Annotated in this window: 51 protein-coding genes (1 of these 51 running past the window's edge); 22 read left to right on the top strand and 29 right to left on the bottom strand. The window is 68.3% G+C overall.

The genetic code is table 11. From position 1 onward, the window contains the following. A protein-coding gene (locus tag AB4880_RS00350; RefSeq protein WP_367917202.1) for a DUF6326 family protein crosses the window boundary here: on the bottom strand, positions 1–418 show its 5' portion. Its footprint begins 53 nt before the window's first position; 418 of the gene's 471 nt are visible here — the first part of the coding sequence; the start codon lies at positions 416–418; its stop codon lies beyond the left edge, outside the window. A gap of 163 nt (positions 419–581) precedes the next feature. Between AB4880_RS00350 and AB4880_RS00345 the strand changes: the two genes are divergently transcribed. Both AB4880_RS00345 and AB4880_RS00340 read left to right on the top strand, forming a co-directional pair. Continuing rightward, positions 582–1,721: a sensor histidine kinase gene (locus AB4880_RS00345; protein ID WP_367917201.1), complete on the top strand. Its 1,140-nt coding sequence runs from the start codon at positions 582–584 to the stop codon at positions 1,719–1,721. Next, positions 1,718–2,374 (top strand): response regulator, encoded by a 657-nt coding sequence (locus AB4880_RS00340; protein ID WP_367917200.1) that lies wholly within the window; start codon positions 1,718–1,720, stop codon positions 2,372–2,374. The genes AB4880_RS00345 and AB4880_RS00340 overlap by 4 nt, the downstream gene beginning before the upstream one ends. Positions 2,375–3,329: 955 nt before the next feature. Here AB4880_RS00340 and AB4880_RS00335 read toward each other — a convergent pair. From AB4880_RS00335 to AB4880_RS00320, 4 genes are all read right to left on the bottom strand, one after another. After that, on the bottom strand, positions 3,330–4,190 hold the full coding sequence (locus AB4880_RS00335; protein ID WP_367917199.1) for an alpha/beta fold hydrolase: 861 nt from the start codon (positions 4,188–4,190) through the stop codon (positions 3,330–3,332). Between the two features lie 95 nt (positions 4,191–4,285). Then, positions 4,286–5,146 (bottom strand): alpha/beta fold hydrolase, encoded by an 861-nt coding sequence (locus AB4880_RS00330; protein WP_367917198.1) that lies wholly within the window; start codon positions 5,144–5,146, stop codon positions 4,286–4,288. Beyond that, a complete protein-coding gene (locus AB4880_RS00325; RefSeq protein WP_367917197.1) occupies positions 5,143–6,135 on the bottom strand; it encodes an NADP-dependent oxidoreductase in 993 nt (330 codons plus the stop codon). Before AB4880_RS00325 ends, AB4880_RS00330 begins: the two co-directional genes overlap by 4 nt. After that, a complete protein-coding gene (locus tag AB4880_RS00320; protein WP_367917196.1) occupies positions 6,132–6,746 on the bottom strand; it encodes a TetR/AcrR family transcriptional regulator in 615 nt (204 codons plus the stop codon). The genes AB4880_RS00325 and AB4880_RS00320 overlap by 4 nt, the downstream gene beginning before the upstream one ends. A gap of 91 nt (positions 6,747–6,837) precedes the next feature. Between AB4880_RS00320 and AB4880_RS00315 the strand changes: the two genes are divergently transcribed. From AB4880_RS00315 to AB4880_RS00295, 5 genes are read left to right on the top strand one after another with little or no spacing between them, the layout of a single operon-like run. Continuing rightward, entirely contained in the window at positions 6,838–8,085 is a 1,248-nt protein-coding gene (locus AB4880_RS00315) for an NADH:flavin oxidoreductase/NADH oxidase family protein (protein ID WP_367917195.1), read from the top strand. Next, the gene (locus tag AB4880_RS00310; protein ID WP_367917194.1) at positions 8,082–8,984 is read left to right on the top strand and encodes an SDR family NAD(P)-dependent oxidoreductase; all 903 of its coding nucleotides are present in this window, start codon (positions 8,082–8,084) and stop codon (positions 8,982–8,984) included. The genes AB4880_RS00315 and AB4880_RS00310 overlap by 4 nt, the downstream gene beginning before the upstream one ends. Further along, entirely contained in the window at positions 8,981–9,820 is an 840-nt protein-coding gene (locus AB4880_RS00305; protein WP_367917193.1) for an alpha/beta fold hydrolase, read from the top strand. The genes AB4880_RS00310 and AB4880_RS00305 overlap by 4 nt, the downstream gene beginning before the upstream one ends. Next, positions 9,820–10,254: a hypothetical protein gene (locus AB4880_RS00300; RefSeq protein WP_367917192.1), complete on the top strand. Its 435-nt coding sequence runs from the start codon at positions 9,820–9,822 to the stop codon at positions 10,252–10,254. Before AB4880_RS00305 ends, AB4880_RS00300 begins: the two co-directional genes overlap by 1 nt. A 3-nt stretch (positions 10,255–10,257) precedes the next feature. After that, complete coding sequence (locus AB4880_RS00295) at positions 10,258–10,563, top strand: hypothetical protein (protein ID WP_367917191.1); 306 nt, start codon at positions 10,258–10,260, stop codon at positions 10,561–10,563. On the opposite strand, the gene AB4880_RS00290 is transcribed toward AB4880_RS00295, so the two are convergent. Together AB4880_RS00290 and AB4880_RS00285 are read right to left on the bottom strand one after the other, a co-directional pair. Beyond that, positions 10,560–11,252 (bottom strand): TetR/AcrR family transcriptional regulator, encoded by a 693-nt coding sequence (locus tag AB4880_RS00290; RefSeq protein ID WP_367917190.1) that lies wholly within the window; start codon positions 11,250–11,252, stop codon positions 10,560–10,562. The two genes, AB4880_RS00295 and AB4880_RS00290, sit on opposite strands and share 4 nt — an antisense overlap. Continuing rightward, positions 11,249–12,862 carry a GMC oxidoreductase gene (locus AB4880_RS00285; RefSeq protein WP_367917189.1) on the bottom strand — a complete coding sequence of 538 codons (1,614 nt, stop codon included), beginning with the start codon at positions 12,860–12,862 and terminating at the stop codon, positions 11,249–11,251. Before AB4880_RS00285 ends, AB4880_RS00290 begins: the two co-directional genes overlap by 4 nt. A gap of 99 nt (positions 12,863–12,961) precedes the next feature. Between AB4880_RS00285 and AB4880_RS00280 the strand changes: the two genes are divergently transcribed. From AB4880_RS00280 to AB4880_RS00265, 4 genes are all read left to right on the top strand, one after another. Further along, positions 12,962–13,933, top strand: coding sequence for an enoyl-CoA hydratase/isomerase family protein (locus AB4880_RS00280; protein WP_367917188.1), 972 nt, complete (start codon positions 12,962–12,964; stop codon positions 13,931–13,933). Then, a complete protein-coding gene (locus tag AB4880_RS00275) occupies positions 13,930–14,847 on the top strand; it encodes an alpha/beta hydrolase (protein ID WP_367917187.1) in 918 nt (305 codons plus the stop codon). The genes AB4880_RS00280 and AB4880_RS00275 overlap by 4 nt, the downstream gene beginning before the upstream one ends. Next, positions 14,744–16,303: a class I adenylate-forming enzyme family protein gene (locus AB4880_RS00270; protein WP_367917186.1), complete on the top strand. Its 1,560-nt coding sequence runs from the start codon at positions 14,744–14,746 to the stop codon at positions 16,301–16,303. Before AB4880_RS00275 ends, AB4880_RS00270 begins: the two co-directional genes overlap by 104 nt. A gap of 1,084 nt (positions 16,304–17,387) precedes the next feature. Then, entirely contained in the window at positions 17,388–17,921 is a 534-nt protein-coding gene (locus AB4880_RS00265) for a DUF5994 family protein (RefSeq protein WP_367917185.1), read from the top strand. A gap of 65 nt (positions 17,922–17,986) precedes the next feature. Here AB4880_RS00265 and AB4880_RS00260 read toward each other — a convergent pair whose 3' ends face one another. Then, positions 17,987–18,349, bottom strand: a complete 363-nt coding sequence (locus tag AB4880_RS00260) for a lipopolysaccharide assembly protein LapA domain-containing protein (RefSeq protein ID WP_367917184.1) — start codon at positions 18,347–18,349, stop codon at positions 17,987–17,989. A 148-nt stretch (positions 18,350–18,497) separates the two neighbouring features. Further along, positions 18,498–19,364, bottom strand: a complete 867-nt coding sequence (locus tag AB4880_RS00255) for a LuxR C-terminal-related transcriptional regulator (protein WP_367917183.1) — start codon at positions 19,362–19,364, stop codon at positions 18,498–18,500. A gap of 336 nt (positions 19,365–19,700) precedes the next feature. On the opposite strand from AB4880_RS00255, the gene AB4880_RS00250 reads away from it, so the two are divergent. Further along, positions 19,701–20,234, top strand: coding sequence for a DUF5994 family protein (locus AB4880_RS00250; protein WP_367917182.1), 534 nt, complete (start codon positions 19,701–19,703; stop codon positions 20,232–20,234). 3 nt (positions 20,235–20,237) lie between these two features. Beyond that, entirely contained in the window at positions 20,238–20,483 is a 246-nt protein-coding gene (locus AB4880_RS00245; protein WP_367917181.1) for a hypothetical protein, read from the top strand. Positions 20,484–20,637: 154 nt separating this feature from the next. On the opposite strand, the gene AB4880_RS00240 is transcribed toward AB4880_RS00245, so the two are convergent. Continuing rightward, on the bottom strand, positions 20,638–21,375 hold the full coding sequence (locus AB4880_RS00240) for a GAF and ANTAR domain-containing protein (protein ID WP_367917180.1): 738 nt from the start codon (positions 21,373–21,375) through the stop codon (positions 20,638–20,640). Between the two features lie 35 nt (positions 21,376–21,410). Beyond that, a complete protein-coding gene (locus AB4880_RS00235) occupies positions 21,411–22,139 on the bottom strand; it encodes an ANTAR domain-containing protein (RefSeq protein ID WP_367917179.1) in 729 nt (242 codons plus the stop codon). 127 nt (positions 22,140–22,266) lie between these two features. Here AB4880_RS00235 and AB4880_RS00230 point away from each other — a divergent pair, with 127 nt between their 5' ends. Both AB4880_RS00230 and AB4880_RS00225 read left to right on the top strand, forming a co-directional pair. Then, on the top strand, positions 22,267–23,289 hold the full coding sequence (locus AB4880_RS00230; RefSeq protein ID WP_343052560.1) for a fatty acid desaturase family protein: 1,023 nt from the start codon (positions 22,267–22,269) through the stop codon (positions 23,287–23,289). Next, positions 23,286–23,789 carry a DUF5994 family protein gene (locus AB4880_RS00225; protein WP_367917178.1) on the top strand — a complete coding sequence of 168 codons (504 nt, stop codon included), beginning with the start codon at positions 23,286–23,288 and terminating at the stop codon, positions 23,787–23,789. Before AB4880_RS00230 ends, AB4880_RS00225 begins: the two co-directional genes overlap by 4 nt. Positions 23,790–24,579: 790 nt before the next feature. On the opposite strand, the gene AB4880_RS00220 is transcribed toward AB4880_RS00225, so the two are convergent. The 3 genes from AB4880_RS00220 to AB4880_RS00210 form a co-directional block, all read right to left on the bottom strand. After that, the gene (locus tag AB4880_RS00220; RefSeq protein WP_367917177.1) at positions 24,580–26,241 is read right to left on the bottom strand and encodes an AAA family ATPase; all 1,662 of its coding nucleotides are present in this window, start codon (positions 26,239–26,241) and stop codon (positions 24,580–24,582) included. A gap of 138 nt (positions 26,242–26,379) precedes the next feature. Then, positions 26,380–28,170, bottom strand: a complete 1,791-nt coding sequence (locus AB4880_RS00215) for a GmrSD restriction endonuclease domain-containing protein (protein WP_367917176.1) — start codon at positions 28,168–28,170, stop codon at positions 26,380–26,382. A gap of 83 nt (positions 28,171–28,253) precedes the next feature. After that, complete coding sequence (locus tag AB4880_RS00210) at positions 28,254–28,871, bottom strand: helix-turn-helix domain-containing protein (RefSeq protein ID WP_367917175.1); 618 nt, start codon at positions 28,869–28,871, stop codon at positions 28,254–28,256. Between the two features lie 102 nt (positions 28,872–28,973). Here AB4880_RS00210 and AB4880_RS00205 point away from each other — a divergent pair, with 102 nt between their 5' ends. Then, a complete protein-coding gene (locus AB4880_RS00205; RefSeq protein WP_367917174.1) occupies positions 28,974–29,840 on the top strand; it encodes a hypothetical protein in 867 nt (288 codons plus the stop codon). On the opposite strand, the gene AB4880_RS00200 is transcribed toward AB4880_RS00205, so the two are convergent. From AB4880_RS00200 to AB4880_RS00165, 8 genes are all read right to left on the bottom strand, one after another. After that, positions 29,749–30,681: a nucleotidyl transferase AbiEii/AbiGii toxin family protein gene (locus tag AB4880_RS00200; RefSeq protein WP_367917173.1), complete on the bottom strand. Its 933-nt coding sequence runs from the start codon at positions 30,679–30,681 to the stop codon at positions 29,749–29,751. The genes AB4880_RS00205 and AB4880_RS00200 overlap by 92 nt on opposite strands. Continuing rightward, positions 30,674–31,729 carry a type IV toxin-antitoxin system AbiEi family antitoxin domain-containing protein gene (locus AB4880_RS00195; RefSeq protein WP_367917172.1) on the bottom strand — a complete coding sequence of 352 codons (1,056 nt, stop codon included), beginning with the start codon at positions 31,727–31,729 and terminating at the stop codon, positions 30,674–30,676. Before AB4880_RS00195 ends, AB4880_RS00200 begins: the two co-directional genes overlap by 8 nt. A 50-nt stretch (positions 31,730–31,779) precedes the next feature. After that, entirely contained in the window at positions 31,780–35,349 is a 3,570-nt protein-coding gene (mobF, locus tag AB4880_RS00190; RefSeq protein ID WP_367917171.1) for a MobF family relaxase, read from the bottom strand. 89 nt (positions 35,350–35,438) lie between these two features. Further along, a complete protein-coding gene (locus AB4880_RS00185) occupies positions 35,439–36,443 on the bottom strand; it encodes an abortive infection family protein (protein ID WP_367917170.1) in 1,005 nt (334 codons plus the stop codon). Then, the gene (locus AB4880_RS00180; RefSeq protein WP_367917169.1) at positions 36,440–39,790 is read right to left on the bottom strand and encodes a DEAD/DEAH box helicase family protein; all 3,351 of its coding nucleotides are present in this window, start codon (positions 39,788–39,790) and stop codon (positions 36,440–36,442) included. Before AB4880_RS00180 ends, AB4880_RS00185 begins: the two co-directional genes overlap by 4 nt. Beyond that, positions 39,787–40,911 carry a hypothetical protein gene (locus tag AB4880_RS00175; RefSeq protein WP_367917168.1) on the bottom strand — a complete coding sequence of 375 codons (1,125 nt, stop codon included), beginning with the start codon at positions 40,909–40,911 and terminating at the stop codon, positions 39,787–39,789. The genes AB4880_RS00180 and AB4880_RS00175 overlap by 4 nt, the downstream gene beginning before the upstream one ends. Then, positions 40,908–42,074 carry a restriction endonuclease subunit S domain-containing protein gene (locus AB4880_RS00170; protein WP_367917167.1) on the bottom strand — a complete coding sequence of 389 codons (1,167 nt, stop codon included), beginning with the start codon at positions 42,072–42,074 and terminating at the stop codon, positions 40,908–40,910. The genes AB4880_RS00175 and AB4880_RS00170 overlap by 4 nt, the downstream gene beginning before the upstream one ends. Continuing rightward, the gene (locus tag AB4880_RS00165) at positions 42,071–43,540 is read right to left on the bottom strand and encodes a class I SAM-dependent DNA methyltransferase (protein WP_367917166.1); all 1,470 of its coding nucleotides are present in this window, start codon (positions 43,538–43,540) and stop codon (positions 42,071–42,073) included. The genes AB4880_RS00170 and AB4880_RS00165 overlap by 4 nt, the downstream gene beginning before the upstream one ends. Before the next feature lie 182 nt (positions 43,541–43,722). Here AB4880_RS00165 and AB4880_RS00160 point away from each other — a divergent pair, with 182 nt between their 5' ends. From AB4880_RS00160 to AB4880_RS00145, 4 genes are all read left to right on the top strand, one after another. Next, positions 43,723–43,947: a helix-turn-helix transcriptional regulator gene (locus AB4880_RS00160; protein ID WP_367917165.1), complete on the top strand. Its 225-nt coding sequence runs from the start codon at positions 43,723–43,725 to the stop codon at positions 43,945–43,947. Continuing rightward, positions 43,944–45,248, top strand: coding sequence for a tyrosine-type recombinase/integrase (locus tag AB4880_RS00155; RefSeq protein WP_367917164.1), 1,305 nt, complete (start codon positions 43,944–43,946; stop codon positions 45,246–45,248). Before AB4880_RS00160 ends, AB4880_RS00155 begins: the two co-directional genes overlap by 4 nt. Beyond that, positions 45,245–45,373, top strand: coding sequence for a hypothetical protein (locus tag AB4880_RS00150; protein ID WP_367917163.1), 129 nt, complete (start codon positions 45,245–45,247; stop codon positions 45,371–45,373). The genes AB4880_RS00155 and AB4880_RS00150 overlap by 4 nt, the downstream gene beginning before the upstream one ends. Before the next feature lie 391 nt (positions 45,374–45,764). Next, positions 45,765–47,486: a hypothetical protein gene (locus AB4880_RS00145; RefSeq protein WP_367917162.1), complete on the top strand. Its 1,722-nt coding sequence runs from the start codon at positions 45,765–45,767 to the stop codon at positions 47,484–47,486. A gap of 129 nt (positions 47,487–47,615) precedes the next feature. On the opposite strand, the gene glnA is transcribed toward AB4880_RS00145, so the two are convergent. Together glnA and AB4880_RS00135 are read right to left on the bottom strand one after the other, a co-directional pair. Next, complete coding sequence (glnA, locus tag AB4880_RS00140) at positions 47,616–49,037, bottom strand: type I glutamate--ammonia ligase (protein WP_367917161.1); 1,422 nt, start codon at positions 49,035–49,037, stop codon at positions 47,616–47,618. A gap of 155 nt (positions 49,038–49,192) precedes the next feature. After that, the gene (locus tag AB4880_RS00135) at positions 49,193–51,373 is read right to left on the bottom strand and encodes a glutamine synthetase III family protein (RefSeq protein WP_367917160.1); all 2,181 of its coding nucleotides are present in this window, start codon (positions 51,371–51,373) and stop codon (positions 49,193–49,195) included. A 170-nt stretch (positions 51,374–51,543) separates the two neighbouring features. Between AB4880_RS00135 and AB4880_RS00130 the strand changes: the two genes are divergently transcribed. Then, positions 51,544–51,969, top strand: a complete 426-nt coding sequence (locus tag AB4880_RS00130; protein ID WP_367917159.1) for an RDD family protein — start codon at positions 51,544–51,546, stop codon at positions 51,967–51,969. Between the two features lies 1 nt (position 51,970). On the opposite strand, the gene AB4880_RS00125 is transcribed toward AB4880_RS00130, so the two are convergent. The 3 genes from AB4880_RS00125 to lipB form a co-directional block, all read right to left on the bottom strand. Further along, positions 51,971–52,684, bottom strand: coding sequence for a DUF4191 domain-containing protein (locus tag AB4880_RS00125; RefSeq protein ID WP_367917158.1), 714 nt, complete (start codon positions 52,682–52,684; stop codon positions 51,971–51,973). 60 nt (positions 52,685–52,744) lie between these two features. Next, positions 52,745–53,686 (bottom strand): lipoyl synthase, encoded by a 942-nt coding sequence (gene lipA / locus AB4880_RS00120; RefSeq protein ID WP_367917157.1) that lies wholly within the window; start codon positions 53,684–53,686, stop codon positions 52,745–52,747. Positions 53,687–53,783: 97 nt separating this feature from the next. Further along, complete coding sequence (lipB, locus tag AB4880_RS00115; RefSeq protein WP_367917156.1) at positions 53,784–54,524, bottom strand: lipoyl(octanoyl) transferase LipB; 741 nt, start codon at positions 54,522–54,524, stop codon at positions 53,784–53,786. A 149-nt stretch (positions 54,525–54,673) separates the two neighbouring features. Between lipB and AB4880_RS00110 the strand changes: the two genes are divergently transcribed. Then, positions 54,674–55,270: a hypothetical protein gene (locus tag AB4880_RS00110; RefSeq protein ID WP_367917155.1), complete on the top strand. Its 597-nt coding sequence runs from the start codon at positions 54,674–54,676 to the stop codon at positions 55,268–55,270. Here the strand turns inward: AB4880_RS00110 and AB4880_RS00105 are convergent. Then, entirely contained in the window at positions 55,210–56,127 is a 918-nt protein-coding gene (locus AB4880_RS00105; protein WP_367917154.1) for a TIGR01777 family oxidoreductase, read from the bottom strand. The two genes, AB4880_RS00110 and AB4880_RS00105, sit on opposite strands and share 61 nt — an antisense overlap. A gap of 94 nt (positions 56,128–56,221) precedes the next feature. After that, the coding region (sucB, locus tag AB4880_RS00100) for a 2-oxoglutarate dehydrogenase, E2 component, dihydrolipoamide succinyltransferase (RefSeq protein ID WP_367917153.1) at positions 56,222–57,245 on the bottom strand (1,024 nt) is incomplete at its 5' end.

The following is a 57,245-nucleotide window of genomic DNA, read 5'->3' as shown; positions in this document are numbered from 1 at the left end:
GGGGCCAGGCCCAGGCGTACCGCACGATCAGGCCGAGGAGCATCAGCTCCAGCACGATGCCGAGGCCGTAGAAGAGCAGCCACGACTCGCCCAGCGCGTTGAACGCCGTGACGGGGACGTAGAGCAGGGCCACGATCAGGTTGGTGATGCGGCTCGCCGGGGCGGGCAGCGTCACCGACAGCACGATCATCAGGATCGGGACGGCCATCAGGGTCAGCGCCGTGGCGGAGAAGGTCTGCGAGACGTCGAACTCGAAGACCCTGCCGTCGAGGATGTCGTCGACGACGCCGGGCGTGAAGAAGTTGAGGATGTCGACGTACGCGTACAGGAACATGAAGCTGGTCCACGCTGCGGCGAGCTTGACTCGCAGCGGGATCGGCTGGTCGTGCAGTGTCGCGGTGGGGTGAGGTGTGCTCATCGGGGGTCTCCGTTGCGTGGTGAGGATCGGTAGCTCCACGATGGCCGGGCTCAGCGGCGGCCGGCATCGGCCCGCAGGCCGGGGTTCGCCTGGCCGATGGCATGAGCTCCGTCTCGTACTTTCGGCCGGTATGCCGAGGCGCGCCGTTCCCTAGGCTGGGGCCGTGGTCACTGTCAGGCGCTCCATCTTCGACGAGCCGCGGCCGGCTGACGTCGCGCCCGTCGGTCGTCTCGACTGGCTGCTGGTGGCGGCGTTCGCGGCCGCCGTCGCGGTCGAGGCCGTCGTCCGGCCGGACGTGGCCTGGCGACCGCTGGCGACGGTGCTCGCCCTGGCGCTGATCCCCGCTCTACTCTGGCGGCGGAGCCGTCCGCTGACGGCCGCCCTGGCCGGATGGGGCGTTGCCGGGTTGCTCACGGTCCTGCAGCTGACCTCCCACGACGGGGACCTCGGCCTCCACGCCATGCTGGCCGTTCTGATCCTGCTCTACTCCGTGGTCCGGTGGGGCTCGGGACGGGAGGCGGTCGTCGGTACGGCGTTCGTCGCCGTCGTCGTCGCGCTCGGGATGTACGCCTCCTCCGCGGGCCGGGCCGACGTCTTCGGCGGGAGCGTCCTCCTGCTGCTGTGCGTCGCCCTCGCGGCGATGTTCCGCTACCGCGCGGACCTCTGGCATCGTCAGCGCCGCGAGATCCGCAACGAGGAGAGGGTCGCCCTGGCGCGCGAGCTGCACGACATCGTCGCCCATCATGTCTCCGCCATCGCGGTGCAGGCGCAGGCCGGTGGCGCGGTCGCCGGCGTCCAGCCCGAGAAGGCTGCCGAGGTCCTGGCTGCGATCGAGTCCGAGGCGTCGCGCACTCTGGCGGAGATGAGGTCCATGGTGCGGGTGCTGCGCGAGCAGGAGTCCGTCGCCTACGCGCCGCAGCGGGGTGTCGCGGACCTGCCCGCTCTCGCGAACGCCGACGCGACGCCGGCTGTCGAGGTCTCCCTGGACGGCTCGCTGATCTCGCTGGCGCGACCCGTGGACGCCGCGCTCTACCGCCTCGCGCAGGAGTCGCTCACCAACGCCCTACGGCACGCCCGGGGCGCGACTCGCGTCGGGATCGACGTACGACGAGAGGGCGACGCCGTCAGGCTGCGGGTCAGCGACGACGGCGCCAACGAGCCGGGGCCGGTTCCCGCGCCCGGGTTCGGCCTGCTGGGCATGACCGAACGCGCCCAGCTCCTCGGCGGATCGCTCTCCGCGGGGCCGCGGCCCGAGGGTGGTTGGATGGTCGAGGCCGTGCTGCCGGCGCAGGCGCTGGCATGACCATCCGCGTCGTCGTGGCCGACGACCAGGACCTGGTCCGGACCGGGCTGGTGATGATCCTGGGCGCGCAGCCCGACCTGGAGGTCGTGGGGGAGGCCGCGGACGGGCTCGCCGCGCTCGACCTGGCGACCCGGCTGCGTCCCGACGTCCTCCTCGTCGACATCCGGATGCCCGGCCTCGACGGCGTCGAGGTGACGCGGCGCCTGGCCGGGCCTGACGTGACCGACCCGATGGCGGTCGTCGTGATCACTACCTTCGACCTCGACGAGTACGTGCTCGGCTCCCTGCGCGCCGGCGCCCGCGGCTTCCTGCTCAAGGACGCCGGGCCAGAGCTCCTGGTCCAGGCCATCCACGCGGCAGCCAACGGGGACGCCCTGATCGCCCCCAACATCACCCGACGGCTGCTGGCGACCTTCGCCGACGAGGCGCCGGTGGCACCGGTCCAGCCCATCGCTCCGCTCACCGACCGCGAGGAGGAGGTGCTCGCGCTGGTCGCGCGCGGCCGGACCAACGCCGAGATCGCCGCCGAGCTCTTCGTCGGCCTGAGCACGGTCAAGAGCCACATCGCTTCGCTCATGGGCAAGCTGGGCGCCCGCAACCGCGTGGAGATCGCGATGTGGGCCTACGACACCAGGCGCGTCAGGGCCGAGTAGCGGGCACGGCGTTGACGCCTGTCCGCACCAGCGGGGATGAGCCTGCTCCCGAATGACGACGACGGCCTTCAGGAGACCTCCACCCGCCTCGCGCGTGGGTGCGCCCCCTGGCAGATGCGCGTACTGTCGAACTTCTACCTCGGATCCGGCGAACGGTGGCCAGCATGAATGGTCTGAGCCTTGGGATTCCCGGGGTCGGCGTCGTCAGCTCAGGAACTCACCTCTGCGCGCTCTACTCGGTCCCGCCGAGCGTGAGCGGTTGCTCTACCCCTTCTTGGCAGAGGGCTGCGACACGGCGACAAGTGCCTGTGCCTGATCGACGACGTCGAGCCGGCGCTGGTCCGTGCAGCAGAGCCCTCCCACTCGGACGAGGTCACTGCGGACCAACGTGATCCTGCGGCCGTTCTTCGGGCCTTGTCGGATGTCGATTCGGGCAGAGAGCCGCTCTTGCGCGCCGAAGTCATGCGTCAGCGTGGGCAGATTGAGCCACGGGGAGTTCCGAGCTGTTGTTGGTCAGCAGGGCACAGCTCATGGGACGGTGGAATGCTGGCGCGCTGCTGCGTGGGCTGGCGGGCTCGGATCTCACCTCTCACGGCGGCGCTCGCCAACACAACGCCCGTTGACGCAGCGATGCGGCCGTCGATGCATGATCGACGGCCGCATGCCCCGGTGGCCTCGGTGTGGCCCGAGTCAGCCGCTGACCTGCGAAGCGCAGGTCGGGGGCGTAGTCCACTCAGATGTCGTAGCGCTGACTGACTGACCCATGCTGACCTGCGCAAACGTCGAAGATGGCCGGCTGTTTGTACCGGAGTTGTAACAACCGACCCCGATCCGCGGCGACCGGCACAGCTCGAAATCCGGGAGAAGGCCTGCGCCTCTCTACTCGCCTGGTGGATGGGGCGCCTCAGTTCCGCCGTTCGTTGTCCAGCGGCGTGGGGCTGGCTGCCTTGGGCCTTCAGGGGGCGAGGAACTCGGCAGCGACGGGCGCGAACTGCTCGTGGAACTGGAAGATGCCGCCGTGTCCGGAGTTCGGGTAGATGATCAGTTCGCTGCCCTTGATGCGGTGATGGAGGTCCTCGGACAGGACGGTGGGGACCATGCGGTCGTGGTCGCCGTTGGCGATCAGCGTGGGCTGGGTGAAGGTCGAGAGGTCGGAGGGTGCGGAGCGGCCGAACCTCTGGATCGCCTTGAGCTGGGTGCGCAGCGCCTTGAGGGTGATGTCCTTGTCGCGGTCGATGGTGCGCTCCTGGAGCCGCCGGACGAACGCCTTCCCGGCGGCCTTCCCGGTCGCGTCGCGGTTGAAGAAGAGGAACTCCTTCGGGTCCGAACGCGTCAGGGTCGCGCGGAGGATGTCCCAATAGGTCACGCCGACAACCTTGTCCATGTCCTTGCCGCCGCGCGGCCCGGTGCCGGTCAGGACAAGCCGGCGGACCAGGTCGGGGTGCTTGACGATCAGGTCCTGGGCGATCATGCCGCCCATCGAGAACGAGAAGACGTCGATCTGCTCGAACCCTAGAGCGGTGATGAACTCGTAGGCGTGGTCGGCTGCCTCCTCGAGGGTGGCTGGCACCTGACCGGTCGAGGCACCGACGCCACGCTGGTCGAAGGTGATGACGTGCCGGTTCTTGGCGATGGGGTCGACGATGCGGGGGTCCCAGTTGTCGAGGGTCGCAGCGAGGTGGACGAAGAAGACGACGGGAATGCCGCGCTTCGGGCCGAGCTCGCGGTAGGCGTAGGTCACGTCGCCGGCGATGACGGTGCGCGCGGGAGCCTGGGCGTACGACGTGATGACGGGTTCGTTGTTGGTGGCGCTCATGACGGTTCCCCAATGGTCGGTGCAAGGTCGGTGCGGATGCGGTGCCGCCAGGCGGCCCAAAGGGGTGGCGCGGCGAGCTCGAGCGGAACCTGCGCTCAGCGCAGGAAGCCCAGGACTTCCGGTACGAAACGGTCGTGGTGCTGGAAGACGCCGCCGTGCCCGGCGTCCGGATAGATGACGAGGCGCGCGTTCGGGATCCGGTGCGCCAGCTCGAAGGACCCGCGGGTCGCGAGCATGCGGTCGTCCTCCCCGTTGGCGACCAGGGTCGGCTGGCCGATCAGCGCGAGGTCCATCGGGCTGCGGGCGCCCCACCGCGCGATGGCGAGCAGCTGGCGGGCGGCTGCCCGCAGCGAGGTCCGGTTCACGCGGTCACTGGTCCGCTCGCCGATGCGTGCCATGTAGTCGACGGCCGCTGCGCGTCCGGTCCTGGTCCGGGTGAAGAACAGCAGCGGCTTCGGGTCACTCCGGGTGAGGAGGCCTTGGCCCGAGTCTGTGAGCAGGCGGCGGTTGAACTGGCCGACGCCCTTGAACCCTGCTGGTCCGGTGCCGGCCAGGACCAGCCTGCGCACCAAGCGCGGCTCCCGGCTCGCGATGACCTGGGCGACGAAGCCGCCCAGGGAGAATCCGAGCAGGTCGACCTCGGTCCAGCGGAACGCGTGGATGAAGGCGAGTGCGTCGTCCGCCATCGCCTCGACCGTCGTCGGCACGCGGCCCCGGGTGCCGCCGACCCCACGGTTGTCGAAGACGACGACGGGGCGCTCCGCGGCGATGCCGTCCAGGACCCGGGGATCCCAGTCGTCGATGGTGGCGGTGAAGTGGTGGAGCAGCACGAGCGGAACGCCGTCGCGGGGACCGAGCTCGCGGTACGCGAACCGGGCGCCGGCAGCCTCGACGTGACGGGTGGGCGCGGTGACCGAGGTGGTCCCGGGTGCGGTCGACGCGCCGGTCGCCGTCATCGGGTCACCACGATCTTGCCGGAGGCTTTGCCCTGCTCGACGTAGGCCATCGCGTCGGGGGTCCGGTCGAACGGGAACGTGCGGTCGAGGACGGGGCGGAGGGTGCCGGCGTCGTAGAGGGCAGCGAGCGAGGCGAGCTGGGCACCGCTGGCCCGCATGAAGAAGAAGGAGTAGCGCACGCCGAGCTTCCGCGCACGGCGGCGGACCTTGCGGCTCAACAGCGCCATGACCGGCTTGAGGAGCGGCTGTCCGAGCTGGGTGGCGAAAGCGGGGTCGGGCGGGCCGACGACGCTGATGGCGAGGCCGCCCGGCTTGAGGATTGTCAGGGACTTCTCGAGGCTGGCGGCTCCGAGCGAGTCGAGGACCACGTCGTACCCGGACACGACCTGCGTGAAGTCATCGCGGGTGTAGTCGATGACCTCGTCGGCGCCGAGAGCGCGCACCCGGGCGATGTCGTTGGTGTGGGCCGTGGTGGCGACGTGCGCGCCGAGGTGCTTGGCGACCTGGACCACGGTCGAGCCGAGTCCGCCGGCACCGGCGTGGACGAGGACCTTGTGCCCGGGCTGGACGTCGGCGACGTCGACGAGTGCCTGCCAGGCGGCGAGGGCGACCAGCGGGACGGCCGCGGCCTCCTCGAACGACAGGGAGCTCGGCTTGAGCGCCACGTCGTCGGCGTCGATGGCGAGCTGCTCGGCGAAGGCGCCGATGCGCAGGTCCCGGGGCCGCGCGTAGACCTCGTCCCCGACCTCGAGGCCGCGGACGTCGGCGCCGACCTTCGTGATCACACCGGACAGGTCGTGGCCCAGGACGAAGGGCTGCTTGTACTTGAGGAGCTGCTTGAACTCGCCGTTGCGGACCATCATGTCGAGCGGGTTGATGCTGGCGGCCCGGATGTCGACGAGCACGTCGCGCGGCCCGACGCTCGGCGCCGGGACGTCGGCAGCCTTGAGTCCGTCAGGGCCGTAGTGGGTGACGACGAAGGCCTTCATTCGGACTCCTGACGGTTCGTGTGGACGGGAGGACGGGGAGCGGTGGCCAGGGCCACCGCATTCGCGTACGCCGCCGCGAGCATGCGGTCGGACAGGTCGGGGTCGGTGACCGCGCGGGCCGCCTGGAGGGATCCGACGAGCAGCGAGAAGAGCCCGATCGCGCGCTGCTCGGTCTGTTCCGGGTCTCCGTTGTCGAGGTGACGTGCGATGGCCTGGATCATCGCGGTCGCGCCCGCGGTGTAGGCCTCACGGACTGCCACGTCGCACCGCCCGACCTCGTCCAGGAGGGCCGCCGAGGGGCAGCCGCCGGCGAGGTCGTCGCGATGTGCGGGGGAGAGGTAGTACTGCAGGTACTGCTCGACCGAGGCGAGTCCGGCCGGCAGGGAGTTCACGACGGCGACCTGGGCCTCGAGCTGCTGCGCCACGACCGCGGCGACCAGGTCGTCCTTCGAGGAGAAGTGGCCGTAGAAGGCGCCGTTGGTCAGGCCGGCGTCAGCGACCAGGGTCGCGATGCCGGAGCCGTCGATGCCGTCGCTCTTGAACCGGCGCCCGGCCGTCTCGATCATGCGACGCCGGGTCGCCTCCTTGTGCTCCGGGGCGTAGCGCGCCATGGGGTCAATCTCCTCTCGGGGGCTTGCGGGAATCTTAGCATTACGATCATACTATTACGACCGTACTGCAATCCCGAAATCTGGAGTCGCCATGGCCTCGCTCGCTGATCCGCTCGACCTTCCGTCCGGCGTACGCCTGCCCAACCGCATCGTGAAGGCGGCGATGAGCGAGGCCCTGGGCGACGCTGACAACTCGCCCGACAACCGGATCGTCACCCTCTACCGCCGCTGGGCGCAGGGCGGCTACGGACTGCTCGTCACCGGGAACATCATGGTCGACCGGGGGCACCTGGGGGAGCCGGGCAACATCGTGATCGAGGACCGTCGCGCCCTGCCGCAGCTGACGGCGTGGGCCAAGGCCGCGCACGACGGGGGCGCGCTGATCCTCGCGCAGCTGAACCACCCCGGCCGCCAGTCCAACCTGCTCGACGTCGGCCACCGCCCCGTGGCGCCGAGCGCCGTCCCGCTGGCGATGCCCGGTGCCGCCACGCCGCGCGAGCTGACTGCGGCCGGGATCGAGGACATCATCGAGCGCTTCGCGACCGCCGCCGCGGTCTGCGAAGAGGCCGGGTTCGACGGCATCGAGCTGCACGCGGCCCACGGCTACCTGATCACCCAGTTCCTCTCGCCCCTCACGAACCTGCGCTCCGACGAGTGGGGAGGTACCCCGGAACGGCGGATGCGGTTCCTGATCGAGGTCGTGCGCCGCGTGCGCGCCCGGGTCAGCCCGGGCTTCGCGGTCGCCGTGAAGCTGAACTCCGCCGACTTCCAGCGCGGCGGCTTCACCGAGGACGACTCGCGCGCGGTCGTCGCTGCACTCGCCGACGAGGCCGTGGACCTGATCGAGGTCAGCGGCGGCAGCTACGAGGCCCCGGCCATGGGCGGCTCCGAGGCCTCCTCCACCCGCGAGCGGGAGGCCTACTTCCTCGACTACGCGCGATCGGTGCGTCGCGAGGCGGGATCGATCCCGATCGCGGTGACCGGCGGATTCCGCAGCCGCGCCGCGATGGAGGCGGCGCTGGACGGCGGCGACTGCGACCTCGTGGGCATGGCCCGGCCGACCGTCACCACCACCGACGCCGCGGCGAGCATCCTCGACGGGCGCAGCAGCGTGCTGACGACGCACGAGATCCGGGCCGGGATGCGCCCGATCCTCGGCCGGATCACCGACCTGAAGGCGCTCGACGGCTTCCTGAACATCAGCTGGAACACCGACCAGCTGCACCGGCTGGCCCGAGGGCAGGAGCCGGACCTGGCCCGTGGCGCCCTGCGCACCGCCCTTGCCATGGTGCGCCGCAACGGCCGCGTCTCGTTCGCCCCGCGCCGGGGCCTCAAGTGAGCCGCGCGTCCTACGACCTCGCGGGCAGGGTCGTCCTCATCACCGGCGGGAACGGCGGGATCGGAGCCGCGACGGCCCGTACCCTGCTCCGGCGCGGCGCCCGCGTGGTGATCGCCGACATCGACGCGGCGACGCCCGGTCGTGCGACGGACCTGCACCCGACCGACGCCCTGGGATGCGTCGCCGACGTCCGTGAGCCCGCCACCCTCGAAGCCGCCGTTGCTCGCGCGGTCGACCACTTCGGGCGTCTGGACGTCGTGATTGCCAACGCCGGACTTCTCGCGAAGGCGGCCACCCTGCGCAACACACCCACCGCGGACATCGAGGCCACCTTGGCGGTGAACGTCACGGGCGTTGCCAACACGGTGACCGCGGCGCTGCCGCAGGTGATCGCGCAGCAGGGGCAGGTCGTGCTGATCAGCTCGGTCTTCGCCTTCCTCAACGGCATGGGCACGATCCCGTACGCCATGAGCAAGGCGGCCGTCGAGCAGCTCGGACGCGGCCTGCGCATCGAGCTCGCCGACCATGGCGTCTCCGTCCTGACGGCGTACTTCTCCCTCGTCCAGACCGACATGATCGCCCGCGGCGTCGACGAGGACCCGGTCGTCATGGAGCTGCTCGGCGCGCTGCCCAAGGCGATGCTCAAGCGCATCACCCCGGAGCAGGCCGCAGCCGGCATCGCCGACGGACTCGAGAGCCGCGCGGTGCGGGTCATCCGCCCGAACCTGTGGGGCCCGGTCTCCTCCCTGCGCGGCGTCCTCAACCCGACGCTCGACACCCGCTTCAGCCGCGACCGCCGCATCCTCGACGTCCTCGCCCGACTCGACGCCCGCCCCGTGGGCGCCGCACCGGCACCCGCTCCCGCGTCCGCAGCACCCTCACGGAGGAAGAAGTCATGACCACCGCCTGGAAGAACACCCCGACCAAGACGATCGACGTCGGCGGCACCTCGTTCGCCTACCGCGAGCTGGGCGAGCCCGGCGGCGTACCGGTCGTGTTTCTGCACCACCTGACCGCCGTCCTCGACGACTGGGACCCGCGCGTGCTGGACGGGGTCGCGGCGAAGCACCACGTGATCGCGTTCGACAACCGCGGCGTCGGGGGCACGGGCGGCCGGGTGCCGACCGACGTGTCCCAGATGGGCGCTGACGCCATCGCCTTCATCCGTGCACTGGGCTACGACAAGGTCGACCTGATCGGCTTCTCGCTCGGCGGCGGAGTGGCGCAGATGGTCGCGCTCCAGGCCCCCGACCTCGTCCGCCGCATGGTCCTCGCCGGCACCGGCCCGCGAGGCGGCGGCGGCATCTGGAAGATGCCGTTCATCGTCGGAGGCGCCTACGCCAAGGCGTTCGTGAGCAGGAAGGATCCGCGCCACTTCCTCTTCTTCCCCCGCACCGCGGAAGGCAAGAAGGCGGCCAACGCCTACTTCGCGCGGCTCGCGGAGCGTACGTCGGACCTGGACATCCCGATCTCGAGGCAGGCCGGCATCGCACAGGTGCGCGCCATCACCAGCGCGGGACTGCACCGCGCCGACGACCTGTCGCAGATCAAGGTCCCGGTCCTGGTCGCCAACGGCGACAACGACCTGATGGTGTCCAGCGAGCACTCCAGGGACATGGCTGCCCGGCTTCCCGACTCCCGTCTCCGGATCTACCCGGCCTCGGGCCACGGCGGCGTGTTCCAGTACCACCACGAGTTCGTTCCCGAGGTCCTCGACTTCCTCGGTGCGAAGTGATGGGCGGACCGGACTTCGTCACCATCGACGCCTTCGGGCGACCGCCGGGCGGCCGGCTGCGGTGGCGACGTGACGTGGCCCGCGCGATCGGCAAGGGCGTCGACGGGCTGCGCGGCGGGTCGGTGAACTACGCCAACAACGGCACCCACGCCCTCGTGCCCAGCCTCGTGCCGGGCGGGTGTGCGCTCGTGGCGGCCTGGGAGTCGGCCGACGCGGCGGAGGCCGCGTTCGCTGGCCCGCTGCGCGGAGCGATCGACGGTCCGGGACGGTTCAGCATGGACGGCGAGATCGTGCGGGTGCGGATCGACTCGGAGTCCGAGCGCGACGACTGGCACGGCTGGCGGCCCAGCGCCGAGGGGGCCGATCCGCTCGCGGTGGACGAGCCCATGGTCGCGATCGTGCACGGCATCCTGCGCCGCGGGCGGCTCCTCTAGTTCGTGCGCAACAACGCGCACGCAGCGAGCAGGGCGGCCCACCACCCTGGGCATCGCGGCAGCATCGACATCTCGTCCCAGCTACCGTACGAGCACACCTCGATCAGCCTCTGGAAGACCTACGGCCTGGCGCAGGACTTCGCCTACAAGAAGGGCGGGCACGCCAGCGCCATGACCCATGCGTTGAAGCAGAAGACCCATCGCGTCGGCGTCTTCCTCCAGGCCCGGCCGCTGGCCTGCACCGGCACGCTCGGGACCGACCGGCCGCCGTACCCCCAGTTGCCGGAGGCGCGACGAGGGGGCCTCTAGACCCAGGCGCGCCGCAGGGCGGTCTCGTGCGATGCGAGGGCGGCGGCGCGGTCGGCCCCGAGCCCGACGCAGAAGGTGACGCCCATCGGGACCAGTACCTGCCGGACGGGGTCGGCGAACTCGGCGAAGTGCTGGGACAGCTCGAGCGCGATGTAGCCGTGGACGTAGCTCCAGAGTGCGCCGGCCGCCGCCCTCGGGTCCTCGACGGCGAGTCCGCCGACGGTGCCCAGCCGTGTGGCGGCCTCGACGACATGCGCGTACGCGGTGTTGAAGGCCGGGGAGTGGCCGGCGCGACGCTCGCCCTTCGCAGACGTGGGCCGGTACGTGGCGCGGGTCGAGAGGCCGAACATGGCGTCGTAAAGGTGTGGGTTCGCCCGCGCGTAGGACAGCGTGATGAGGGCCATCGTGAACAGGTCGGCCACGGGGTCCTCGCTCGCCCCTACCTCCGCGAACGCTTGCCCCAACTGGTCGAAGCCGTGATCCTCCACCGCGCTGAGCAGTTCGGGGACGCCTCCGAAGTAGTTGTAGACGACCATGCTCGACATGCCGGCCCGTGCAGCCACTGCCCGGGCCTTGATAGCCGAAGGCCCTTCCTCGGCGAGCATGGCGACGGCTGCGGCGATGAGTCGATCAGGGATGCCGTTCGCCGGGCCGTCGGTCACCGTGGAATCTCTCGCCATGGTCGTCATCGTCCCAAACCGGCTGCAGGGACGTGGGCCATGGCGTGCTCAGCCAGCGCGGTGATCGTCAGCGCGGGGTTGACGCCGGGATTGGCCGGGAGGGCGGCTGCGTCGCAGACGACCATGTTCTCGTAACCGAAGACGCGGAGTCGGTCGTCCACGACGCCTGTGTCGGGACTCGCGCCGATCACCGCTCCACCGAGCACGTGGGCGGTCATCGGTCGGTTCCCGAGTGCCTCGAACACGCTGCTCTGGGCGATGCCCCCGGTGCGCTCGGCCAGCCACCGTGCGACCTGGTGCCCTGTGTCGATGTACGTCGGGGCGGGGCGTGCGTCGTCACGGCCGGTGGTGAGCCGGTATCCGCTCCCCAGGACCCGCTTCCTCGCCGTGAACCGGATCGCGTTGTCCCGTGGCTGCATCACGAGCATCATCAGGGTCCGTGCGCTCCAGCCCGAGCGCATCGTCGCCAGCCAGCGCCGGGGGTGCCGCAGCACGGTGCCGAGCCAGTGCAGCAGGCGGCGTACGGGAGGGCCCTCGCCGACCAGGACAGTGAACATCAGCCGCATGAAGTCGCCGCGCGGACCATAGGTGAGGAACTCGATCTGGGTGTCGCCGTCGACGACCACTCGACTGCTCGCGGTCACGTCGCGCCACGTGCCGACGTCCTCGGGGAGAAGGACCGACAGCACGGCCTCGCTGTTGGTGCGGACGAGGTGACCCAGACGGTCGCTCACGGCGGGCAGGGACCCGCGGTGCTTGCAGTCCGCGAGGAGAGCGTTGGTGCCCACGGCGCCGCCGGCGAACACGACGCCACGCGTCGTGATGCTGGTGCGCCCTCGTCGCCACCCGGCACCGGGGCGGCGAGTCGAGACCCGGTAGCCGTCGCCGCCGTCCGCGGCCCCGAGCGGGGTCACGTCGACGACCTCGCGCTCGGCGAGGATCCGGGCGCCGTGCCTCTGGGCGAACCAGAGGTAGTTCTTGGTGAGCCGATTGGCGGCACCGGTACGGCAACCGGTCATGCACTGGCCGCACCGGGTGCATCCGGTGCGGTCCGGCCCTTCGCCGCCGAAGTACGGGTCCGGCACCGTGACACCCGGCTCGCCGAAGAAGACCGCCACCGGCGCCGGCGAGAAGGAGCCGCCGAACCGGTTCGCGACCTCGCGCGTCAGACCGCTGGTCACCGACTCCCAGGGCGTCCGGCTCGCCCCGAGCATCCGCTCCGCCGTCCGGTAGTGGGGTTCGAGGTGCTCCTGCCATGGGGCGAGCTCCGTCCACTGGGAATGACGGAAGAAGGCCTCGTGGGGGCGGAAGAGGACGCCGCCGTACACCAGGCTGCCGCCGCCGACCCCGGTCTGGGCGGAGCTGAAGACGTGTCGGAACAGGACGTTGCGCATGATCCCGCGCAGTCCCAGTGTCGGCGCCCAGACGAATCGGCGACGGTCCGAGGCCGACGTGGGCAGCTCGTCGTCGGCGTACGCCCGTCCGCGCTCGATCACCGCCACCCGGTGGCCCTTCTCGGCCAGGCGCAGGGCTGCGACGCTCCCGCCGAAGCCGGATCCGACGACGACCCAGTCGTAGTCCGTCTCGTGGCCGAGCGGGGGATGGGTGGCATTGCTCACGGCGTCTCCTCGAGGGGTTGTCGTCTCAGGATAACTTCGTTATCGTCATGGGACAAGCGGCGCCGCGCCGCCGTAGCAGACCCGCAACGGAGGCCGGTCATGGCACAAGAAGTACGAGGCAACCTCGCGATCGACGACCGCGGCGCGGTGCTGGTCGCCCGCATCGACGGCGGTCCGCTGGGGCTGTTCGGCAACGACATCGCCGAGCAGCTCGACGCCCTGGTCGACCGGGCCGACCGCGATCCCGCGGTCCAGGCCGTGGTCTTCACCGGAACCCATCCGGAACGGTTCGTCTCCCACGCCGAGGTGCGCTGGCTGCAGGAGGGCGGAGCGACCGTTCCGTCCGTCGGTGTGCGTGGTGCCTCAGCCCTGGCCCACACCGCGCGCGGGGTCAACCGGGTCGGCGGCATGAAGGCCGCGCTCGGCAGGACGCCGCTGTGGCCGGCCGTCCAGCTCGAGCGGGTGCACCAGACCTTCCTCAAGATGAACCGCAGCGGGGTCATCTTCATCGCCGCCCTCAACGGCTCCGCACTCGGCCTCGGTGCCGAGTTCTGCTGGGCCAACGACCTGCGGGTCATGGCCGATGGTGACTTCGTCATCGGCCAGCCCGAGGTGCTGCTCGGGATCATGCCGGGCGGTGGTGGCAGCCAGCGGTTGCCGCGCCTCGTCGGCAACCACCAGGGACTGCTGGCGATCCTGTCCGGTGAGCCGTTCACCCCGGCCCAGGCGCTGGAGATCGGCGCCGTGGACGACGTCGTGGCGCCCGATCGCGTGGTCGACCGGGCGATCGAGCTCGCCGAGCACCTCGGGTCGCGCCCCAAGTCGTCGAGGGCGGCGATCAAGCGATCGGTCTACTTCGGGGGGTCGGCGAGCCTGGAGGAGGGGTTGCACATCGAGCGCTCCGAGTTCCTCGCCACTGCGCTCTCCGACATCGGCCAGGAGCTGATGCTCGACTACATGGCCAACACCGAGGCCTCCGGGGAACTGCCGCTGTACCAGCCTGGCGTCTACGAGCAGGTCCTCGAGACGGGCACCACCCGCGGTGCCGGAGCGAAGGGAGCGGTCGCATGACCGGACGGAACGGCCGCGACGTCACTCGCCACGACATCACCTTCGACTCCGACGGAGACACCTGCGCGGCCTGGCTCTTCCTGCCCGACGGTGTCGAGCGCCCCCCGGTGGTGATCCTGGGCCACGGCCTGGGCGCCACCCGCGAGATGCGCCTGGACGCCTTCGCCGAGCGCTTCGCACGGGCCGGGATCGCCGCGATCGCCTTCACCTACCGCCACTTCGGTGACTCCACCGGCCAGCCGCGTCAGCTGCTCTCCATCAAGCGGCAGCTGGCCGACTGGGACGCCGCCATCGCGCACGCCAAGACCCGCAGTGACGTCGACGGCAGCCGTATCGCGGTGTGGGGCAGCTCCTTCGGGGGCGGACACGCGATCATCGTCGCCTCGCGCCACCCCGAGCTGCGCGCCGCCGTCTCGCAGTGCCCGTTCACCGATGGCCTCGCCTCCGCCCGCGCGCTGGGGCCCGTCGGCAGCATGCGGCTGCTCCCGGCCGTCGGGGCCGACGTCTGGTCGGCTCTCCGCGGCAAGGAGCCCCGACTGCTGACGTTGGCAGGTGCGCCCGGGGAGAAGGCGCTCATGACCGCGCCGGACGCCCTGCCCGGCTACCTGGCCCTCGTTCCCGAAGGCACGACCTTCGTCAACGAGGTCGCTGCGCGCGTTGCGCCGACCATCACCTGGCACCGGCCCGGGAAGGCGGCGAGGAAGGTCAAGGTGCCGATCCTCTTCTGTGTCTGCGACCACGACTCCGTCACGCCGGCCGAGGAGACCCTTGCCTACGCCCGGACGGCGCCGAAGGGCGAGATCAGGAGCTATGACGCCGGTCACTTCGACATCTACCTCGGTGAGCCGTTCGAGGAGATCGTCGAAGACCAGACCGCGTTCCTCGCCCGGCACCTCGGCATCTCCAAGGACTAGACGCATGCACTTCGCACGCCTTCCCGACATCCGCGCCGTCCAGGACCCGCACGGTCCCGCCGTCGCCGACGGCAGCACCCACCTGGCCAACGCGGACCTGCTCGCGGCCGTCCACGCGGCGGCCGAGCACCTCTCCGAGCTCGGCGTCGGCAGTGGCGACGTGGTCGCCCTCAAGCTCACCAACCGCCTCGAATTCGTTGTCCTCCTCTTCGCGGCCTGGCGCCTGGGGGCCGCGGTGACCCCGATCAATCCCGCCGCCACCGAGACCGAGACCGCACACCAGGTCAGCGACTCGGGGGCGGGTCTGGTCGTCGTCGAGGACGATGCCGTCTCCGCGCCGGGCGCGCCGACGCTCTCGGTCGACCAGGTGCGCCGAACGTCCACCCGGGAGCCGGTGGAGGCGCAGCATGATCCAGCGGCGCTGGCCCTGCTGATCTACACTTCCGGCACCTCCGGCGTCCCCAAGGGGGTGATGCTCGACCACGCCAACCTCGATGCCATGACCCACATGGGCGAGCAGGCCTACGAGGTGACGCATGCCGACCGGTGCCTGCTGATCCTGCCGCTCTTCCACGTGAACGGCATCGTGGTCAGCATCTTGATGACCCTCCGTGCCGGCGCGAGCGTGGTGGTGGCTGAGCGGTTCAACCCGGCGACCTTCTTCGACGTGCTCGAGCGCGAGCGTCCGACGTTCTTCTCCGCGGTCCCGACCATCTACAACATGCTCGCCGCGCTCCCCGACGCCGTACGTCCCGACACGTCCTCGGTGCGGTTCGCCCTGTGCGGTGCGGCACCCGCCTCCGCGGACCTGCTGGCCAGGTTCGAGCGACGTTTCGGGTTCCCGCTGGTCGAGGCCTACGGCCTCTCGGAGGGCACCTGCGGCACCACCACGAATCCGATCGACGGCGTCCGCAAGGCCGGGTCTGTCGGGGTTCCGTTCCCGGGTCAGGAAGTTCGGATCCTCGACCCGTACGGGAACGCGCTCGGTCACGGAGAGATCGGTGAGATCGCCGTGCGTGGCTCCAATGTGATGCGGGGGTACCTCGGCCGCCCGGAGGACACGGCCAACACCATCGTGGATGGCTGGCTCAGGACAGGCGACGTCGGACGGCTCGACGATGACGGCTACTTGACGTTGGTCGGACGGTCGAAGGAGATGATCATCCGAGGCGGGGAGAACATCTACCCCAAAGAGATCGAGGACGTCCTCAGCGGAGATCCTGCCGTTCTCGAGGCCGCTGTTGTTGGCGTGCTCGACGAGAAGTGGGGCGAGGTCGTGGTTGCGTTCGTCGAAGCTCGCTCCGGTGCGACGGTTGACGCGGACGCGCTCAAGGCCCGCTGCAGGGAACGACTCAGTGGGTACAAGCGGCCGACGGCCATTCACATTCTCGAGTCGCTACCGAAGAACGCGGTCGGCAAGCTCGACAAGAAGGCGTTGGTCGACGAGCTGGCGTGAACGGGTGGCTCGCGCTGACCCGAGCACGCAGATCACGGCGACCGCCACGGCCGAGAATGACCGATGGCCCCAGGGGGAGACCCGGGGCCATCTCGTCATCGAATATGAGTAATTCATCAGTTTACGACCTAAAGGTCGTAACTCTGACTGACCGACCCATGCTGACCTGCGCAAACTTGTAGAGATGGCCCGTTGTTCGTACCGGAGTCGTAACAGGCTACCGGTTCTCTGGACGTGCAGGCCGCCCGCCGAAACGCTGCGAACGCAGCACCAGCCGCGACCTCGGCCTATGACGCGCAAGAGAGCGGAGCATTGTCTCTTGGGAGCGACGAACAGTCCCCGGGGCCTTGACGATGCTGTGCCTGCGACGGCGGGCCGGGAAGGGCCGAGCGAGGACGCGGCGCTGCTGCGCCTGACCTGTTCTTGCCGAGCGGCACGAACCAGTCGGGGCGGACGCAGCTCAACGAGACGCGCCGGATCTACTGCGAGCGCCAGGTGCTGACCGGGCCCTTCGCGTCGTCATTGACCGCAGAAGAGGGCCAGGCCGCCGTCCGGATCCGTGCCCGAGCCGCGACTCAGGCCCCGACCTCGGCAGCGCGAGGCCAGACGCTGCAAACGCGTCCAGGACGTCGGCCTCGACGCCATCCTTTGAGCGGATCGCCGCCAAGACCGGAACCAGGACATCGACACCGTCGTCGATCGCGACAACCGACACTTCCGTCTGCCAGCGACCATCTTCGGCGGGCACGTCGACCGGTAGGTCCGCCTACCATCGAGGTGCGCGCAACGCTCATGCCGGCACCTGTGTCACCTTCGGCAGTGATGAGCGACCTGACGACCGGTGCCGAGAGGCGGGCATGAAACCGAACATTGCAGAGCAGTAGAAGGAGCGAGCCCAAGCGGTCTACGTAAACTCCGGTGGGACTCGCCAGGCCTTCGTTCTGCCGCAATGATTCCACCGACCAACATCATGTTAGGTTGCGAGATCGTCCACGCGTGTGCGACCCGAGGTGGACCGGAGTAACGTGGTGGAGTCCGGGGCCTGGCCGGGATAGGCAGAGTCTCCCTGGACCGGGAGGGCGTGATGATTGCATCTGATCCATCCGAGCCGGCGTTCCGGCGGACTGCGAGGGTTCCCTTGCGGATCCTGCTCGACAATGGGTTTCCGTCGGGTCCGCTCGACGGCGCGTGGTGGCCTCAGTCGCGAGACCTCCAGGTCGAGTGTGCTGACTTGGTCGACCACCTCCCCGGCTTGGTCGGTCTGCCTTCCCGACTGCTCTTCTCCCGGCCGGACTGGGACGCCGTCGCGGAGGGTGCTTCGGAGCGCATGATCACGGCGAGCCATGGCACCGTCGCAGTTGGCGCGTTTCCCACCGACGATACGCATCTGCTGATCGTCGTGACGTCCTCGGGGGAGCGTCTTCATCTGCTCGTGATTCCCAGCGGGACGGAGATCGATGTCGCTGAGGATCTGATGCGTCGAGCCGCTGACGAGCGGAACGTGAGTTCGGCAAGTGTTCTCCTCGAGGCGGCGCGTAGCCACTTCGATGGCGTTGTGCCCTTCGAGGTGGGTGTGTGGGAAGACGACGGCGGCGCTGGGGAGCGTGATCTCTCCTAGCCTCGGCGGGTCCCGATCTCCGGTGGCACGGTAGCCGTTTGCCGGGGGACTTGCGAATGCCACGTTCAGTCGCGCTCCACCTTGTCGCGTCTGTTTCGGCGGAGCTTGAGACGCAGCTGGGTGATGCGACCGATCCCGACGACAGCCACTACGGCGCCTCCGCCGACGGCTGCGATCAGCATGGCGAGCCCGAGAGGGATCTGCCCGTCGGTGCCAAGGAACCGAACGTCGACGTCCGTCGAGTTCTGGAGCATGAAGATGATCAGCAGTAGGAGGAGTACGAGCGCGATGCCGACGGCGACCCAGGCAGCGCTGAGGCGGGTGGTGCGGAGCCGTCGTGGCCTGGCCGCCGGCGGGGGCTCGGGGTGCGTTGGGTTCCCGGTGGGTGGGGTCCGGTCGCTGCTCGGTGGCATGGGTCCGGTGGTCAAGGTCGGTCCTGTCCTAGGGGCTTCCTCATCCGGTTCACCAGGGCACCTGCTCGCTCGGATCGCCCGGTTCGTTCACTGGCGATCGAGATCCAACCGGTGGCGATGATCGCGGTCCACAGGAGGGCTCCGAGGATCCATAGCCAGGTGGTCATGCCGGCAACGCCCGCGATGGGTTCCGGGGTGAGCTGGGTGGGCGCCAGGCTGCCCGGTGAGCGGCGCCGACGGCTGCGATCTGTGATCGCAACTCGAGTTTGCTCAGGATCGACTTGACCTGGGTCCGCACCGTCGCGACCGCGACGACGTTCGTGCGGGCGATGTCTTGGACCGGGTCGCCGTTCATCAGTGCGCCGAGGATCTCCGTCTCGCATCGGGTTAGCCGGTCCAGTCGGGCTCGTATGGCCTGCGACTCGTCCCGGTCGGCGCGTGCTATCTCGATCAAGGTGGCGCGCTGTTCTCGGCTCATCAGGGGCAGACCGTCACGGACTCGTCGGGCGGTGTCCACCAGCTCCTTCAGCGAGCACGTTTTGTGCAGGACGTCCTTGGCGCCTAGGTGTATCGCAGCCCCCCATCGGGCCCGGTCGGTGGTGTCGGTCAGGAGCACCACTGTCGCCCCGGATGCAGTCAGTGGGGCGACGAGTCGGAGTCCGTCGCCCACCGGCCCCAGGCGATGCTCGAGTAGTACGAGCCGTCCAGCGCTACGTAGTGCGGCGGCCAGCACGGCGGCCAGCGACGCGTGCTGCTCACCAGGGTCGATCACCGTGACGATGAAGCCCTCGGGGTCCAGTGCCATCGCGAGAGAGTCAGCGAAGAGAACGTGATGGTCGATGACGGTGATCCGCACAGGTCGCCGGTTGTGGCCGTGCCGCACTGCCTCCGCGGTCGTCGCGCCGTGTCGCAGTGCGTGAGGGGGCGGAACGCGTTCTGGTTGTTGTGGGGATCGACCAGTTGTCGTCGGCGTTGGCTCCGACAGCTCCGACAGCTCCGACAGCTCCGACAGCTCCGACAGCTCGGACATGTGATTCCCCCTGGCGTTCCAACACGAAGAAACTCGCGGGGTCCAGGCGGGTCTGTATCGACCTTCATATCACCTCAGTTCACGGTGCGCTAGGAGCTCGCGGAGCGTCGGGTTCAAGGCAGGGTCTGTACGGCGGGTGCGGAACTGGGTCGTGCCATCGCGATCAGGGACGGTGAGAAGTATCTACCCGACGGGCACTCCCGAGCAGCCGGAGGCGCGGCCTGCCAGTCTGGGCTCTGGCCGCTCGACCGCGCGGTTGGTCAGTCAGGCGTAGAGTGGTGGTGACTGCCCAGTTCCGGACCCTACCGGCGTGGAGCAGTCCGAGAGGCGGACGTCATGACGACGTCGAACAATCCCGTCCATGCTTCCTCGCCCGCGCGTGGTTCGTTGCGACTCCGGATGGTGGAGCGCCCCGGACGAGACCGTGTGGATGGCGGATGGTGGCCTCGTAGCCACGACCTGGTGGTCGAGTTGACCGATCTGGTCGACCACTTCCCGGCGCGGTTCGGCAAGGTGGGGTGGGTCTCGGTGTCGCGCCCGGATTGGGCCGTGGCACCGACGCGTGTCGCTGTCGCCGATGGCTATGTGAAGGTGGGTTGGCTTCCTCAAGCCGACGATCACGTCGTGAGGCTCAAGACAGCAGAGCGAGCCGTGTTCTACCTGCTCGTGGTCCCGCCCGACTTCACCGATGACCAGGGCGCGGAAGCTCTGCTGGCCGCGTCGACGCACGGAAACAAGCATTGCGCTGCGGACATTCTTGACCATGTCACAGAACATCCCGATGTCGATCCTGCTGATCGTTGGATCGACAACGGCACGACATGGTGGGGGCCCCACGCCGTGGCACAGTCATTCCGGTTAGGAAGGTAGCCCGTGTCCTACCTGATGCTTTACGGGAGCGGCTGGACCCAGCGGTGGAGGATCGCCGCGGGTATGGAGGACGACGTCCGGTCGCAGATCTCCCAGGTCGGCAACGAGACGACCGGAGTGCTCAAGGTCCTCGATCCTGGCTCGGACAACGACGCAACACTGGTGGTGTCGTGGGCCCGGGTCGCGGCGGCCGTCGTCCTCGACACGGCAGCCGAGGAGACGAGGAGCTCGACTGGGCAGTACGCGTGAGGTGTGATCGATCGGTGCCGGGCGTAGTGATCCGGTGTAGACACTGGATGCGGTGATGAGCCGCGACGTTGCGGGAGGAGAGAACCGCTTTTGACGAGCTGCCCCCGATGAGCTGTCTCAGATGGGTTGCTGTTTCGATCAGGTTCGCGCCGCGTCAGGAGCGGCGTAGGTGCTCCACGCTCAAGGTGCGGGTCACGACCTGGCGGGCGACGTCCTTGACCGGGTGGTTGTTGCGGCGGCTGTAGTCGCGCATCAACCGGAATGCTTGGTCGACGTCGATCTCGGCGCTTGCCATGAGCACTCCCTTGGCCTGCTCGATCAGGACCCTGTTGTCGAGTGCGGTCTGGAGTTGCTCGGCGATCAGCCCGGACTGGCGGACGGCGCGCTCCTGGAGGAGCCCGATGGTCGCGATGTCAGCGAGCGCTTGGCCCATGGCGACGTCGTCCTCGCTCAGGTGGGAGTCGGCCGCGCAGAACAGGTTCATCGCACCGACCACGGAATCGCGTAGGCGCAGGGGGATCGCGTGGGCTGACGCGAAGCCGACCTCGGCGAGGGCTGTGCTGAACCGCGGCCACCGCTCCCGGGACTCGCCGCCGCCCACGTTGACGACCGGACGCGCGCTCTGGAGGCAGTCGAGGCACGGGCCCTCGTCGTTTTGCAGTTCGAGTAGCTCGAGGAGCTGGGCCCGGTCGCTCGTGGAGGCGACCACGTGCAGGACGCCGCGGGCGTCGGCCAGGATCACGCCGGCGGCATCGGCATTGAGCAACTCGACGCTCCGCTCGGTCAGGGTGGAGAGGAAGTCAAGCGTGTCGAACTCGTCGACGAGGGTGTCGGCGAGCTCGACGAAGACCTGCGCCAGCCTTTGCTCACTTGTCATGGTCTTCGCCTCCACTGTCGCGGACCAGGGCCTGGCGGGCCGTGTCTGTGTCAATCATCTTCGCTCTCCTCTGGGTGGATGCGCAGCCGTCCCGCGAGGACGTCGCGGGCAACGTCGAGCAGCGAGCGGTCTGCGGCGAAGGCGTGGGCGCGCAGGAGAAGCAGTGCCTCGGTCATGCCGACCGAGGCTTTGACGGAGAGGAAGCCCGTCGCTTGGTGGATCTCGGCGCGGTGGGCCACCGGAGCACCGAGGTCGGGGTGCAGGGCGTCGCGGATGAGATCGACGGACGGGATCCGGTCCTGCAGATGGAGGAGCACGACGACGGCAGCGCCCCCGTAGGCCTGTGCGGCCGTCTGCTGCTGTACGTCGAGTGCACCGGGGGCGGAGCGGTACATGCTCAGGCTGCCGAGCCGGACCCCGCCGACGCTGAGCGGGACCGCGGTGACGGCGCTGATCCCAGCAGCCAGCGCGGCCGGGGCGAAAGCCGGCCAGCGCAGCAGCACCCCGTCACCGAGGTCGTCGCTGCCGACCGTGCGGTCGTAGCGCGAGGCGTCCAGGCTCGGCCCCTCGCCAAGATCGAACTGGATCTCCTCAAGACGGGAGGCGACGGCGCCCGACGTGCCAATGACCGCCTGTTGACCGGCCGCGTTCGTGAGAGTCATCCCCACACCGGCCAGCCTGAGTGACTGTGCGCAGTCGATGCACAGCTGGTCGGTCAATGGCTTTCCGTCGCGGTGCCGCGCTCTGATGGCAGCGAGGATCTGCGTCGTCGTCGTCACGTCGTGCTCACCCCTCTGCCCTTAGGAATGCAGGGGTAGCCTCGACGAATAAGGCCACCTCGGACCCCGGCGGCGCGATCTGCGACATCCGGGAGTAGTCATGTCGACCAGTGATCCTCGAGGCGCGGTGCTCCGCAGCGACTACGGCGAGTTGGTGCGGGAGATCCGGCGACGGGGACTCCTCCACCCTAGACCTGCCTTCTACGCCCGACTCGGCGCCCTCGCCCTGGCGGCGCTCGCCGTCCTGGTGCTGGTCCTCTTCCTGCTGCGCGACTCGTGGTGGGCTCTCCTGCTCGCGCCCGCGTTCGGTGTCGTCTCGGCACAGATCGCCTTCCTCTCCCACGACGCCGCCCATCGCCAGATCGTCCGCGGCCGCCGGCTCACGACGGCGCTTTGCCTGACATTCGGCAACCTCCTCAACGGCCTCAGCTACGGATGGTGGACTGCCAAGCACGACGCGCACCATGCGCACCCCAACGACCTGGAGTCCGATCCGGACGTCGCCGCCGGCGTGTTCGTCTTCGGCGCGGACCAGGCGGGCGAACGCCGCGGTGGGCCAGCCTGGATGACCCGGCACCAGGCCGCCCTGTTCTTCCCGTTGCTCACGCTCGAGGGGTTCAACCTGCGGGCCGAGGGCGTGCGCGCGCTGCTGCGCCCCGGCATAGCGCACCGATCGGCCGAGGGCCTGTTGCTGTTCGGCCACCTTGTGCTCTACCTGGCGCTCGTGGTCAGCGCCCTGACCTGGCTCCAGGCGATCGTGTTCGTGGTCGTCCACCAGGCGGTGCTCGGCGTCTACCTCGGCTGCTCGTTCGCCCCGTCTCACAAGGGAATGCCGGTGCCCACGGCGGAGGAAGCCGCGGACCCGCTGCTGCGCCAGGTGATCTGTTCGCGCAACATCCGTGGCGGCCCCTTCGTCGACCTGGCACTCGGTGGGCTCAACCTCCAGATCGAGCATCACCTGTTTCCTAGCATGCCGCGCCCCAACCTCAGGCTCGCCCGGCCGGTCGTGCGTCAGCACTGCCAGGCGCGAGGGATCCCCTATGCCGAGACGACCCTGCTCGCGTCGTACCGGCTGGCGCTGGGGCACCTCCACCAGGTTGGACTGGCCGCACCTGGAGCGTCAGCACCACGAGAGAAGGCAACCCCATGACCACCACCGACCGAGTTCCGCTGAGGATCTCGCTCAACCCCAGCTCATCGACCCGGCGTCTCGACGGGGCCTGGTGGGCCCAGTCGCGCGACCTCCAGGTCGAGTGCGCCGACCTGATCGACAACTTCCCGAGCAACATCGGCCGCCCGGCGCGCCTGCTGTTCTCCCGGCCCGACTGGGACGCCGAGCCCGACCGACCGTCCACCCGCCGGATCAAGGCTCAGCGCGGTTTCGTCAAGGTCGGCTCGTTCCCCGAGGACGACACCCACCTGGTGACCGTCATTCTTTCCTCGCGCGAGCGACTCGAACTGCTCGTGATCCCCAGCAGCACACACACCGCGACCGCACGGACCCTGATGGACGCGGCCACCGACGAACGCAACCTCCTCTCGGCCGCCGACCTGCTCGTCGCCGCGAGGGCCGGTCCCTCCAACAGGGGAGCGGAGTCTGAGGAAGCGACATGGGAGAACGAGGGCGACACCCGCCCTCAAGTGACTTGACCGGGGCCCGGGTGCGCCGAGGCGAGGACTGACGCAAGGTCGTCCTTGGCGCCGACTCGAACGCGGCACGAGCTACCCCCTCCGGGCGAACACGCCCGAACCCGGCCCGGTGGAGGAGCTTGCCGGCGCATACACGCCGCGTCTCCTCGGCTATCCCGAGCAGATCGGCACCCAGCAGGCCGCTGTCCTGCACTCCGGGCGGAGGCAGCTTGGGCCGGCACGGCGGGGACCCTCGGGACCCTCGCCCTGCTCACTCCCACGTCGGTCTGGGTGTCCCAGGACGTCAGGATCGCGAGCGTCCTGAACGCTCGTCGGGATGATCCTCGTCCCGGGCTCCACGGGTCTTCTCCGCGGCGCTCGACAACCTGAGTGCCGCCATCGATGCGGGTCTCGGTGATCTCGGTTCGCGGCCCAGACCCAGGTGGCCGTGAGGACGCGACACCGCTCGTCGTGGCCGCGGCGAACAGGGGAGCCGGAGCGACGGGGGTCCAGTCGGCGCCGTCTCGGTGACCTGCTCCTCGAGATGACGATGGCCCCGGGGAGTCCGGGGCCATCGTTGATCGAATATGAGTAATTCGATCAATTTACGACCTAAATGTCGTAATAGAGCTCGAACACCCTAAGCGGTGTTGGGCGTTGTTGGAAATCTCGGGAAATGCGGTCTGACCTGGGCAAACGCCCTTCTGGCCGGTTGACCCGTGATGGCTGATTTCGGCATCGGATGGTTCTCCTGCGGTATCACTGCGGTACTTGCCGAGGGCTTTGGGTATTCAGACACCTCGGGATCTCTCTAGCTCGGGGCCGTTGAGTGGCCATTCGATGCCCGGATGAAGTCCCGCAACTCAGTCACCCGCGCACGCAGGTCGTAGACGTCGAGGTGCTCGTCGGCGAGAAGTTCGCTTGACGCGCTCGCGATCGAGACTTTGTCGAAGCGCGGGCCGTCGGAGCGGCCGCGTAGGGGGTTCTGCCACTGGCTCGCCTCACTTACTGTCATCGCAGGATGCACCGCATCGACTGCACGCTTCAGAATCTCGAACGGGACGTAGTTCTCGATCGTGTAGCACTTCGTCACCCACGCCAGCCCAGGTGCGGGGTCGTCGGCCAGGAACTCGTCCTTGATCCGCTTCTTGGTGGCGCTGATGTGTTGGCGACTGTTCGTCTTGTCTGAGTCGATGAGGATGGCGCTTGCCCGGTTAAGGCGACGAAGGCTGATGAAGTCGGTAAGAGCATCCTCGCTCATCGTCAGGTGGGACAGGAGTTTTCCGCCGTAGAACATGATCGAGTAGTCGATGCCCTCTGCGAGCGACGGATCCAATAGCTCGAGCCACCGACGGACGTAGATGCGGTCCGAAGGACCCTCCACCCATACGACGCAGTTGGCCTGGAGCAGGTCCGACGGCCGGTAGCCCAGGTCGTGGCAGATCTCGACAAGCTCGTGGGGCCTCTTGGCCAATCGCGCAACGCTTCCGCTCTGGGTGAGACGTACGTGGTACGCCGTGGCTCGGTCGTCGTCGAGGAGGTGAGACGAGTGGGTCGCGATCACGTACTGGTTGTCCGTCTCGTCGGTCAGGTACCGCATGAATTTCTTCTGCAACAGCGGATGCAGGTTGGTCTCGGGCTCCTCAAGGCAGACCAGCGATCGCGAGGTCACGGTCGCGGCTGCTGCCAGCACAATGACCTGCTCGACGCCGCTGCCCAGGCTCGCCAGTGGGAGTACGCGTTGCGGGGTCTCGACCTGGATCGTCGAGAAGTCGAAGGGGACGTTGAGTGACGCAGCTGGGTCGCCGAGGACTGTCCGCACAAACCGATTGATCGCGGCCCACCGGGGTTGAGCGGATGCCCACTGGTCATGAGGCGGGCTTTGCAGCGTGGCGAGCGCGCGGATGATGCCTCGCCCCGAAAGCCAGTCGGGCTGATCGTCTTCGGTCGCTTCGACTCGGCGGGCGCTGGCGATCGTTACCACGGGCGGCAGTTCGGAGAACCCACCGATCGAGATCAGAATCCGCTCCATGACGTTTTCGGCGTTGACGACGCCGCCCCCGAGAGTGCGGAGGGCCTGGTCGAAGTGAGAATTCTGCCAGTTGGGCCAACCGGAGATCGCCTGGTCGCGACGAGCGGGATTCGAGACGAACTGATTGTCGACGAGCACGAAGCGCGACCAATAGCAGCCATCCTCTGCCAGGAGCGCCATCGCGCCCTCGCGGAAGCCGTTGAGATCTTGCGGGTTGACCCGACCGTTTCGATTCGCCGGGTCCTGGGGGTCTCCGAAGGCCCCGAGCGGAATTGGGATCCCAATCTCGAGTGGCGCTTCGTTTTGAAAACCCCGAGGGCGGTCCAGGTCGTCGAGCTGTGGGCGACTTGGCGGCTGGGTGGGGTTGCCCCCACTGGCGCCTACCTTCGGCAGCACGTGCTGCAAGAACCGGAGAACGTTGGACTTGCCGCTGTTGTTCACCCCCCGCAAGGACCGTGACCTTGGTGGGAAACAAGAACTCTTGCCACTCCGCAAAGGACCTGTAGCCGGAGAAGCCAATCCCCGGCAGGAGTGGCGTGAACGCGCCGACGGGTTTCACCAAGGTCACGTCTTCCCTGATCAGAGCGCCTGGTAGTAGTCGCGGATGACGGCCGCCATGAGCTTCCGACGCTGAACCAGGAACTCCTTGTAGCTCCCGGCCGTGACTTCGACGAGGTTCGCCGGGACGGCGTTCTCCGCGAGGTTGGCGGCCAGGTCGGTCGCGTCGGTGATCTCGCCCAGGGTCAGTACGCCCGACTCGATCTGCGAGGCCATGTCCGCCATGTACTGCATCGGCGGCTTGTTGCTGATGCTGATGTTGATCGACGTCTCGGTCAGCGCGAAGTTGGCGACCTGGTTGTAGTCACCGCGGTCGGGGTAGCCGTTCTTCTGCAGGTAGTCCTTCGGGACGATGTGGTGGATGTCGCCGGACTGTTGGTGCATTGCCGCGACCGTGATGCCTTTCGACAAGAACCCGCGCGCGTTCGTGGTGACCTGCGCGGCGAGGAACGTTTGGAAGAATGGGCTGACCGTGCTGGTCGTTTCCAGCGCAGCAGGAAGGGTGACAGCCCAGAAGGCGTCGGAGAGCTCGGATTCCTCGATCTGCTTGAGGTAGTTGGCAGCACCCTGCTCTCCGATCCGGCGGATGTCCTGCTCCCACGTGGACTCGAAACTGCCGGAGTGCCGCCCGGTGAGCATCGACATCACGAACCAGCGCTTCACGATGCGCTTCCGCTCGCCCTCGGGCATCGCCTTGTCCTCGCGCAGGCGGAGGTAGAGGGCATAGGCGAAGTTCAGCGCGTTCTTCGAGTTCACCATGCCCGGAGTGATGAAGCCCGCGGATTTGATGAGCATGAGGAAGTTGTCGAAGTGGTAGTTGCTGACGATCTGAAGCAGCGCGCGCTCGAGCTTGTCGTAGGCGACGGGGATGCGCTCCTCGTCGACCTTGCGCGTTTCCGGGTCGCGGCCTGAAAGTTCGCTGACAATGCTCGACGCCTTGCCGCGGCTGAATCCGACGAGGCCAGCCACGCGGATGATGTCGCCGTACTCAGGGTCGTAGAGATCCTCGGCCTCGTCCTTCAGCCAGCTGATGGCCTTGAGGTACGGAGTCTCGGCGAACTCGGTGTCGTTCTCCTTGATGTCGGCGTACGCGTGCGGAGCGACGGCGAGATGGCAGAAATAGTCGATGAGCTTGCGGAGGTTGCGACCCCGGTCGCCGTAGGTCGCGATCTTGCTCATCGCAAAGTCGGCGCTACTCAGCGGGACGCCCTTGGAGTTGATCCGGATGAAGATCTCGGACACGGTCTCGACGTCGAGGTCGTCGGCGAGGCCGATGATGCCGATCTGCGCGTTCTGGATCCGGCCGAGGTGGGCGAGGTTGGTCTCGAAGATCTTGGCGTCGACGTCGGGGTTGCGTTCGAGGTACTCGCGGGCGAAGGACAGCGGCGACTCGGAGTTGAAGTACTCGCTGATATCGGCGATCCACTGTGGGTTCTTCCGGATAACCGGGGTCAGCGTCGCGAACTCTTCGGTGATCGGGTTGAAGGCGATCGTGATCCGGACGGACTTGTACCGCTTGTTGATCACTTTGAGGCCGGCGACTGCCGCCCTGAGGGCGGTGATGCGCTGCTGGCCGTCGATCAGGATCTGCTGGTGAGCGGCGACCTGGCCGCCCTTGAGCTTGGCGCCCACCGATTGCCAGGTGATCAGGTAGCCGACTGGGTAGCCCTTGTAGAGCGAGTCCATCAGGTCACGGACCTTGACGCTGTCCCAGACGAACGGACGCTGGAGCTCCGGGATCGCGATCCGGTCGCTCTTCACGTCTGCCAACAACTGCGTGACAGCGGACTGCGTCACCGAGTACTTCGCCATTGCTGCTCCCTCGCTTGCTCGTGGGACACGCTAGCGGGATCCTCCGACACGCACCGGGCAATCGGGCCCGGGACCTCCTCGGCCTACGACGTTGCGTGCCTGACTACGTCGACGGGCGTGCGCCGAGTGTCCTCGTCGTAGCGACCCAGCTCGTGCTCGGCGGGGATCGGCGCTCTAAGGGCTGCGTCGATGATCGCGGCCCAGTGGGTGCGCATCGGCTCGGGCAAGTTCATCTCGGGCCACAGGTCGATGAGGAGTGCGGCGTCGAGGTAGAGGCGCAGGCTCCCCTCGTCGCCGTACGTGAGGAGTCGCTCGTAGACGAGCTTGCGGTCGGCCCGGAGCGAGAGGTCCCACCAGAACTTGTCGTTGTCCTCGTTGATCAGGTCGAAGAACTTGATCGTGCGGAAGCAGGCTGGGGCTTCGAGCCGCCAGAGCCGGTCGGGGATGGTGAAGGGGAATCGGAATCCCGGTGGCGCTGGGTGCTCGGTGAAGCTGACTCGTGGCTGGAGGGCGATGTTCCAGCCGGCGGCGTTCACGATGCGCTCCGCCACCGCGAGGCCAGGCGTCTTCTTGCCGCGCTCGTATGCCGAGAGTGTCGGTTGTGAGGTCCCGGAAAGGGCAGCGAGCTCGGCCTGGCCCAGCCCGCTCGCCAAGCGGGCTTCCTCGATCACCGTCTTCGGCTGAGGCCTCCAGTTCGCCACACCAGCATCGTACATATCCAGCCAGATCTATTCTTCGCGATCTGGCAGTCCCTGCACACCTACCTGTCGCCCACCCCTGGGCCGACAGAAAGGAGCAGCGTGATGAGCGTTGCGAAGTGCCTGGGCGTCGATGACCTCGACGCCCCGAATATGCAGGAAGTACGCGCCGAGTGGCTTCGGTGGCAGGACGTTGAGCGGGCGCTGGACGTAGTCGACCACCTTGCGGATCTGCCGCGCTGGTTGAAGCACTCGACGCCCATCGAGCGGGACGCCGTACTCGCAGGGCTTCGTCGCCGGGCCGAGCACGATCCGCGTGCGTACGTCGCACTTGCCTGGCTGCTGGTACCTGGCGCCTCGCTGGTCGCCGGTCGGCTGCGCCGGCTCACCGACGCGATCGACGAGGTCGTCGCCGGCCAACTGTGGATCCAGATCTGCGAGCACGATCCGGCCGACGACAGGTACGTCGCGACGACCATCCTCAGGCGTGTTGAGCGCGAGTCCATGGCCGAGCTCGGCTTGGGCGAGCTGGCCAAGCGTCGCGATCCCACGTGGGCGAGTTCGGTCCTCATCGAGCGGTACGACGAGACGACCCCGGCCGAGGAACCGGACGCTGAGGAGCCACGGGAGCAGCTCATCGAGCTCCTGCGACGGGCTCTCGACTCAGGAGCGCTGTCCGACCAGGACCGCGGCTTGCTCCTGGATCTGGCTCTCGCGGCCAACCTTGCGGATGCACCCCTTCGGCGTGGCAGGGCTGGGCTGACGACGCCGTCGGTCGCCCAATTGGTCAGTGAGGATCACGCGCTCGCGGCCCCGGACGATCCGACGCCACGCCGCGAATGCGCTCGACAGGCTGGGAGAGGTCGCCCGTCAAAGCGGGCTAGCGCTCTGACGCCTGGCCTTGGGCCCAGGACTGCGTCTCGTGCGACCAGGTCTTGCCATCGGCATTGCCGGAGAGCGCGGGGTCAATGAGGCGCTTCGCGAGATCGGCGGCGAGGCCCACGGTGCGGTAGTCGGCGCAGTGGGGGACAGGCTTGCTCAGCTTCGCGTAGCCGGCTCCCCATGCGGAGGGCACCGCGAAGCTGTCGAACGGCTCCATCTGGCGTCGGCGTGTCTCGGTAACGATGGCGACTCGCAGCGCGGTGCCGTCGATGTCCTGCGTGGTCGCGAACACGACAAGGTCGACGAGGTCCTTCTCGCGGCTCGACGTGCGTTCGTTGTACTCGGCCATGGTCGCGCAGACCTTGTCGGCGATCTGGTCGACGACGGGGTAGAGGCGGTACTGGTGGCTGATGAGACGCGGCAGCTCCAGTGTGTTCGCCGGGTCGGTCGTGGTGACCTCTCCGGTGATCCCGGTACCGACGGCGAGGTCCACCTGCAGCGAGCCCTTGGTGCTGAGCCCGATGAAGATCTCGAACCTGACCTGGTAGCCGTCGGTGTAGGGCTGGGTGTCGTTGCCGATCGACTGGGTGTGGCTGACGTACTGGAACCGGAAGTGGTCGCCAAGGTCGATCGCTGCCAGACGGATCAGGTCGTCGAGGGCTTGGGTGAGAGTAAAGCCGCGGCGGTACAGGTCGATGTCCCGAGTGGCGCGGGTCGAAGGTACTCGGGCGAGCATGCCCGTGCCGCCCTTCAGCACCCACTCGGAGTCCTCGGCCTCGGAGAACACGCGGCTCAGAAAGCGGTTGAAATACTCCAGCTGGATCCGCTTGTTGACGTCGAGTGACGGATCGGCAGCAGCTGCCCTCCTCGCGGCGTCCTTGATCGCGTTCTCGACGCCGCGAGGAGTGGAGTAGGGCTCGGGCTCAGCCACGCGTGACCGCCTTCTGGGTCTCACGAATGGCGGCAAGCGTCTCCGGCTTGACCGCGATACTGTCGCTCAGGGCGGTGGCCCATCCGCGGCTGATCTTCTCCATGACGTCGCTATTGACGAGTTGTGCTGAGATTTGGCGCGCGACCTCGTCGAGACCTGCGTTCTTGACCAGTTCGGCGCTCACGCGCTCCATAGTTGCGTTGATGTCGGCGAGCTGAGGAGCCATCGAACTCCGGATTGTTGCGGCGACCGACTCCTGGATCGAGCGCATGGTCTGTTGCATCTCGGGAGTCATGACGAGCCGATCGAGGTCCTCCTTGCTGAGGCCAACGAAGTAGCTCGCAGCGACCCGAGAGCCGAGCGACGCGTCGGCAGCGACTCGACGCGCGACAGCCTCCGGGTCGATGCCTGCGATCTCCATCAGCCGATCCAGCAGGGCGGCTCCATCACCCTTCTTGAGTCCGTTGCGCTGGGCGAGGGGAGCGAGGAGTGATCGAAGCCGATCGAGGTCGAGGTCCCGCTTGCGAGAGGCGTCGCGGAGTGCGTCGGCGACAAGGCTGAGGTCGCCCACCTCTTCGACGAGGTCGACAATCGTGCGCTCCATCGTCATGACCGGCAGGCCATCGACGAGCGTGACGTCGCGGGGGTCAAGCGTGCGCTGGCGGTAGCGGATGGCGCTGCGCTGACTCTGCCGGCGCGCGGGGGAGACGAACTCGTGCCGCAGGGCGCGGAGGTCGCCGATGCCGTGCAGGTCGGCAGCGGACTCACCTGCTACGACGACACCGTTGGCGAGGTCCTTGATCCGCGCTTCGCCCATCGTTTTCGGCTCGGTGCTGAGCCAGGCTGCCTTGAGATCGTCGTACGGGCCGGAGGGAGCACCGGCGTCCTTGTAGACCCCGTGGGCGACGCGTTCCAGTTGGCCGTCAGTGGCGAGTCGTGAGAGGTCGAGGCGCGTGATGCCGTGCATGCTGGCTTGAGCCGAGGTCACCATGCCCCACTGGTAGGCGGTGACCTCAGCGAGCATGCGGAGAGCATCCTTCGACTTCATGCTTGGAGTGTATCCACCAAGGATATACATTCCAAGCGAACGGCCAGTCATTAGAGCCCAAGAGCAGGTCCGCTGCTCGAAGGAGTCGTGCGACGGAGGTCATCGACTGGAGCCGTGCGCCGGGGTCGCCGTGCGACGAGGTCCTTCACCCGAAAGGCGAGGGCGGCAGTCGGGTGGTCCACGGGCAGCGGCTTCCGGGCGACGGCGAGATCGAGCACCCGCTCGGCGTCGACACCCTTCCTTTGCAGCCCGTCGAGATACCTCGCCAACTGGCCGGTCTGCTCGTCGCGATGCCCGACGTACGCGACGATCCGCTCTTGCCAGGCGTGGAGCGCTTCGCCGTAACGGGCGTTGATCCGGTTGGTGAGGTTCCGGTGGTACACCGCCTCGTCATCGTCGCGCGGTGAAGGTCCGGCGAGGCTGCGCTCGTCGGTGGGTACGCCGGTGCCAGCACGCCAGACGGCGAGCTCTCGCCGTAGCTCGGCCGTGAGGACGTCGCCGTATCGCGTCGTCCAGCGCGGCAACCTCTCGCGTCGGGCGACTTCGCTAGCCAGCGCGCTGGCTCGACGCGAGCGCGCGGACAGGTACGGCCCCCAGCTCGGATGGTCGGCCACAACCTCGGGGATGCCCGGCAGCCAGGGGAGGGGTCCGGGTCCGGCGTCCTCAAGGTCAGCACGCAGCATGGATGCGGCGAGGGTGACCGCGTCGGCGTACCGCGTGACCGCGTCGTGCAGCTGGGCCTCCGGCGAAGCGCCCGTCGTTTGCGCTGTGGTGGCGGAGACGGCGGCACCGTCGCGGGCGAGGATCCCTTCGAGCGCCTCGGTCGCGGTCAGCGCACGGTCGTCGGTCGGACTGGGTAGGGCGTGCGTCTCATCAGAGCCAATGACGAGGTGGGCGTGGTTCTCGATGCGACCGCGAGTGAGCATCGTATAGAGCAGCTGCCGGTCCTCCGTGCCGGTGACGATGCCGTGGACGACGTCGGTGGTGATGCCCTGGGCGGTGTGCACCGTGGAGGCGTAGCCGAGCTCGACGTGGGCGGCGACGTAGTCCGCGGGAAGCGTCGCATGGAGCCGCGAGGCGAGGTGTCGCACGGCCAGGCCGCCGTCCGCGCGCACAGCCTCGACCTGCCAGCGGTCGCCGTTCTTGACCCAGTCCGTGCCGCTGACGCCGAGCCGTCGATCGTTGCGGCGGCTGATCACGACGTCGTCGATGTGGGCCGCGCAGCCATCCGCCATTGGCGCGGATGCTCCGGCTGGGCCGCGGGCAGCCTGGGCTCGCAGGTTCAGCTCCCGGACGAGCTCACGCGTCGGCGCGAGGATGAGGCAGTCTCGACCGCCGGCGCGCTCGTGCTGCCAGGCCTCGAAGACCTCATCGACAGAGCTGTCGGCGTCGCCGACGTGAACTCGATCGTTGTCGAGGTAGAAGCCCAGCGCGGACTGGTCGCCCTCGCGAAGCGCCAGCGATGCCTCGGCCTCGGCCGGGTCGGCGAATCGCACCAGCTCGTCCAGCCGGACCGCGCCGCGGGTGGACGCGATGTCGCGCAGTACGCCACCTGCGCCGATGGCTGCGAGCTGGCGGTCGTCGCCGATGAGACGCACCGAGGCTCCGCGTCCGACGGCGTACTCGATCACGGACGCGAGGGTGAGGGTGTCGGCCATGCCAGCCTCGTCGATGACCATCAGCGTGCCTGGCCCGATGCTGGACACGAGCGACGAGCCGACCCCGTGGCGGACGTCGTGGACAACCTTTGCGAGCGTCTCGCACGGCATGCCGGTCGCCTCGGCGAGCGCCGAAGCGGCTGCCGCGGACGGCGCGAGCCCGACGGCCTTGTGGCCGCCCTCGGTCCACACGTTGGCCAGCACCTGCATCGCCGTCGTCTTGCCCGACCCGGCTGGCGCGAGTGCAAGCTGCACCCGAGCGCCGCTGGTCGCCAGTGCTGTCACCATGTCTTGCTGACCGCGGTTGAGCGGTACGCCGTCGAGGATCGCGGCGAGCACCGACAGCCTCACGTCGTCGGCAGACCACGCGAGGCCGTCGAAGCGCCCGGCAGCGTCGACGATGCGCTGCTCGGCCTCCAGCACACGACGGCTGGTGTAGTGAACCCGGCCCGTGTGCCGGTAGACGCTGGTGCCGTCCGTGCGTAGCAGCGCAGACGGCTCGTGGATCGGATCAAGCTCCGGCGTCAGGGTGATCGACAGGCGACTGACCGCGTCGTCGACGATCCACTCGGCGACCTCAGCCACCCGGTCAGCCGGTACGGCGGCGCCGCGCAACTGGCGCTGTGCCTCGGCTAGTAGGTGCCATACCTGCCAGGTGGCTTGGCGCGACTCCACCTCGGTGATTACCCGCTCGGCGGCTGTGTGGATCCACGCGGTGGTGACCTGCTGCTCCCGTCGCGGCATCGGACGAAGGGCCCTCGACACCATCGACTCGATATTCCGCTCGGAGCCGAGTACGCCGACGGCCTCGCTCCGCCAGGTCTGGCGCTGGTCGGCGTACGACCGGGGCTCGTGCTTGGCCTCGCGCGTCTCCAGGTTGGCCTGCTGTGCCAGCGCCACAGACTCGACCGGTGTTGGTGGGCGTCCGTGCTTCGTTCGGAACTCGCGCGCCAGCTCGCGTTGCCGCGCCGTGATGGAGGTCCGCCGCTGCGACCACCGCTCGCACAGGTCCGCCGCGACGCCTTCGATCTCCCGTACCGGCCGCTTGCGATCTCCGCTGGCTCCGGGCCTCTCGACGAACCTGACTCCGAGCGCCTCGACCAGGCGCCGCTCCAGAGCGGTGTTGTAGGTCTCCGACGCGGCGACGACGTGCTCGTGCAGGACCTTGCCGTAGATCGAGAGCCATTTGCCCGAGCGCGTCTGGACCTTGTTGGCGACCGCGACGTGGGTGTGCAGATCAGGGTCGCCCGCACGGGAGTCGCGGTGCGTGAACGCCGTCCCGATGAGCCCACGCGTCTCGACCTGTCGGGCACCGTTGCGCCCCTCCCGGGTGAACAGCACCTCGCGCTCGATGAAGGCCAGGGCGTCGGCCACCGCTGCATCGTGCGCATCCTCGATCGCACGGGCGACCTGGGTAGGCGCGACCGCCCACAGCGCGGACACCGATTTCACGGGCGAGAACGTCAGGTCGAACCCGGCCACCGCCGACTGCCGCGGCCGGGAGTAGCGAGCCAGTGCATCGGACAGCTCCCGGGCGGTTGCCGGCTCCCGTCCGTGCTCGGCGACGAAGTACTCCCGGGCGACCTCGCTGCGCACACGTGCGAGCACGTCGTACGGCGACCGCGACTCGCCCGTGGCGCGGACTCGCTTGGCGACTTCGGCGTTGAACCCGTCGATACCGGAGTTGTCGTAGACCCTGTACGCCGCCCCGAGCGGCTCGCCCGTGAGCGGGTGCGATCCGGTGCCGAACAGGTGCTTCATCTGCTCTGCTGTCACCACGTCGCCGACCTCCAGGCCGTCGACGCCGACGAGCCCTGAGCCGACCCAGCGCCCGGGAGACTCGCCCTTCGCCGAGTAGTAGTCAGCCAGGGGAGTGGCCCCCATCTCCGTCGTGTCGAGCGCCGCAACCTGTCGGGTCAGATACTCGTACCCCGACCCCGCCGAGAGCTTGTGGATCGTCATCGTCACATCCCAAACGGCCGCGCGCAGGACGCGAGTGGCCATGGGACGGGCGGTGGATGAAAGAGGTGTGTGTGGAGTTCTGGAGAGGGTTAGAAGGGAATCTCGGTGCGGTCTCGAAGGGCCTTCCAGGCTGTCGAGGCAGTGTCGGGGATGCTGGGCATCAGCTCATCGAGGAGCTCGAGGCATTTCGATCGGTAGTCGTCGTCGCCGAGGCGTTCGCCAAGATTCGCGGTCATCGCCCCCTCCAGCGGCGAGGTCAGCAGGTCACGTGGCCCGGACGTGACGATTAGTTGGGCGAGTTGACGCACTCCCCAAAGTGAGAGATCGAAGCGCCCGATCCGGTCGTACACCAGCCCTTCGACCAGGCCCTCGCGGTAGGGCAAGGGCCACGCTTCGAGGTCGTCGCTCTCTGCGCAGCGCTCAACACCTTCTTCCTGCACGAGGAACGTGTCGCTTTGCGCCCGCCGGGCGACGGACAAGCCGAGCAGCCGTTGGTCGGATTCTTCCAGCGACGGAAGTCCAGCGTCTTGAAGCCTGCGGGTGAGAACGCCGCGGGTGAAGATCGCGCCGTCGACGAGGTCCGAGGCGAGCTGGGTGGGTGAGTTCTCAAGGATCACGCCCAGCCGGCGCAATGCCCAGCGAGCCCAGCTGGTTGCTGCCTCGACCGACAGGAGGGCTACCTCGAGATCGGCGGACGGGACAGCGGCCCGCCCGTGTCCGGTGCCGACGACGTTGCGGAGGTCGCCCACCTTGCCGGCCAGGGTCCTCATTGCCTGGCTGATGTCGCGCAGCGCCGCCAGTCCCTCCGGGGTTTCGCTCGGCTTGCGGCCGAGGGCGCGATGCGCTCGATCGAGGACCGGGCCAAACTTCTCGTTGTTGCTCACGACCTCGCCGCGCAGTTCCAAGACGATCTTGGCGACGCACTCGATCAGTTCCTTGGAGCAGCCAATGGACAGCCGGAGGTCGTCAGCATCGATCGCCCGATGTAACCGCCCGACGGCATCCTCGACCGCGTCCCAGTTCTCGTCCCTGACGCCCGTCGGGCGCGCGAGGAAGAGTGGCTCGCCGACGGACAGGTAAAACCGAAGGGTCATGCGACCTCGCTCGGCATCGCGGTCGCCCTGATGTGCTGCAGGGTTTCGACGATCACGTCCACGTCGGCGTCCGGGAAGAAGTAGTCCGGCCCAGTGGGAGCGTGGTCGGTGTACGGCGACTCGAAGAGTCGCTTCGGCTCCATGACGCCGTTCTTCGTCAGCTCGTCGACGATGAGGTTGACGAAGCGGACCTGTTCGACGGAGAAGATCGTTGTATCGAGGTAATGGGCGAAGGCGTCCATCGCGGCCGCTTGGTCGAGCCCGACCAGCCCACGCACGAAGATCCCCAGTCCGCCGTTCTGCTCGCTCGCCCAGACGAGGTCGACCTGCTGGCCGCCGGACGCAACGAGCATTTGCTCCAGTTCGGTGAGATCGTCGGCGGTGAGCTGCTTGTTCCGCCTGAGGCGCTGGAGGGCGAGGTTGTCGAGGTGCTCGCGCAGGTAGGCCTCGGCCTTGGACTTGAAGCGCTCGTAGTTGGTGCCAGGAGTGACACCCGGCAGCACAACCTCGACGCCTTCGCCGAGGACGTCCTCGAAGTCGGTGTAGACGGGGTTGCGCAACGTCTTCTCGATAAACCGCACCAGACCCCGGAGCCTCAGGCGGGCGAGCTCCAGCATCGGCAGCGTGACGTCGATCCACCACTCATCACCGGCAACAGACTCCAGCAGGACCGCCTGCTCCGCGACCGAAGGGATCGCGGTCTTCCCAAGCAGGGCCACGGCGATGTTCTGGATGGTCTCTCGCAGCCGTTCGGCGAGCACGGCATCGCCGTCGAGTTGAGCGAGCTGCCGACGGAGCACGAGCAGGTCGAAGCGCTTGGCGTCCTCGTCGTCATCACGAACCGACGACGGCAGCCCGGCAAGGCCGAGAGCGGTTTCCGCGTCGGCGGGGGACAGCGACATCCAGGCGTCTACATCGGCGAACATCTCGACGGCCTTGCGGTGCTTGCGCACCACGAAGTTGTCTAGGTTCATCCCGGCCACGATCTCGTGGAGTGTCGCGGCGGTCGACGACCGCAGATCCGGTTCGGTGTCGCCGAGTGCGGTCACGAGCCCCAGGCGTGCCTCGAAAAGCCGCTGCGAGAGTGACTTCTGGATCTGGCCCTCGGAGCCGGGGAGGTCCTGGCTGAAGTACTCCAGGTTGCCGCAGAAGTCGAAGACGAAGAAGTCCTGCTTGTCCTCGCCCGGCCCGAACAGGTCGGGACAGAGCCGAGTGCCACGGCCGATCATCTGCCAGAACTTCGACTTGCTCCGCACCTGCTTGAAGAACACCAGGTTGACGACCTCGGCCACATCGATGCCCGTGTCGAGCATGTCGACGCTGATCGCGATGTGCGGCGCATTGTCCTTGATTGAGAAGTCGTCGATCAGCGACTGGGCGTACGGCGTGCCGTGGGTGATGACGCGCGCGAAGTGGCCCGCGAGCTCGGGGTAGGCGAGGTTGAACCGCTTCTCGATGAACTCGGCGTGCTTCTGGCTCTTGGCGAAGATGATCGTCTTGCCCAGCCGGTCACCTCCCGCGACCCGGTAACCCTGGGTCATGAGGGTCTCCAGGACCTTGTCGACGGTGTCCTCGTTGAACAGGAACCTGTTCAGCTCCTCGGCGCCGACCTCGTCGGGCGGACCGTCCTCACCCCAGTCGAGCGCGTCCCACTGATCTTTCTCCTCCTCGGTGAGGTCGTCGTACTTGATGCCCGAGCGTAGGAACTGGGTGCCGACGCTGATGCCCCTCGGCGGCACGAGGTACCCGGCGTCGACGGCCTCGTCGAGGCTGTAGTTATCGGTCGGCACGCCGTCCTCGAGGTGGAACAAGCGGTAGGTGTTGTGGTCGACCTCATCCTTCGGAGTCGCGGTCAGGCCGACGAGCATCGAGTCGAAGTAGTCGAAAATCGCGCCGTACTTGGCGTACACCGACCGGTGGGCCTCGTCGATGACGATCAGGTCGAAGTAGCCCGGGCCGAAGCGCCGGTGGCCGTCGTCCATCTCGTTGATGAGGTTCATCATCGTCGGGTACGTCGAGACGTAGACGCGGCCGTCGGTGACCTTCTCGGTCACGAGGTTGACTGTGGTCGAGCCGGGTAGGTGTGCCTTGAAGGCGTTCGCCGCCTGGTTGACCAGCGCGGTGCGGTCGGCGAGGAACAGCACCCGCTTGACCCAGTTCGCCTTCTGCAACAGGTCGACCAGCGCGATCGTGGTGCGGGTTTTGCCAGAGCCCGTCGCCATCACCAGGAGCGCTTCGCGCTGCTTGCGGTCGAACACGTCGCCCACGGCCTTGATCGCGCGCACCTGGTACGGCCGACCAGCGATGTCGGTGTTCACCTGGGCGGTCAACAGAGGGAGCTTGGTCTGCCGGCGTTGGATGAGGAGTTCCAGCTCGTCGCGCGTGTAGAAGCCTTGCGTCTCGCGGGGCGGGTAGCCGCCGGCGTCGTCCCAGATCCGGTGCTCGTAGCCGTTGGTGTAGAAGATCACCGGCCGACGGCCGAACTGCTTATGCAGGCAGTCGGCGTAGAGCTTGGCCTGCTGCTGCCCGACCTCGGGTGACTTTGCTGTCCGCTTGGCCTCGACTACCGCGAGCGGCAACCCGTCGGCACCCCACAGGACGTAGTCGACGAAGCCGTTGCCCTCGGCGTTGGGCATGCCGGTCACCGGGTACTCGCGGTCACGCGCCCGATCCAGCGCCCACCCGGCCTCGTGCAGCAGTACGTCGATGAACAGGTCGCGCGCGGCCGCTTCGTCGTAGTCGCGGGTATCCGGGGCGGCCGCGGCCTGCGCCGCCGCGATCTGTGCCTTCAGTTCGGCGATCTCGGCCTCGTGCGCGGCGAGGACTTCGTCCTTCTCAGCGAGCGCCCGGGCGTGGGCCTCGTCCTGCTCTCGGAACTTCGCCGCCAGTCGAGCGACCTCGTCCCGGGATAGCGGCGCGGCCTTTGCGGCGAGCTTCGGGTCGAACTGCGCTTGCAACGGCACCATATCGGGATGGGGGGAGTGGTGGTACGACGTCCACACGACCACGTGGAACAGCTCGCGCAGCACCGCCAGCGAGACATCCGGTCGGATCTGTCGACTCTCGTGGACGGCGGTGTTGGCGATGCGTCGGATCGCGGTCAGCTTCTGCGTGATCCCCTGCGGCACCTTCGCCTTGAACGCGGCGTCGCTGATTTTCGCCGCTAGGTCGTCGCGATACGGCGTGCGGAGCGACAGGACGTCGTAGAGGTAGCCGACGACCTCCTCGACCACCCGCCGCGCGTAGAAACAGGCCGAGCGTGGGTCGGCGGCAAGGTACGACTCAGCCCTGGCGCAGTCGTCGTGAATCGACGGCAGCGTCTGGCGGACGAAGTCGAAGTTGGTCACGGCTGTCCTCCGTCTGCTGGAACGACCCTGAGGTACTGGTCCATGTGCGCCGACGCGTTTGTCGATACATGCAGTACATGGGAGCCCAGATCATGCAGCGTGCCCACGAACGGGTAGGAGATGGAGTGGCGGCCCCAACCGGTCTCGGAGCCAACTTCGACGGGAACCTCGATTCGCTTGCTGAAAGTGGCCGTACCTGAGGGGGTGATCAACTCGACCCCAGCCTCGAATGGGATGACGGTGCCAACGGCAAGGTCGGACCAAGCAACGTCGACCAGCAAGGTCACCACGCCGGCCAGGAGCCCCGGAAGCTCAGTTACGCGGTAGGTCTCCCAGCCAGCGCCGTTCAGGTAGGCGAGCCCATTGGAGATCTCGGCGTGGTTGGACATGATGGCGGCCGGAATCGATGAGGTAACAAGACCGTCCAATTCTTGTGGCAGCGGCGAGAGCACCGCGCGTCCAGCGCCAGGAGCCACCACGTTGCCGAATCGTGTGTGCGCTCCACATTCGCCCGGATAGCCGAGCACCCCTGGCCGGCCGCCGAGTCCTACGACTATCGGAACCTCGCCCCGGAGATGCTCCGCGCTCGCGCTGAAGGAAACGTGCGCGCCGCCAGGACCTCCGTCGCCGCCTTTCGCACCGGGCCCAACGCCAGCGCCGCCACCTCCGCCAGCTCCTGGGGCCTGACCGCCCTGCCCACCAAGTTGTGCACCCGCGAGGTCATAGAGATCACCCGCTACGAATACTTCGGCGCGAACGAGCAGTTCATCAGGGACGGGTGCGCCGGCTGCTCCGGCCCGCTCCGCCTCGACCTTCCACGCACGCAGGGTTTCGGGTGGATAGCGGCCAACAAGCGCGGGGAGGTCGATCTCCTCGGCGTGAGGCAGGCATAGGAGCACCAGATTGCTGAAGTGTCGACGGTCTTCGTCCGTCATGGTGGCGTCGTACCGCGGCCCGTTCACGGATGCCGCGCTGATGTGGGCAACGCGGGAGTTGAGGACCGGCGTTACGTGATCGTCAACCCACCTGACGAGCCCCTGCGAGCAGCCGGGATAGGCGCATTCACTCGCCGCCCCGTAGAGCTGCTTGAGGGTGCTCTCAAGCACCGGCAGGCGACTCACAGGTCCCCTCGGAAGGCGCGGGTCTGGAGGCTCGCGAAGAGAGTGTCGTCGACCGCGGAAGCAGCTTCAACCCGAGCACGCTGGCCTCCGATGAGCTCGACTCGGACGGCGAACTCTCGTTGGAGCGCGAGCGGCGGCAACTCAAGCGGGAGTTTGGCGAGTCTCGCCTTCGAGATGTTCGGCATGCTTGACGCCGATCCGCTCGACAAGTCGCGTACGGCAGGACGCTTCTGCGGGTTCATCATCAGGGCCTGGAAGTACCTCCGGTTGAGGCGCGCTCCGTCCAGGTGCAGCCGGAAGATGAGGTCAGGTAGTAGCAGTTGGGGACGAACCTCATCGACGAGCGCGACGGCGCCAACCAGTTCGCGGGTGTTCTTGCGGGTCATGAGGACGTCCCCGCTGCGAACCTCGTTTGAGGCCATGCTGCCGAGGTCTCCGAGGTATGCCTTGTTCTCCTCGGGCCGGAAGTGGCCGTAAGTGACAGCACCGAGCTTGAGCACGGCCCACTCGTCGGATCCTGCCGGCCGCGCCTCACAGTTCGGACTGGTGCCGTTGTCGACTCGCGGGATTAGTTCACCGAACGGCACTCGGTCCCACCGACCTCCACGCAGATCGCCGAACATGTCGTGGAACACGACCTGGGTGAGCGCGTCGAGGTGGGTGAGGACTTGGCGGCGCTTGGCGCGGAGGGCGTCGGCGTGGTCGAGGATCGCGGCGATGCGGCGCTGCTCGGGGAGGGGTGGAACCTTCGCCAACGGCAGCGCGAGGAAGTCGTTGACCGATGATCGTCGCCGACGCGGCACGGACCCGAACGCGATGCTGTCGTAAGCGCTGATGAGCTGGGGCGTGAGCAACAGCCGGGCAACATAGCGAGGATCGTGGTCGTCCCGAACCCGGAACGTCGGGTAGAGCGGGCTGATGATGCCCTTGTCGACAATCGTGTTCTGGGCGACCGCGCCGGCCCACAGCAGATACGGGTTGAACGCGATGTCGTTGCGTCGAACGACCTTGTAGTTGCTGACGTCCTCGGTCGCGAGGCGCTTGTTGAACCTGTCGGCCTGGCGTACGAAGCCATTGCGCTCGGTGAGCGTGAGGATGGGTGGCTCGTCGCCCTTGCCCGGCTTCTCTTTGAACTCGACCAAGAGGTCGCCGACAGCTGTCACGACAGCATCGCCCTCAACTCGGCCAGGCCCTTGGCGATCTCGTCTTCGAGGGTCTCGATGTCGGCGATGATCTCGAGCGGGGCGCGGTGCTGGATCTCGTCGTGGACGATCTCCTTGTAGCGGTTGAGCGAGAGGTCGTAGCCCTGGGCGACGATGTCGGCCTTCGGCACGAGGAATGACTGCTCGGTCCGTGCCCGCTCGGTCTCGGTGCCGAGGTTCTGCCAGCGGTCGAGCACGTCGGGCAGGTCGTTTGCCTCGACCGAGTTGCGCTTGTCGTCTAGGGAGAACCCGTCGGCCCGGACGTCGTAGAACCAGACGTCGTCGGTGCCACCCGAGTTGGTCTTGGTGAAGAACAGGATCGCCGTCGAGACGCCGGCGTATGGGCGGAAGACTCCCGAGGGGAGCTTCACGACGCCGTCGAGCTTCTGGTCCTCGACCAAGGCTTTGCGCAACGCCTTGTGTGCGGTGCTCGACCCGAACAGCACGCCGTCGGGCACGATGACCGCGGCCCGGCCGCCGGGCTTGAGCAGCTTGAGGAAGAGCGCGAGGAAGAGCAGCTCGGTCTTCTTCGTCTTCACGATGCGCTGCAGGTCCTTGGAGGTGGACTCGTAGTCGAGTGATCCGGCGAACGGCGGGTTGGCCAGGATGAGCGTGTACTTCTCGGCGTCCTCGCTCGCGCCTTCGGACAGCGAGTCGCGGTAGCGGATGTCGGGGGCCTCGATGCCGTGCAGCAGCATGTTCATGCTGCCGATGCGCAGCATGGTGGAGTCGAAGTCGTAGCCGTGGAACATCGAGCGGTGAAAGTGCTTGCGCTGTGCGGCGTCGAGCAGCGCGTCGGCGTGGGTGTCGCGGACGTACTCACTGGCGGCGACGAGGAAGCCGGCGGTGCCGCACGCCGGGTCGCAGATCTCGTCGGACGGCTTCGGTGCGGTCATCTTGACCATGAGCTCGATGATGTGGCGCGGCGTACGGAACTGGCCGTTCACCCCGGCCGAGGCGATCTTGGAGAGCAGGTACTCGTAGAGGTCGCCGTTGGTGTCGCGGTCGGCCATCGGGATGTCGTCGAGCATGTCGACGACCTTGCTCAGCAGCGCCGGGGTCGGAATGGTGAAGCGGGCGTCCTTCATGTGCTCGCTGTACGTCGAACCGTCGCCGCCGATCTGGGTGCCGAGGCCGCGCAGGAACGGGAAGACCTCCTCGGCGATGGTCTTGTGCATCACCTCGGGCGAGGCGTTCTTGAACTGGCTCCACCGCAGGCTGGACTGGCCAGGCAGGAACACCGGGTCCTCGATGACACCGCCAGTAACGCGTGCCTTCTTCTCGGCGAGGATCTGGAGGTCGTCGAGGCGACGGAGGAAGAGCAGGTAGGTGATCTGCTCGATGACTTCGAGCGGGTTGCTGATGCCGCCGGACCAGAACGAGTCCCAGACGCGGTCGATCTTGCTTTTCAACTCTCCGGTGATCACAGGCGCAACTCTAATGACGGCTGCGCTTCTCGGGGTGGACATGGGCGACCTCCTGCCGCCCGGTCCGTCCGGGCAGCCGATCAGGATGGCAGGCCCCGCCGACAAATCGTTGGGCCGTGGCCACTCGGCTCCGCCGCTCGGCCATTAGGGGTAGGACCAACCTCAACCCCCTGGAGCCGACCATGACCGACCAGATCAATCCCGAGACCGAGCGTTTCGAAGCGCTGCTGACCATCGAGGACGTTGCCGCGCTGCTGCGTATGCCGGTGGCGTCGCTGCGCTATTGGCGGGTGCTGGGCACCGGGCCGCGCGGGTTCATCGTCGGGCGGCGGCTGCGGTACCGCCACGACGACGTGCTCGCCTGGATCGACGCCTGCCGAGACGACCCCGGTCACGGCGCGGCGTGAACCGCTACATGTCACCAAAGCAGCGGCGCAACCAACGCGGCTCCGTCGAGGACCGCTGGCGCAAGCGCGTCAAGGACGACGACGGCAACACTGTCGAGGTGCCCTCCGCAGTCGCCGGGAAGGTGAAGCGGTGGCGGGCTCGGTACGTCGACAACACCGGGCGCGAGGTCCAGCGGTCCTTCGACCGGAAGGTCGATGCCCAGCAATGGCTCGACGGCCAGATCGCCTCCTTGCTGCGCGGTGACCACGTCTCACCCCTGGACGCCAAGCTGACGGTCGGGCAGTGGTGCGACAAGTGGCTGGCCGGCTACGGGACGCGCCGGGCATCCACGGTGCGGATGGCCGAGGTCCACCTGAAGATCATTCGCGCGGAGTTCGACGCCGTGCCGCTGTCGGCGGTCAAGCCCTCCGACGTCCGCGCATGGTGCGCGAAGCTCAAGGCCGAGGGACGGGCGGACTCGTACGTCTACGCGCTGCACGCGCGGCTCTCCCAGCTCTTCTCTGACGCCGTCCACGACGAGTTGGTCGCGCGCAATCCGTGCTCGCGGCGTACGTCACCGGGCATGGGCAAGCAGCGGCCCTACGTCGCCACCACAGTGCAGGTGTGGGCGCTCTACGACGCCGTGCCTGCTGGTGTGAAGCCCGCGATCCTGCTCGGTGCCCATGCGGGGTTGCGGTTGGCCGAAGCCGCCGCGCTGCGGGTCACCGACGTCGACTTCGAGGCTGGCGTAGTGGCGCCTTCAGTCCAGTGGGGCGACAAACCGCTGAAGTCCGAATTGAGCCGCAGGGCGATCCCGATCCCGCTCGATATGACTCGACTGCTGGCGTCGGCGGTGCCGCTCGGCGACGGTAGCCACCTCGTCAGCGACCAGTGGGGCAACCCTGGCGGGCCGTGGACGATCCAGCGCGCCGTGCGCGCCGCCATTCCGGTCGTCGGACTGCCGGAGGGATTCGGCTTCCACGACCTACGCCACTACTTCGCCTCGCTGCTGATCGCTTCGGGGCTCGACGTGAAGGTCGTGCAAGCACGGCTGCGGCATGCGTCGGCCAAGACGACCCTCGACACCTACGGCCACCTCTGGCCGGACAGGGACGACACCTCGCGCGCCGCGGTCGCGGCCGTCTACAAGGAAAGGGAAGAACCATGGGCTTCTACGAACCCGGCATCTGCGTCGACTCCTTCGAGCCCGACCCCGACGGCCTCATCCGGGTCCGCCGCTACGACGTCGAAGAGACCCACGTCGAGGGAGAGATCGTCCCCATCACCGACGACGAGCTCATGGGATTCGCTCGGATTGTGAGTTACGAGGGCGACGCCTTCGCGGGCTACATCTGCCTTGAGGAACTCCACGGCGAGGAGGCCGAGCAGGCTGCCAAGGGCTTGGAACTTCCCTACGAGGACTGGTGCGACCCGCTCGACGACTGACGAACGCTTCGCGGAAGGGCCTCTCGACGCGTCTCCGTATGGCGGTTCCTCGCCTGCGGTCGGAGTCGATGGGCGACGGTCCGCGTGGTGCAACGGCTTGTCGGTGTCGGCGTGCATGCTTGAGGTATCGGAACCATCTCAAAGGAAGCAATTGGACCGGCATCGATTCACCCTGACCTTCAACCTCGTCACCTGCCAGCGGTGCGGCGTTGAACGGATTCGTGGTGTCCAGTGCCCCGACTGCGACCGCCGACCGGAACCGTGGGAGGTAGACCAGGTCCGGAATCGTCGTCACGCTTTGGCGACCTCGTTGGTGCACGTCCTCACTGGCCCGGTCGGTGGCGACTCCTCCGAGAGCGTCCCCCACGGCCCCCTGGACCAGTCTCAGCGCGTGGCAACCTGGCTGGAACGGTTCTGGGAGGGACTTCATGTCGCTACCGACAGCGAATTCCGCGACGTCACCGCCCTGACTGATGCCATCGAAGAACTGGTCTCCCTGCGATCCAGCCTCCACGCAGCCGAGCCGACTCGGCCATTTGGACGCGCTGTGCGCCTGGCGCAGTCGATGGCAGACAGCGCCGTTGCCATGGTCCAGAGGTACATGGGTGCGCTGATGGCCGCAACGCCACTCGGCGCGCAGGCGAGCGCCGAGGAGGCCCAGCGCGCACTCGACGAACTTGCGCAGCTTGCTGGAGAGCTCGCGGGTTGGCTGGAGCGACAGGCGAAGGTCTCCGAGGCGGCAACGGTGCAGGAGTCTTTGTGGGCGCTGGTAACAGACTCAATGAATGCTGCCGGAGCAGAGTCCCTCCTCCCGATGGCACAAGCCAACCTGGAGCAGCTATCGAGCCACCTCGGGATCCAGCCGGAACTCGACGTCGCGATCGACTACGGCATCAGCTCAACCTTCGCCGACATCTTCCTTTCCCACGAGGCGTTTCAGGCCAAGTTGGAGGTCGCGTTCGATGTCCTGAACGCCGACGTGCCGGAGCTGGACATCATGCTGCGCGACGCGGGGTTCCAGTGTGACCTCTCCCGGCTGCAGTTGGAGGTCTTCGACAGCGGGGTGGCGTGTCAGCGCTCGCTCGCTGCAGCGCTGCACGTGCGGCAGGAGGCCCGAGCTGTCGTCGAGCTGAATGCCAGCCTGGTGGAAGCCGCTGGTCTGGTGCTCGGCATCCCGCTCATGACGGCGGTGGGGCAGAAGTCGGCCCCCTACAGCACCCTGCGGTTGAAGGACGCATCTGATCACCTTCGCAAGGCGCAGACCAACGACCGCATCGCTACCGTGTTCGCCGGGCTTGACGACCACCTTCGGACAGCGCAGGCACATCGAGGAGTGGCGTACGGCGACGAGGCGCTCACGACCGACCTGAAGTCGGGACGCCGCGAATACGTCTACGACGCGCTCGTCGATTCCACCTTTGAAGCGATGGAGTCGGTCCTCGCCGGATTTTGCGCACTCAGGCTCGCATGCGCCATCCGTGGCATCGACGTTGCGGGGGAGTCCGGGCTCGAGTCGCTCGGCTTCTCGCCTGCAGACGTTGCCGACTTCACCTTCGGTGCTTTCGGCTTCCCCGACCGAGTGGTCGCCGTTGAGTCCGACTGCCTTCACGTTGTCCTCGGTGCCGATTCGATGATGGGGGTCACCATCGCGGTCGGCGCCACGCTCGCTGCCGTGCGCGGAGACCCGTTCAAGAGCGTTCGGGTTGAGCTCTCCGATGGAGGCGTGTGGCTTTGCCAAATGGACCTCTATTCCGCATTCAGGGCGGCAGCCGGCGACTTTGAGAAGCAGGTTGCCCTCATGCGAATCCAGGCCGGCTGGCGGTCCCTCGACGGCGGCACCGCTTGGGCGAGCAGCCCAGTGTTGAGGAAATGGGCCGCCACCCAAGTCACCGAGACGATGAGCCTAGACACGCACGAGAAGTTCAAGCGCCTTCGACTCCTGCGCGCCTTCGCCGAGCAGGTGGGTGAACGCGAGTTGGAGACGACTATCCGAGGATTCGTGGGGTGGGCCCGACTCGACCTGCTTGGGCAGCAAGGCGGCGAGCCCGAACGCAGGGCGGTCGGTCAGATTCTGGAATGGGCCACAGCGGCAGTCGAATTCGACCTCATCTGAAGCCTTGACGCGCACAGGCCGAATCTCCTGCGGTATCACTGCGGTACTTGGCCCTCTGCGGACCAACGAAACCGGCCCCCGATCCTGCGTTTCCGCAGGTCAAGGGCCGGTTCGGGGTTACGACGTATGTCAGATGTCGTAATACAGCTCGAACTCGTGCGGGTGCGGCCGCAGCTGCACCGGCGCGATCTCGTGCTCGCGCTTGTACGACGTCCACGTCTCGATCAGGTCGGGGGTGAACACGCCGCCGACGGTGAGGAAGTCGTGGTCGTCCTCGAGCGCCTCGAGGACGGCGCCGAGCGAGGTCGGGACCTGGGCGATCTCGGCCATCTCGTCCGGCGGGAGCTCGTAGATGTCCTTGTCGACCGGCGCGGGCGGCTCGGTCTTGTTCTGGATGCCGTCGAGGCCGGCGAGCATCAGGGCCGAGAACGCGAGGTAGGGGTTCGCCGACGGGTCGGGGAAGCGGGCCTCGACGCGCTTGGCCTTGGGGTTGGTGCCGGTGATCGGGATGCGGATCGACGCCGAGCGGTTGCGCGAGGAGTAGACCAGCGAGATCGGGGCCTCGTAGCCGGGGACCAGGCGGTGGAAGGAGTTGACCGTCGGGTTGGTGAAGGCGAGCAGCGCGGGGGCGTGGGCGAGGATGCCGCCGATGTACCAGCGGGCCATGTCGGACAGCCCGCCGTAGCCGTTCTCGTCGTAGAACAGCGGCGAGCCGTCCTTCCACAGCGACGAGTGCACGTGCATGCCGGAGCCGTTGTCGCCGAAGATCGGCTTCGGCATGAAGGTGACCGACTTGCCCTGCTCCCAGGCGGTGTTCTTGATGAGGTACTTGAACTTCATCACGTCGTCGGCGGCCTTGAGCAGCGTGTCGAAGCGGTAGTTGATCTCCGCCTGGCCCGCGGTGCCGACCTCGTGGTGGGCGCGCTCGACGTCGAGGCCGCAGAGCTCGAGGTTCTTGACCATGTCGGCGCGCAGGTCGCTGTAGTGGTCGTACGGCTCGACGGGGAAGTAGCCGCCCTTGAGGCGGGTCTTGTAGCCGCGGTTGGTCTCGTCGGCCTTGCCCGAGTTCCACCAGCCCTCGACGGAGTCGATGTGGTAGTAGCCCTCGTTGACGCCGGTGGAGTACCGGACGTTGTCGAAGATGTAGAACTCCGCCTCGGGAGCGAAGTACGCCGTGTCGGCGACGCCCGTGCTCGACAGGTAGGCCAGCGCCTTCTTGGCGATATTGCGCGGGTCGCGCGAGTAGGCCTCGCCCGTGATCGGGTCGTGGATGAAGAAGTTGACGTTGAGCGTCTTCGCCTTGCGGAACGGGTCGAGGTACGCCGTCGTCGGGTCGGGGAAGAGCGACATGTCCGACTCGTTGATCGCCTGGAAGCCGCGGATCGAGGATCCGTCGAAGCCGAGGCCGTCGTCGAAGACCGACTGGTCGAACGCGCCCGCGGGCACGGTGAAGTGCTGCATGACTCCGGGCAGGTCGCAGAAGCGAACGTCGACCATCTCGACGCCCTCGTCCTTGATGAACTTGAGCAGCTCTTCGCTGTTGTTGAACATGCGTTCCTCCGTCGCGTGGCTTGTTCTGCCGCCAACCTATCGAACCGGCAGTTTCTCGACCGTCACTGGTTTGTTTCCGCCATGTAACAACATCCGGGGACGCCGACGGCCACGGCTCCGCATCGCGGAGGCCGTGGCCGTCGGGCTGAGCTGGATCAGCGGATGTAGAGCATCTCCTGGTACGTCGGGAGCGTCCACAGGTCGTCGGCGACGACGCCCTCGAGCGCGTCGGCGGCGGCCCGGACCTCGCCCATCGCGACCAGGACGACGTCGCGCAGGTAGGCCGCCTCCGCGATGCCCGTGTGGGCGTGGGCGCCCTCGATCGCGACGTCCAGCGCGGCGATCGCCGCGGTGAGCCGGGACAGGGGAGCGGACACGGCCTGCAGCGTGGTCAGGTCGGCGTCGACGCCGGCGGCCTTGAGCGCCGCGACGTTCTGGGCGAGCTCGGTCTGGTAGCGCAGCGCGGTCGGCAGCACGATGGTGCGGGCGATCTCGGAGGTGAGGTTCGCCTCGACGCCGACGCTCATCAGGTACTGCTCGACGCCCACCTCGTAGCGCGACTCGAGCTCGGCCTCGCTGAACACGCCGTACGTCGAGAAGAGCTCCTTCGACTCGGGGGTGAGCCACTCGGGGAGCGCGTCGACCGTCGTACGGAGGTTCTTCAGCCCGCGCTGCTCGGCCTCGGCGTGCCACTCCTCGGAGTAGCCGTTGCCGTTGAAGATGACCGCGCCGTGCTGCTCGACGATCTTCTTGAGCAGCGCCGCGACGGCGTCGTTGAAGTCGGTGCCACCGGCCACGGCGGCCTCGAGCTCGGTCGCGGCGAAGTCGAGCGCCTCGGCCATAATCGTGTTGATGATGACCATCGGGGCCGCGACGGTCTGGTTGGAGCCGGCCGCGCGGAACTCGAAGCGGTTGCCGGTGAAGGCGAACGGCGAGGTCCGGTTGCGGTCGCCGGCGTCCTTGGTCAGGTCGGGCAGCGTGTCGACGCCGACCGAGAGGATGCCCTTCTGCTTCGAGCTGGTCGCCTCGCCGCCCTTGGCGATCTGGTCGAAGACGTCGGAGAGCTGGTCGCCGAGGAAGATCGAGATGATCGCCGGCGGGGCCTCGTTGGCACCCAGGCGGTGGTCGTTGCCGGCGGAGGCGACGGTGAGTCGCAGCAGGCCGCCGTGCAGGTGGACGGCGCGGATGATCGCGGCGCAGAAGACGAGGAACTGCGCGTTGTCGTGCGGGTTGTCGCCGGGGTTGAGGAAGTTGCCCTGGTTGCCGTTGCCGAAGGAGAAGTTGACGTGCTTGCCCGAGCCGTTGACGCCGGCGAACGGCTTCTCGTGGAAGAGGCACTCCATGCCGTGCTGCTTGGCGACCGAGCGGAAGACGCTCATCAGCAGCTGCTGGTGGTCGGATGCCAGGTTGGCGCGCTCGAAGACCGGCGCGATCTCGAACTGGCCGGGCGCGACCTCGTTGTGGCGGGTCTTGGCCGGGATGCCGAGCTTGAACAGCGCGCGCTCGGTGTCGTGCATGAACGCCAGGACGCGGTCGGGGATGGCGCCGAAGTAGTGGTCGTCGAACTCCTGGCCCTTCGGCGGCTTGGCGCCGAAGAGGGTCCGGCCGGCGTTGAGCAGGTCGGGGCGGGCGTTGACGAAGTTGGAGTCGACGAGGAAGTACTCCTGCTCGGGGCCGCAGTAGGACACCACGTTGTCGATGTCCTGGTGGCCGAAGAGCGCCAGTACGCGCTGCGCCTGGGCCGCCATCGCCGCCTGCGAGCGCAGCAGCGGGGTCTTGTGGTCGAGCGCCTCACCGGTCATCGAGACGAAGATGGTGGGGATGCAGAGGGTGTTGCCGTTGGCGTTCTCGAGGATGTACGCCGGCGACTGGACGTCCCAGCCGGTGTAGCCGCGCGCCTCGAAGGTGGCGCGGATGCCGCCGTTGGGGAACGACGACGCGTCGGGCTCGCCCTGGATCAGGGTCTTGCCGGAGAACTCCCAGATCGCCGTGCCGTCGCCGACCGGCTCGAGGAAGGAGTCGTGCTTCTCGGCGGTCAGGCCGGTGAGCGGGTAGAAGACGTGGGCGTAGTGGGTGACGCCGCGCTCCATCGCCCAGTCCTTCATCGCCGCGGCGACGAGGTCGGCGACGGCGGGGTCGAGCTTCTGGCCGTTCTGGATGGTTGCGGCGACCGACTTGAAGACCGACTTGGGGAGGCGCTTCTGCATGACCGCGAGGGAGAAGACGTTCGCGCCGAAGATCTCACCGGTCTTCTCGGCGGCGTCGAAGAAGGGGGCCGGGCCCTCGAAGGACTGCGCGTCCTTGATGGCGGCCAGGCGGACGGCGTTCGCGGTCATGTCTGCTCCTCGCACGGGACGCGGCGGGCCGCGTCACCTGAATCGGTCTTCGGAGCGGGACGCTACGGACGGGAACGACCCGCGCCGTTGCCCTCGTGTTTCGGGGATGTAACAAGGCCGCGGACGAGTGTGGTGCCCGTCACTCGGGGCGCTCGCCTACGCTTGCGGCCGTGCCAGGAACCGCCCGCGCCAGCCTCTCCGTCTTCCCGACCGCCTCGTGGGGACGGCGGATCCTCGCCCTCGCCGTCGACTGGCTGCTCTGCACGCTGGCCGTGGTGCTGGTGTTCGGGGTCGACGAGTACACCAAGACCGGCTCGGTCGCGTCGCTGATGGTGCTGCCGGTCTACATCGTCGAGTCGACGCTGCTGACCTGGCTCGGCGGCGGGTCGGTCGGCAAGCTGCTGACCGGGCTGTGCGTCGTACCGGCCGACGGGCGGCTGCACCGCCTCAACCCGATCAAGGTGCTGATCCGGCAGATCATGGTCGCGCTGGTGATCCCGCCGCTGGTGTTCCGCAACGACGGGCGGGGGCTGCACGACGTGGCGGCCGGGACCGCGACGGTCACCTACAGCACGCTGCGCACGCTGATGAAGTGAATCAGCGGCCGCGGAGGTTGCCGCGCATGCCCTTCATCGAGGTCGGGACCGGCCCGCGGGGGAGCGGGACCTTCGGGCGCTGGGCGTCGAGCGCGCGCAGCCGCTGGCGGATCTCGGTGATCTCGGCCGGCTTGACCTGGCGGCCCAGCTTCTGGACGTGGCGCACCAGCTTGTCGAGCGGGACCTGACCCTCGTCGGTGCCGACCAGGACGTCGTGGACCGGGTAGTCGCCCGCGACCCGCTCGTGCTTCTTGTGCTCGCTGGTCAGCAGCGCCTTGAGGCGCGCGGGGTTGCCCTCACCGACGAGGACGATGCCCGGAGGGCCGACCACGCGGTGGACCATGTCCTGCTGCTTGGTGAAGCCGACGACCTCCTCGACGACCCAGCCGCGGCGCAGCATGGTGAGCGCGCGGGCTGCGGCGCCGACCTGGCCGTCGAGACGGCGGAAGGCGGCCTTCTGGGCGCGGCGGCCGAAGACGATCATCAGCGCGAGCAGGCCGATGAGGAAGGTGCCGATGATGCTGAGGATCAGCTTGAAGGTGCCCTCGCCCGGCAACACGAAGTAGAAGAGCGCGAAGCCGAGGCCGCCGAAGATCACGAACGAGCCGAGCATCCACCACCGGATCGCCGGGTCGACCTCGCGAGACATCTTGTAGGTCTCGAGGATCTGCCGGCGGCGGCTCATCGTGGACGGGTCGAGAGGGGTGTTCGACATGGGGTGCTGCGGTCTCCTCGGCGAGGCGGAACAGGTGGAACGGGGTGGATCTGGGGTGCTTCAGGCGGTGGCGCGACTGGCGTCGCGCGCGTCCATCGCCTGACGGTACAGGCGTCCGGCTCGGTACGACGAACGGACGAGCGGTCCGGACAGGACGCCGGCGAAGCCGATGTCCTCGGCCTCCTCGGCCAGCTCGACGAACTCCTCGGGCTTGACCCACCGCTCGACCGGGTGGTGGCGCAGGCTCGGGCGGAGGTACTGGGTGATGGTGACCAGCTCGCAGCCGGCGTCGTGGAGGTCCTGGAGGGCCTGGGAGATCTCCTCGCGGGTCTCGCCCATGCCGAGGATCAGGTTCGACTTGGTGACCAGGCCGAAGGCGCGGGCCTGGGTGAGGACGTCGAGCGAGCGCTCGTAGCGGAAGCCGGGGCGGATCCGCTTGAAGATCCGCGGCACCGTCTCCACGTTGTGCGCCAGCACCTCGGGCCGCGACGCGAATACCTCGGCCAGGAGCTCCGCCCGGCCGTTGAAGTCGGGGATCAGGTTCTCGACGCCGGTGCCGGGGTTGAGGTCGTGGATCGCGCGGACCGTCTCGGCGTACAGCCAGGCGCCGCCGTCGGCGAGGTCGTCACGGGCGACGCCGGTGATGGTGGCGTACTTCAGGCCCATCGTCTGCACGGACTCGGCGACGCGGCGGGGCTCGTCGCGGTCGAGGGGCTGGGGCTTGCCGGTGTCGATCTGGCAGAAGTCGCAGCGTCGGGTGCACTGGTCGCCGCCGATGAGGAAGGTGGCCTCCTTGTCCTCCCAGCACTCGAAGATGTTGGGGCAGCCGGCTTCCTGGCAGACGGTGTGGAGTCCCTCGGACTTCACCAGCTTGTGGAGGGCGGTGTACTCCGGGCCCATCTTCGCCTTGGTCTTGATCCAGGAAGGCTTCCGCTCGATCGGGGTCTCCGCGTTGCGGACCTCCAGCCGGAGAAGCCTGCGTCCCTCGGGTGTGGCAGTCACCCGGTCAGCCTACTCCGGGCGGATCACGGCTCGACGGGCCGTCGGCAGGGCGAGAAGAACGCCGTCCCGAGCACCGGCACGAGCGCTCCGCGAAGGGTCAGCGCGCGGGGTAGGTGAGGACGGCGACGCCGCCCGGCGGCGGGGTCTTCGCGGGGTCGGGGCGCGGCTCGTAGTCGGGGGTCGCGTCGTAGGGGCCCCAGGCGAGCAGCTCGTCGAGGTGGCGTCGTACGGACGGGGTGATCTCGCGGACCGTCACGTCGCGGCCGAGCTCGGCGCTCAGCGAGGTGACGCCGGCGTCGGAGATGCCGCACGGGACGAACCGGTCGTACCAGCTCAGGTCGACGTCGCAGTTGAGCGAGAAGCCGTGCATCGCGACGCCGTTGCGGACCCGGATGCCGATCGCCGCGATCTTCCGCTCGCCGCCGCGCTCGTCGGCCTTGAGCCAGACGCCCGTGCGACCCGGGATCCGCGCGGTCGTCACGCCGAGCTCGGCGCAGACCGCGATGATCGCCTCCTCGAGGCGACGGACGTAGTCGACGACCTTGACGTGGTCGGGCAGCCGCACGATGGGGTAGCCCACCAGCTGGCCGGGGCCGTGGAAGGTGATCTTGCCGCCGCGGTCGACCTCGACGATCGGCGCGCCGCCGGGGTCGGCGGGACGCTCGTGCTCGGCGGTACGCCGGCTCGCGGTGAACACCGCCGGGTGCTCGAGGAGCAGGACCGTGTCGGTGAGCTCGCGGGCCACGACCTGCGCGTGCAGCTCGCGCTGGAGGTCCCACGCGGTGACGTAGTCGATGAAGTCGGGCCCGAGCCAGTCCTCGCGGAACGTGAGCGTCACGTCGTCGAGCGTACCGCGCCCCTGGGTCGAGCACGCCTGCGGTGTCGCGGGGCCGGCGAGCCGGCGGAGAGCCGCCTCTCGCCGCGCTGCCGGCCGGTGCCTGTGGATGAGCCGACGCATCTGTCGGGGGTTGGGCGTAGGAAGGACCCATGCGGATCTCGGGCTCGCGAAGAGCGCTTCTCGGTGCGGTGGCGGTCGTGGTGACGATCGTCCTCGTGGCGGCGGGCGTGCTCACGGCCCGGGAGCAGTCTGCGGTGATCGCGCCGCCTGCCGCGGGTCCGGCGGTGGGGCCGGCGGTGGGGCCGGTCGTGGTCGGGCCGGTGATGGGGCCGGTGATCGAGCCGGTCACGGTGCTGCGGGCATGGGACCGGGCGCGGTCCGCGGCCTGGGCGGCGGGCGACGTGGCGGCGCTGGGCCGGCTCTACGTACGGCGCTCGCGGGCCGGCGAGCGCGATCGGGCGATGTTGCGGGCGTGGCTGCGCCGGGGGCTGCGGGTGAGAGGGATGGTGATGCAGGTGCTCGCGGTCGAGCTGCGGGCGCGCACGGAGCGACGGATGGTGCTGGTCGTGACCGATCGACTGGCCGCGGGCTCGGTGCCCGGGGCCGAGGCGCTGCCGCGCGACGGGCCGACGACGCGGCGGCTGGTCTTCCGGTGGGCCGGCCGGTGGCGGTTGGCCTCGGCGGGTCAGGCGCGGGCGAGCCCGGTGGCGAGCACGGCGTCGATGTCCGGGTCCTCGAACTCGTAGCCGAGGTCGAGCAGCGCGGCCGGTCGCAGGTTGAGCGAGCCCAGCACCTCGTCGGCCATCGGTCCGGCGGCGACCCGGATCGCGGCGGCCGGCACCGGCACCAGCGCGGGTCGGTGCACCCGGCGGGCGAGGGCGCGGGTGAACTCGGCGTTGGTCGGGGTGTACGGCGCGCACAGGTTGAAGGGCCCGGCGGCGCTCGGGTGCTCGACCAGGAAGCGGGCCGCGCCGACCCAGTCGCGCAGCGAGATCACCGGGTAGTGCTGCCGGCCGCTGCCGATCCGGCCGCCCAGCCCGGCGGTGAACTGCAGCCGCTGCTGCTGCAGCGGCGGATGGCTGCGGTCCTGCACCGGAGCGGTCCGGAGTCGGACCACGCGCGCGCCCGCGCTGGCGGCGGGCTGGGTCGCCCCCTCCCACTCGCGGCACACGCGGGTGAGCAGGGCGTGGCCGCGGGTGTCGGAAGCCTCGGTGAGCGGGGCAGCGCCGTGGTCGCCGTACCAGCTGATGCCCGAGGCGTTGACCAGCGCCGGCAGGCGCGGGCCCGGGGCGGCGGCGATGGTCGCGGCCAGGAGGGCGGTCGTCGTCCGGCGGCTCTCGCCGACCTCGCGCGCCCAGCGCTTGGAGTGTGGGTTGGCGATCAGCGGGGAGCCGGCGAGGTTGACGACGACGTCGGCGCCGGCGACCAGGTCGGTGTCGACGATCCCGGCCTGGGGGTCCCAGCGCGACTCGCCCGCGCGCGCGTCACGCCGTACCAGACGGGTGACGTGGTGCCCGCGGGTGCGCAGCGCCGAGACCAGATGCTCGCCGAGGAATCCGGACGAGCCGGCGAACACGACGCGGAGGGAGGGCACCGAGGTCATGGCGCCAGCCTGCCATCGCGGCGGGCACGAGAAAACGACGACGCCCCGGAGCACGGGGCTCCGGGGCGTCGTACGACGAGCGTGCGCTCGGGTCTCAGACCTCGAACTGGCCCGACTCGAGGCGCTTCTTCAGGTCGCGCAGGAAGCGGCCGGCGTCCGCGCCGTCGACCACGCGGTGGTCGTAGGTGAGCGCGAAGTAGACCATGTGGCGCACCGCGATGGTCTCGCCGAGGTCGTCGTCGTCGATCACCACGGGACGCTTCACCACGGCGCCGGGGCCGAGGATGGCGACCTGCGGCTGGTTGATGATCGGCGTGTCCCAGAGCGCGCCGAAGCTGCCCAGGTTGGTGATCGTGAAGGTGCCGCCGGAGAGCTCGTCGGGACCGATCTTGTTGTTGCGTGTGCGGTCGGCGACGTCGGCGATCTTCTTGGCGAGCCCGGAGATCGACAGGTCGCCGGCGTCCTTGACGACCGGGGTCAGCAGACCCTTGTCGGTGTCGACGGCGAAGGCGACGTTCTCGCGGTCGTAGTAGGTGATCTCGCCCTTCTCGAGGTCGAGGTTGGCGTTGAGCGCCGGGTGCTGCTTGAGCGTGTCGATGGCCGCCTTGGTGAAGAACGGCAGGTAGGTCAGCTTCACACCCTCGCGCGCGAGGAAGTCGGCCTTCGCCGACTCGCGCAGCCGGGCGATATTGGTGACGTCGACCTCGACCACCTGGGTGAGCTGGGCCGAGACGTGCAGCGACTCCACCATCCGCTCGGCGATGATCTTGCGCAGCCGGCTGACCTTGACCGTCTGGCCGCGCATCGGCGACGGCGTCGGCGGCGCGGCGGCCGGGGCGCTCGACGCGGCCGGGGCGGCCGGGACGGCAGCGGGCGCGGCCTTCGCGGCGGCGGCGTCGAGGACGTCCTGCTTGCGGATCCGTCCGCCGACACCGGAGCCGTTGACCCGTCCCAGGTCGACGCCGTGCTGGGCGGCGAGCTTGCGGACGAGCGGGGTCACGTAGCCGGGGCCCTCGCCGTCGGCGGCGGCCGCGGCGGCCGCTGGCGCAGCCGGGGCGGGAGCAGCGGGCGCCGGGGCCGGAGCGGCGGGAGCGGCCGGGGCAGGGGCGGCGGGAGCG

The organism is Nocardioides ginsengisoli (genome assembly GCF_039537225.1).
Classification (GTDB): domain Bacteria; phylum Actinomycetota; class Actinomycetes; order Propionibacteriales; family Nocardioidaceae; genus Nocardioides; species Nocardioides ginsengisoli.
This window is presented reverse-complemented; position numbering and strand designations above follow the sequence as displayed.

Coding starts and splice junctions, on each gene's coding strand:
- AB4880_RS00340 (WP_367917200.1), top strand. CDS start 1,718: ATGACCATCCGCGTCGTCGTGGCCGACGACCAGGACCTGGTCCGGACC.
- AB4880_RS00335 (WP_367917199.1), bottom strand. CDS start 4,190: ATGAGCGCCACCAACAACGAACCCGTCATCACGTCGTACGCCCAGGCT.
- AB4880_RS00330 (WP_367917198.1), bottom strand. CDS start 5,146: ATGACGGCGACCGGCGCGTCGACCGCACCCGGGACCACCTCGGTCACC.
- AB4880_RS00325 (WP_367917197.1), bottom strand. CDS start 6,135: ATGAAGGCCTTCGTCGTCACCCACTACGGCCCTGACGGACTCAAGGCT.
- AB4880_RS00320 (WP_367917196.1), bottom strand. CDS start 6,746: ATGGCGCGCTACGCCCCGGAGCACAAGGAGGCGACCCGGCGTCGCATG.
- AB4880_RS00315 (WP_367917195.1), top strand. CDS start 6,838: ATGGCCTCGCTCGCTGATCCGCTCGACCTTCCGTCCGGCGTACGCCTG.
- AB4880_RS00305 (WP_367917193.1), top strand. CDS start 8,981: ATGACCACCGCCTGGAAGAACACCCCGACCAAGACGATCGACGTCGGC.
- AB4880_RS00300 (WP_367917192.1), top strand. CDS start 9,820: ATGGGCGGACCGGACTTCGTCACCATCGACGCCTTCGGGCGACCGCCG.
- AB4880_RS00290 (WP_367917190.1), bottom strand. CDS start 11,252: ATGACGACCATGGCGAGAGATTCCACGGTGACCGACGGCCCGGCGAAC.
- AB4880_RS00280 (WP_367917188.1), top strand. CDS start 12,962: ATGGCACAAGAAGTACGAGGCAACCTCGCGATCGACGACCGCGGCGCG.
- AB4880_RS00275 (WP_367917187.1), top strand. CDS start 13,930: ATGACCGGACGGAACGGCCGCGACGTCACTCGCCACGACATCACCTTC.
- AB4880_RS00270 (WP_367917186.1), top strand. CDS start 14,744: ATGACGCCGGTCACTTCGACATCTACCTCGGTGAGCCGTTCGAGGAGA.
- AB4880_RS00265 (WP_367917185.1), top strand. CDS start 17,388: ATGATTGCATCTGATCCATCCGAGCCGGCGTTCCGGCGGACTGCGAGG.
- AB4880_RS00255 (WP_367917183.1), bottom strand. CDS start 19,364: ATGTCCGAGCTGTCGGAGCTGTCGGAGCTGTCGGAGCTGTCGGAGCTG.
- AB4880_RS00250 (WP_367917182.1), top strand. CDS start 19,701: ATGACGACGTCGAACAATCCCGTCCATGCTTCCTCGCCCGCGCGTGGT.
- AB4880_RS00225 (WP_367917178.1), top strand. CDS start 23,286: ATGACCACCACCGACCGAGTTCCGCTGAGGATCTCGCTCAACCCCAGC.
- AB4880_RS00215 (WP_367917176.1), bottom strand. CDS start 28,170: ATGGCGAAGTACTCGGTGACGCAGTCCGCTGTCACGCAGTTGTTGGCA.
- AB4880_RS00205 (WP_367917174.1), top strand. CDS start 28,974: ATGAGCGTTGCGAAGTGCCTGGGCGTCGATGACCTCGACGCCCCGAAT.
- AB4880_RS00195 (WP_367917172.1), bottom strand. CDS start 31,729: ATGAAGTCGAAGGATGCTCTCCGCATGCTCGCTGAGGTCACCGCCTAC.
- mobF (WP_367917171.1), bottom strand. CDS start 35,349: ATGACGATCCACAAGCTCTCGGCGGGGTCGGGGTACGAGTATCTGACC.
- AB4880_RS00185 (WP_367917170.1), bottom strand. CDS start 36,443: ATGACCCTTCGGTTTTACCTGTCCGTCGGCGAGCCACTCTTCCTCGCG.
- AB4880_RS00160 (WP_367917165.1), top strand. CDS start 43,723: ATGACCGACCAGATCAATCCCGAGACCGAGCGTTTCGAAGCGCTGCTG.
- glnA (WP_367917161.1), bottom strand. CDS start 49,037: ATGTTCAACAACAGCGAAGAGCTGCTCAAGTTCATCAAGGACGAGGGC.
- AB4880_RS00135 (WP_367917160.1), bottom strand. CDS start 51,373: ATGACCGCGAACGCCGTCCGCCTGGCCGCCATCAAGGACGCGCAGTCC.
- AB4880_RS00125 (WP_367917158.1), bottom strand. CDS start 52,684: ATGTCGAACACCCCTCTCGACCCGTCCACGATGAGCCGCCGCCGGCAG.
- AB4880_RS00110 (WP_367917155.1), top strand. CDS start 54,674: ATGCGGATCTCGGGCTCGCGAAGAGCGCTTCTCGGTGCGGTGGCGGTC.
- AB4880_RS00105 (WP_367917154.1), bottom strand. CDS start 56,127: ATGACCTCGGTGCCCTCCCTCCGCGTCGTGTTCGCCGGCTCGTCCGGA.